At 67.5% G+C, this 55,427-nt stretch carries 55 protein-coding genes (2 of these 55 running past the window's edge); 36 read left to right on the top strand and 19 right to left on the bottom strand.

Features of this window, described 5'->3' with window-relative positions:
* The 3 genes from ACN8ZM_RS06930 to ACN8ZM_RS06940 form a co-directional block, all read left to right on the top strand.
* On the top strand, window positions 1–193 hold the 3' portion of the coding sequence (locus ACN8ZM_RS06930; RefSeq protein ID WP_420210834.1) for a class II aldolase/adducin family protein. Its footprint begins 575 nt before the window's first position; the window shows 193 of its 768 coding nt (coding positions 576–768); its start codon lies off the left edge, out of view; its stop codon occupies window positions 191–193.
* Window positions 194–300: 107 nt separating this feature from the next.
* Window positions 301–2,130, top strand: a complete 1,830-nt coding sequence (locus tag ACN8ZM_RS06935; RefSeq protein ID WP_420210835.1) for an acyl-CoA dehydrogenase — start codon at window positions 301–303, stop codon at window positions 2,128–2,130.
* Between the two features lie 148 nt (window positions 2,131–2,278).
* Window positions 2,279–3,259 (top strand): NADPH:quinone oxidoreductase family protein, encoded by a 981-nt coding sequence (locus ACN8ZM_RS06940; protein ID WP_420210836.1) that lies wholly within the window; start codon window positions 2,279–2,281, stop codon window positions 3,257–3,259.
* 63 nt (window positions 3,260–3,322) lie between these two features.
* Here the strand turns inward: ACN8ZM_RS06940 and ACN8ZM_RS06945 are convergent, their stop codons facing one another.
* Together ACN8ZM_RS06945 and ACN8ZM_RS06950 are read right to left on the bottom strand one after the other, a co-directional pair.
* Complete coding sequence (locus ACN8ZM_RS06945) at window positions 3,323–3,967, bottom strand: SGNH/GDSL hydrolase family protein (RefSeq protein ID WP_043183122.1); 645 nt, start codon at window positions 3,965–3,967, stop codon at window positions 3,323–3,325.
* A 22-nt stretch (window positions 3,968–3,989) separates the two neighbouring features.
* A complete protein-coding gene (locus ACN8ZM_RS06950; protein WP_205822289.1) occupies window positions 3,990–4,526 on the bottom strand; it encodes a PadR family transcriptional regulator in 537 nt (178 codons plus the stop codon).
* 150 nt (window positions 4,527–4,676) lie between these two features.
* On the opposite strand from ACN8ZM_RS06950, the gene ACN8ZM_RS06955 reads away from it, so the two are divergent.
* Entirely contained in the window at window positions 4,677–6,701 is a 2,025-nt protein-coding gene (locus tag ACN8ZM_RS06955; protein WP_420210837.1) for an FAD-dependent oxidoreductase, read from the top strand.
* 43 nt (window positions 6,702–6,744) lie between these two features.
* Window positions 6,745–7,185, top strand: a complete 441-nt coding sequence (locus ACN8ZM_RS06960) for a nuclear transport factor 2 family protein (RefSeq protein ID WP_043182348.1) — start codon at window positions 6,745–6,747, stop codon at window positions 7,183–7,185.
* Window positions 7,186–7,206: 21 nt separating this feature from the next.
* Here the strand turns inward: ACN8ZM_RS06960 and ACN8ZM_RS06965 are convergent, their stop codons facing one another.
* Window positions 7,207–8,640, bottom strand: a complete 1,434-nt coding sequence (locus tag ACN8ZM_RS06965; RefSeq protein ID WP_420210838.1) for a PLP-dependent aminotransferase family protein — start codon at window positions 8,638–8,640, stop codon at window positions 7,207–7,209.
* Between the two features lie 167 nt (window positions 8,641–8,807).
* Between ACN8ZM_RS06965 and ACN8ZM_RS06970 the strand changes: the two genes are divergently transcribed.
* Both ACN8ZM_RS06970 and ACN8ZM_RS06975 read left to right on the top strand, forming a co-directional pair.
* Window positions 8,808–9,968: a pyridoxal phosphate-dependent aminotransferase gene (locus tag ACN8ZM_RS06970; protein WP_420210839.1), complete on the top strand. Its 1,161-nt coding sequence runs from the start codon at window positions 8,808–8,810 to the stop codon at window positions 9,966–9,968.
* Window positions 9,969–10,024: 56 nt separating this feature from the next.
* Complete coding sequence (locus tag ACN8ZM_RS06975; RefSeq protein WP_420210840.1) at window positions 10,025–10,756, top strand: transporter substrate-binding domain-containing protein; 732 nt, start codon at window positions 10,025–10,027, stop codon at window positions 10,754–10,756.
* Window positions 10,757–10,804: 48 nt separating this feature from the next.
* Here ACN8ZM_RS06975 and ACN8ZM_RS06980 read toward each other — a convergent pair whose 3' ends face one another.
* The 5 genes from ACN8ZM_RS06980 to ACN8ZM_RS07000 are packed head-to-tail and all read right to left on the bottom strand — an operon-like array spanning window position 10,805 to window position 15,868.
* Window positions 10,805–11,881, bottom strand: a complete 1,077-nt coding sequence (locus ACN8ZM_RS06980) for an alpha/beta hydrolase family protein (protein ID WP_420210841.1) — start codon at window positions 11,879–11,881, stop codon at window positions 10,805–10,807.
* 13 nt (window positions 11,882–11,894) lie between these two features.
* Complete coding sequence (locus ACN8ZM_RS06985) at window positions 11,895–13,562, bottom strand: bifunctional 3-(3-hydroxy-phenyl)propionate/3-hydroxycinnamic acid hydroxylase (RefSeq protein WP_420210842.1); 1,668 nt, start codon at window positions 13,560–13,562, stop codon at window positions 11,895–11,897.
* Between the two features lie 50 nt (window positions 13,563–13,612).
* Window positions 13,613–14,680 carry a maleylacetate reductase gene (locus ACN8ZM_RS06990; RefSeq protein WP_205822282.1) on the bottom strand — a complete coding sequence of 356 codons (1,068 nt, stop codon included), beginning with the start codon at window positions 14,678–14,680 and terminating at the stop codon, window positions 13,613–13,615.
* Window positions 14,681–14,687: 7 nt separating this feature from the next.
* Window positions 14,688–14,990 (bottom strand): Dabb family protein, encoded by a 303-nt coding sequence (locus ACN8ZM_RS06995; RefSeq protein WP_011351651.1) that lies wholly within the window; start codon window positions 14,988–14,990, stop codon window positions 14,688–14,690.
* Window positions 14,987–15,868, bottom strand: coding sequence for an intradiol ring-cleavage dioxygenase (locus ACN8ZM_RS07000; RefSeq protein ID WP_420210843.1), 882 nt, complete (start codon window positions 15,866–15,868; stop codon window positions 14,987–14,989). The genes ACN8ZM_RS06995 and ACN8ZM_RS07000 overlap by 4 nt, the downstream gene beginning before the upstream one ends.
* 118 nt (window positions 15,869–15,986) lie before the next feature.
* Here ACN8ZM_RS07000 and ACN8ZM_RS07005 point away from each other — a divergent pair, with 118 nt between their 5' ends.
* The 6 genes from ACN8ZM_RS07005 (at window position 15,987) to ACN8ZM_RS07030 (ending at window position 23,184) form a co-directional block, all read left to right on the top strand.
* On the top strand, window positions 15,987–16,910 hold the full coding sequence (locus ACN8ZM_RS07005; protein ID WP_205822280.1) for a LysR family transcriptional regulator: 924 nt from the start codon (window positions 15,987–15,989) through the stop codon (window positions 16,908–16,910).
* Window positions 16,911–17,072: 162 nt separating this feature from the next.
* On the top strand, window positions 17,073–17,981 hold the full coding sequence (locus ACN8ZM_RS07010) for a SphA family protein (RefSeq protein ID WP_420210844.1): 909 nt from the start codon (window positions 17,073–17,075) through the stop codon (window positions 17,979–17,981).
* Window positions 17,982–18,252: 271 nt separating this feature from the next.
* Window positions 18,253–20,343: a TonB-dependent receptor gene (locus ACN8ZM_RS07015; RefSeq protein ID WP_420210983.1), complete on the top strand. Its 2,091-nt coding sequence runs from the start codon at window positions 18,253–18,255 to the stop codon at window positions 20,341–20,343.
* Window positions 20,344–20,372: 29 nt separating this feature from the next.
* Window positions 20,373–21,140 carry an ABC transporter ATP-binding protein gene (locus ACN8ZM_RS07020; RefSeq protein ID WP_089450685.1) on the top strand — a complete coding sequence of 256 codons (768 nt, stop codon included), beginning with the start codon at window positions 20,373–20,375 and terminating at the stop codon, window positions 21,138–21,140.
* Window positions 21,137–22,147, top strand: a complete 1,011-nt coding sequence (locus tag ACN8ZM_RS07025) for an ABC transporter substrate-binding protein (protein ID WP_420210845.1) — start codon at window positions 21,137–21,139, stop codon at window positions 22,145–22,147. The genes ACN8ZM_RS07020 and ACN8ZM_RS07025 overlap by 4 nt, the downstream gene beginning before the upstream one ends.
* Window positions 22,144–23,184: a FecCD family ABC transporter permease gene (locus ACN8ZM_RS07030; RefSeq protein ID WP_420210846.1), complete on the top strand. Its 1,041-nt coding sequence runs from the start codon at window positions 22,144–22,146 to the stop codon at window positions 23,182–23,184. The genes ACN8ZM_RS07025 and ACN8ZM_RS07030 overlap by 4 nt, the downstream gene beginning before the upstream one ends.
* Window positions 23,185–23,312: 128 nt before the next feature.
* Here the strand turns inward: ACN8ZM_RS07030 and ACN8ZM_RS07035 are convergent, their stop codons facing one another.
* Window positions 23,313–24,689, bottom strand: a complete 1,377-nt coding sequence (locus ACN8ZM_RS07035) for an ATP-binding protein (RefSeq protein WP_420210847.1) — start codon at window positions 24,687–24,689, stop codon at window positions 23,313–23,315.
* Window positions 24,690–25,415 (bottom strand): response regulator, encoded by a 726-nt coding sequence (locus ACN8ZM_RS07040; RefSeq protein WP_420210848.1) that lies wholly within the window; start codon window positions 25,413–25,415, stop codon window positions 24,690–24,692. It lies immediately after the preceding gene.
* 246 nt (window positions 25,416–25,661) lie between these two features.
* Here ACN8ZM_RS07040 and ACN8ZM_RS07045 point away from each other — a divergent pair, with 246 nt between their 5' ends.
* The 10 genes from ACN8ZM_RS07045 to ACN8ZM_RS07090 all read left to right on the top strand — a co-directional run bounded on the left by ACN8ZM_RS07045 (window position 25,662) and on the right by ACN8ZM_RS07090 (window position 31,664).
* Window positions 25,662–26,408: a MipA/OmpV family protein gene (locus tag ACN8ZM_RS07045; RefSeq protein WP_043182380.1), complete on the top strand. Its 747-nt coding sequence runs from the start codon at window positions 25,662–25,664 to the stop codon at window positions 26,406–26,408.
* 326 nt (window positions 26,409–26,734) lie between these two features.
* Window positions 26,735–27,064, top strand: coding sequence for a hypothetical protein (locus ACN8ZM_RS07050; protein WP_043182381.1), 330 nt, complete (start codon window positions 26,735–26,737; stop codon window positions 27,062–27,064).
* 175 nt (window positions 27,065–27,239) lie between these two features.
* Window positions 27,240–27,563, top strand: coding sequence for a type VI secretion system baseplate subunit TssF (locus ACN8ZM_RS07055; RefSeq protein WP_420210849.1), 324 nt, complete (start codon window positions 27,240–27,242; stop codon window positions 27,561–27,563).
* Between the two features lie 132 nt (window positions 27,564–27,695).
* Window positions 27,696–27,935, top strand: a complete 240-nt coding sequence (locus tag ACN8ZM_RS07060; RefSeq protein WP_420210850.1) for a hypothetical protein — start codon at window positions 27,696–27,698, stop codon at window positions 27,933–27,935.
* Window positions 27,932–28,858, top strand: coding sequence for a hypothetical protein (locus ACN8ZM_RS07065; RefSeq protein WP_420210851.1), 927 nt, complete (start codon window positions 27,932–27,934; stop codon window positions 28,856–28,858). The genes ACN8ZM_RS07060 and ACN8ZM_RS07065 overlap by 4 nt, the downstream gene beginning before the upstream one ends.
* 31 nt (window positions 28,859–28,889) lie before the next feature.
* The gene (locus ACN8ZM_RS07070; RefSeq protein ID WP_420210852.1) at window positions 28,890–29,795 is read left to right on the top strand and encodes a hypothetical protein; all 906 of its coding nucleotides are present in this window, start codon (window positions 28,890–28,892) and stop codon (window positions 29,793–29,795) included.
* Between the two features lies 1 nt (window position 29,796).
* Window positions 29,797–30,339, top strand: coding sequence for a hypothetical protein (locus ACN8ZM_RS07075; RefSeq protein WP_420210853.1), 543 nt, complete (start codon window positions 29,797–29,799; stop codon window positions 30,337–30,339).
* Window positions 30,311–30,814 (top strand): hypothetical protein, encoded by a 504-nt coding sequence (locus ACN8ZM_RS07080; protein ID WP_420210854.1) that lies wholly within the window; start codon window positions 30,311–30,313, stop codon window positions 30,812–30,814. The genes ACN8ZM_RS07075 and ACN8ZM_RS07080 overlap by 29 nt, the downstream gene beginning before the upstream one ends.
* A 215-nt stretch (window positions 30,815–31,029) precedes the next feature.
* Window positions 31,030–31,179: a hypothetical protein gene (locus ACN8ZM_RS07085; RefSeq protein WP_420210855.1), complete on the top strand. Its 150-nt coding sequence runs from the start codon at window positions 31,030–31,032 to the stop codon at window positions 31,177–31,179.
* An 8-nt stretch (window positions 31,180–31,187) separates the two neighbouring features.
* On the top strand, window positions 31,188–31,664 hold the full coding sequence (locus ACN8ZM_RS07090; protein ID WP_043182389.1) for a DUF3304 domain-containing protein: 477 nt from the start codon (window positions 31,188–31,190) through the stop codon (window positions 31,662–31,664).
* A 220-nt stretch (window positions 31,665–31,884) separates the two neighbouring features.
* Here ACN8ZM_RS07090 and ACN8ZM_RS07095 read toward each other — a convergent pair whose 3' ends face one another.
* Together ACN8ZM_RS07095 and ACN8ZM_RS07100 are read right to left on the bottom strand one after the other, a co-directional pair.
* A complete protein-coding gene (locus ACN8ZM_RS07095; RefSeq protein ID WP_420210856.1) occupies window positions 31,885–33,126 on the bottom strand; it encodes a transglycosylase SLT domain-containing protein in 1,242 nt (413 codons plus the stop codon).
* Window positions 33,127–33,535: 409 nt separating this feature from the next.
* Window positions 33,536–34,696 carry a porin gene (locus tag ACN8ZM_RS07100; RefSeq protein ID WP_420210857.1) on the bottom strand — a complete coding sequence of 387 codons (1,161 nt, stop codon included), beginning with the start codon at window positions 34,694–34,696 and terminating at the stop codon, window positions 33,536–33,538.
* 561 nt (window positions 34,697–35,257) lie between these two features.
* On the opposite strand from ACN8ZM_RS07100, the gene ACN8ZM_RS07105 reads away from it, so the two are divergent.
* From ACN8ZM_RS07105 to ACN8ZM_RS07120, 4 genes are read left to right on the top strand one after another with little or no spacing between them, the layout of a single operon-like run.
* Window positions 35,258–35,767 carry a sigma-70 family RNA polymerase sigma factor gene (locus ACN8ZM_RS07105; RefSeq protein WP_089450288.1) on the top strand — a complete coding sequence of 170 codons (510 nt, stop codon included), beginning with the start codon at window positions 35,258–35,260 and terminating at the stop codon, window positions 35,765–35,767.
* A gap of 3 nt (window positions 35,768–35,770) precedes the next feature.
* Window positions 35,771–36,757, top strand: coding sequence for a FecR domain-containing protein (locus tag ACN8ZM_RS07110; RefSeq protein ID WP_420210858.1), 987 nt, complete (start codon window positions 35,771–35,773; stop codon window positions 36,755–36,757).
* Between the two features lie 54 nt (window positions 36,758–36,811).
* Window positions 36,812–39,388: a TonB-dependent siderophore receptor gene (locus tag ACN8ZM_RS07115; RefSeq protein WP_420210859.1), complete on the top strand. Its 2,577-nt coding sequence runs from the start codon at window positions 36,812–36,814 to the stop codon at window positions 39,386–39,388.
* Between the two features lie 55 nt (window positions 39,389–39,443).
* Window positions 39,444–40,223 carry a hypothetical protein gene (locus ACN8ZM_RS07120; RefSeq protein ID WP_420210860.1) on the top strand — a complete coding sequence of 260 codons (780 nt, stop codon included), beginning with the start codon at window positions 39,444–39,446 and terminating at the stop codon, window positions 40,221–40,223.
* A 23-nt stretch (window positions 40,224–40,246) separates the two neighbouring features.
* Here ACN8ZM_RS07120 and ACN8ZM_RS07125 read toward each other — a convergent pair whose 3' ends face one another.
* Window positions 40,247–41,119: a LysR family transcriptional regulator gene (locus ACN8ZM_RS07125; protein ID WP_420210861.1), complete on the bottom strand. Its 873-nt coding sequence runs from the start codon at window positions 41,117–41,119 to the stop codon at window positions 40,247–40,249.
* Window positions 41,120–41,231: 112 nt separating this feature from the next.
* Between ACN8ZM_RS07125 and ACN8ZM_RS07130 the strand changes: the two genes are divergently transcribed.
* Window positions 41,232–41,657, top strand: coding sequence for a VOC family protein (locus ACN8ZM_RS07130; protein WP_043182401.1), 426 nt, complete (start codon window positions 41,232–41,234; stop codon window positions 41,655–41,657).
* A gap of 128 nt (window positions 41,658–41,785) precedes the next feature.
* A complete protein-coding gene (locus tag ACN8ZM_RS07135) occupies window positions 41,786–42,370 on the top strand; it encodes a flavin reductase family protein (protein WP_089450293.1) in 585 nt (194 codons plus the stop codon).
* Between the two features lie 39 nt (window positions 42,371–42,409).
* On the opposite strand, the gene ACN8ZM_RS07140 is transcribed toward ACN8ZM_RS07135, so the two are convergent.
* A complete protein-coding gene (locus ACN8ZM_RS07140; protein WP_420210862.1) occupies window positions 42,410–43,306 on the bottom strand; it encodes a LysR family transcriptional regulator in 897 nt (298 codons plus the stop codon).
* Between the two features lie 97 nt (window positions 43,307–43,403).
* On the opposite strand from ACN8ZM_RS07140, the gene ACN8ZM_RS07145 reads away from it, so the two are divergent.
* From ACN8ZM_RS07145 to ACN8ZM_RS07155, 3 genes are read left to right on the top strand one after another with little or no spacing between them, the layout of a single operon-like run.
* Window positions 43,404–44,702 (top strand): CitMHS family transporter, encoded by a 1,299-nt coding sequence (locus tag ACN8ZM_RS07145; protein ID WP_043182406.1) that lies wholly within the window; start codon window positions 43,404–43,406, stop codon window positions 44,700–44,702.
* Window positions 44,703–44,742: 40 nt separating this feature from the next.
* The gene (locus ACN8ZM_RS07150) at window positions 44,743–46,101 is read left to right on the top strand and encodes an acyclic terpene utilization AtuA family protein (protein WP_420210863.1); all 1,359 of its coding nucleotides are present in this window, start codon (window positions 44,743–44,745) and stop codon (window positions 46,099–46,101) included.
* Window positions 46,101–46,412, top strand: coding sequence for an AtuA-related protein (locus tag ACN8ZM_RS07155; protein WP_420210864.1), 312 nt, complete (start codon window positions 46,101–46,103; stop codon window positions 46,410–46,412). The genes ACN8ZM_RS07150 and ACN8ZM_RS07155 overlap by 1 nt, the downstream gene beginning before the upstream one ends.
* A 30-nt stretch (window positions 46,413–46,442) precedes the next feature.
* On the opposite strand, the gene ACN8ZM_RS07160 is transcribed toward ACN8ZM_RS07155, so the two are convergent.
* Both ACN8ZM_RS07160 and ACN8ZM_RS07165 read right to left on the bottom strand, forming a co-directional pair.
* The gene (locus tag ACN8ZM_RS07160; RefSeq protein ID WP_420210865.1) at window positions 46,443–47,264 is read right to left on the bottom strand and encodes a nitrilase-related carbon-nitrogen hydrolase; all 822 of its coding nucleotides are present in this window, start codon (window positions 47,262–47,264) and stop codon (window positions 46,443–46,445) included.
* A 178-nt stretch (window positions 47,265–47,442) separates the two neighbouring features.
* The gene (locus tag ACN8ZM_RS07165) at window positions 47,443–48,234 is read right to left on the bottom strand and encodes a response regulator transcription factor (RefSeq protein WP_420210866.1); all 792 of its coding nucleotides are present in this window, start codon (window positions 48,232–48,234) and stop codon (window positions 47,443–47,445) included.
* 224 nt (window positions 48,235–48,458) lie between these two features.
* Between ACN8ZM_RS07165 and ACN8ZM_RS07170 the strand changes: the two genes are divergently transcribed.
* The 4 genes from ACN8ZM_RS07170 (at window position 48,459) to ACN8ZM_RS07185 (ending at window position 53,552) form a co-directional block, all read left to right on the top strand.
* Complete coding sequence (locus tag ACN8ZM_RS07170) at window positions 48,459–50,798, top strand: hypothetical protein (protein WP_420210867.1); 2,340 nt, start codon at window positions 48,459–48,461, stop codon at window positions 50,796–50,798.
* Window positions 50,795–52,015: a hypothetical protein gene (locus tag ACN8ZM_RS07175; protein ID WP_420210868.1), complete on the top strand. Its 1,221-nt coding sequence runs from the start codon at window positions 50,795–50,797 to the stop codon at window positions 52,013–52,015. Before ACN8ZM_RS07170 ends, ACN8ZM_RS07175 begins: the two co-directional genes overlap by 4 nt.
* 13 nt (window positions 52,016–52,028) lie before the next feature.
* Window positions 52,029–52,700: a DUF1266 domain-containing protein gene (locus ACN8ZM_RS07180; protein WP_205824331.1), complete on the top strand. Its 672-nt coding sequence runs from the start codon at window positions 52,029–52,031 to the stop codon at window positions 52,698–52,700.
* Window positions 52,701–52,823: 123 nt separating this feature from the next.
* Window positions 52,824–53,552, top strand: coding sequence for a topoisomerase IV (locus ACN8ZM_RS07185; RefSeq protein ID WP_420210984.1), 729 nt, complete (start codon window positions 52,824–52,826; stop codon window positions 53,550–53,552).
* A 42-nt stretch (window positions 53,553–53,594) separates the two neighbouring features.
* Here the strand turns inward: ACN8ZM_RS07185 and ACN8ZM_RS07190 are convergent, their stop codons facing one another.
* The 3 genes from ACN8ZM_RS07190 to ACN8ZM_RS07200 all read right to left on the bottom strand — a co-directional run.
* A complete protein-coding gene (locus tag ACN8ZM_RS07190; RefSeq protein ID WP_011351683.1) occupies window positions 53,595–54,524 on the bottom strand; it encodes a phosphatidate cytidylyltransferase in 930 nt (309 codons plus the stop codon).
* 37 nt (window positions 54,525–54,561) lie between these two features.
* A complete protein-coding gene (locus ACN8ZM_RS07195; RefSeq protein ID WP_043182415.1) occupies window positions 54,562–55,194 on the bottom strand; it encodes a lysophospholipid acyltransferase family protein in 633 nt (210 codons plus the stop codon).
* Between the two features lie 102 nt (window positions 55,195–55,296).
* Window positions 55,297–55,427, bottom strand: the 3' portion of a protein-coding gene (locus ACN8ZM_RS07200; protein WP_205824332.1) for a hypothetical protein. 100 nt of this gene lie beyond the right edge of the window; 131 of the gene's 231 nt are visible here — the last part of the coding sequence; its start codon lies beyond the right edge, outside the window; the stop codon is at window positions 55,297–55,299.

The raw sequence follows: 55,427 nt of genomic DNA on the forward strand, positions 1-55,427 counted from the left end.
CTTCGAAACGGCCTGCATGATCCAGGTCCGCGCGCAGGCCGGCGGCTCGGCGTTGTTGCCGATCGGGCAGCCGATTCTCGACGGCATCAAGCAGCAGATCGCCGCCGTGACGCGCGGGATGGGCGCCGGGGCGCTCGTCTGGCCCGGTTTGCTGCGCCGGCTCGATCGACGCAATCCCGGTTACGCGGATTAGCGCATCCGCCGTTGTCGTTTTAGAACGACCGTGCTAAATTCCTGCCAGCCCTAGCAGTCACGGAACCCTTCATTCGGCTGACGAAGCCGGCCCCGGGAGGCAGCACGATGAGCTTGTTGATGTCGCGACGCGATCTCGCGTTCCTGCTGTATGACTGGCTCGACGCGGAAGCGCTCGTCGCGCTGCCGCGTTACGCCGAGCACAGTCGCGAGACGTTCGACGCGGTGCTCGATACCAGCGAGCGGATTGCGGAAGACCTGTTCGCGCCGCATGCGGCGCGTGGCGATCGCGAGGAGCCGCAGTTCGACGGCGAGCGCGTGACGCTGATCCCGGACGTCGAACCGGCGGTGCGCGCCTTCGCGGACGCCGGGCTGATCGCCGCGGGCCATGACGAAGCGCTCGGCGGCATGCGCTTGCCGAAGCTGGTCGAAGCCGCGTCGTTCCTGTTCTTCCAGGCCGCGAACATCGCGACGGCCGCCTATCCGTTCCTGACCGTCGCCAACGCGAACCTGCTCGTCGCGCACGGCAGCCCCGCGCAGATCGACACGTTCGCGCGCCCGGAACTGGAAGGGCGCTACTTCGGCACCATGTGCCTGTCCGAGCCGCAAGCCGGTTCGTCGCTGTCCGACATCGCGACGCGTGCGGATTTCGAAGGCGACTCGCCGCTCGGCCCGCGCTACCGGCTGACCGGCAACAAGATGTGGATCTCGGGCGGTGAGCACGAGCTGACGGAGAACATCGTCCACCTCGTGCTCGCGAAGATTCCCGACGAACACGGCCGGCTGCTGCCCGGCACGCGCGGGATCTCGCTGTTCATCGTGCCCAAGTACCTGCCGGGCACCGACGGCGCCGCGCTGGGCGAGCACAACGACGTGGTGCTCGCCGGGCTGAACCACAAGATGGGCTACCGCGGTACCACCAACTGCCTGCTGAACTTCGGCGAAGGCACGCGCTACCGCCCGGAAGGGCGTGCGGGCGCGATCGGCTATCTGGTCGGCCAGCCGAACCATGGCCTCGCGTACATGTTCCACATGATGAACGAAGCGCGCATCGGTGTCGGCGCGGGCGCGGTGGCGCTCGGCTACACGGGTTACCTGCACGCGCTCGACTACGCGCGCAACCGGCCGCAGGGGCGTCCGCTCGGGCCGGCCGGCAAGGATGCCGCCGCGCCGCAGGCGCCGATCGTCGAGCATCCGGACGTGCGGCGCATGCTGCTCGCGCAGAAGGCCTATGTCGAAGGCGGTCTCGCGCTGATCCTGTACTGCGCGAAGCGGGTGGACGAGGCACATGCGCACGACGACGCGGACGTGCGCGCCGATGCCGCGCGCCTGCTCGACATCCTGACGCCGATCGCGAAAAGCTGGCCGTCGCAGTGGTGTCTCGCCGCGAACGACCTCGCGATCCAGGTGCACGGCGGCTATGGCTATACGCGCGATTACGCGGTCGAGCGGCTCTACCGAGACAATCGGCTCAATCCGATTCACGAAGGCACGCACGGGATCCAGGCGCTCGACCTGCTGGGCCGCAAGGTCGCGCAGGACGATGGCGCGTCGCTGCGTGCACTCGATGCGCGGATCGGCGCGACCGTCGAACGCGCGCGGACGCTCGATGCCGGCCTGCGCGAGCACGCCGACGCGCTGGCGCGGCGCTGGGCACGGCTCGGCGATGTTACGCGACAGCTGAGCGCGATCGGCGATCCGCAGGCGCGGCTCGCGAACGCGAGTGTCTATCTGGAAGCGTTCGGCCATCTCGTCGTCGCGTGGCTGTGGCTCGACGTGACGCTCGCCGCGCACGGGAAAGCCGACGATTTCCACGACGGCAAGCGTGCGGCCGCCCGCTATTTCTTCAACTGGGAATTGCCGAAAGTGGATGCGCAGCTCGACCTGTTGGCGAGTGTCGACACGACGACGCTCGAGATGCGCGACGCGTGGTTCTGATCATTGCTTCACCGACAGTCCGGAATGCCGACGAGGTCGCGGATGCCGATTCCGCCGGCTGTCGCGTACTCGTCGTGAACCGGCCGTGCGGGCGTGCCCCGCAGGCCGACCCGATGCCCGCCTACGCAGCACAAGGAGAGAGACGAACATGAAAGCCCTGTTGTGTACCGCATTCGGCCCGATCGACAGCTTGCGCATCGAGGACGTCGCGATTCCCGAGCCGGCCGCGGGCCAGGTCCGGGTTCAGGTGAAGGCCGCATCGCTCAATTTCCCCGATGCGTTGATCGTCCAGGGCTTGTATCAGGTGAAGCCGGCGCTGCCGTTTTCGCCGGGCGCGGAATTTGCCGGTGTGATCGACGCGGTGGGCGAGGGCGTGACTGCGTGGCAGCCCGGCGATTCGGTGGTCGCGTTCACCGGGCACGGCGGGTTCGCGCAACAATGCGTGGCCGACGTGCACCAGATTGCCGCACTGCCGCCGGGCATGACTTTCGAGCAAGGCGCGGCGCTCGTGCTCGCGTACGGCACGTCGCTGCACGCATTGCAGCAGCGCGCGCGGCTGCAAGAAGGCGAGACGTTGCTCGTGCTGGGCGCGGCGGGTGGCGTTGGCCTCGCGGCGATCGAGATCGCGAAAGCGCTCGGCGCGCGCGTGATCGCGGCGGCGTCGAATGCGGACAAGCTGGCACTGTGTCGTGAAGCGGGCGCCGACGAGACGATCGACTATGCGACCGAAGACCTGCGCCGCCGTGTCGACGAACTGACCGGCGGGCGCGGTGCGGACGTCGTCTACGATCCGGTGGGCGGCGCGTACAGCGAGGCGGCGTTGCGCGCGACTGCCTGGCGCGGCCGGTTCCTCGTGGTCGGCTTCGCGGCCGGCGAGATCCCGAAGATCGCGCTGAACCTGGCGCTGCTCAAGGAGCGCGACATTCTCGGCGTGTTCTGGGGCGATGCGGTGCGCCGCGATCCGAAGCAGCACGTCGCGAACATGCGGCTGCTCGCCAAATGGTTCGCGGCCGGCAAGGTGCGACCCGCGATCACCGAGCGCGTGTCGCTGGCCGGCGCGGCCGACGCGATCGCGCGGATGGCGAACCGGCAGGTGAAGGGCAAGGTGGTGATCCTGCCGGACGCCTGACCGGCCTTCCGCGCGCCGCGCGCCGGTCGGGGCCGCGCGGCTGCGGTTCAGCGTGCGTGTGCGTTACGCGATCTGCTGCAGAAGGGCCGCGACCCGCTGCCCGAGCGCGTGATGCTGATCGGCTGCGAAGTGAACGCCGTCTATCGGGCTCACCTCGATGATCGCGCCGGCATCGAGAAAGTGAGCACCGGCATCGCTTGCCACCTGTTCGTACCGCTTCGCGAGCTGCCGCGACTTCGCGGCGCCGCCCGCGAAGATGTCACCGAGGAAACCGACCTCGGTGATCGGCGCAGGCGCCATCAGCACGAGCTTCGGTGACGCACCGGACGGGCCGGCACGGCACGCGGCGATCTCGGCAAGCAGCACGCCGACCGACGTCGCGATGTCGGCGGGCGTGACCGAGAAGCGCGTCTTCAGATCGTTCGTCCCGAGCATCAGCACGACGACATCGACCGGCAAGTGGCTTTCGACGCACGCGCGCAGATATGACAAACCGTTCTTGTGCCGGCCTTCGATCGGATCGTCGTGCACGGTCGTACGCGCAGGCAATCCTTCTTCAATGACCCGCCATCCTGCGCCGAGCGTCTGCGCCAGCACGCCGGTCCAGCGTTCTTCGCGTGCGAACCGCTCCAGTACGCCGGCACGCGTCATCGGGCGCGTGCCGTGCGTGTTCGAATCGCCGTAGCAGAGCACGGTCTTCTGCGTCATCGTCATTTCCTCCGTTGGTCGTTCAGTCTTTCGGCAAGCGCAGCGCGTCGAGTGCGTGCTGCGAATATTCGACCCAGAACCGCTCGTTCGCGATGCCGGCCTGCAGTACCAGATGCTGAAGGCGCTTCGTGCGCGAATCGGTGCCTTCCGCAAAATCGCGCGCCTCGATCCGCAGATACAGGTCGAGCTTCTCCTGGTGCAGCGCGATGCGCCGCCTGATTTCGTCCTCGAGGCCGGCCGGGCCGAGCACCGCTTCCGCGCGCAGGCGCACCATCAACGCTTCGCGCAGCGGCGTCGGATCTTCCGGTTCGGCGATCCAGCGCCGCAACTCCTTCTTGCCGGCCGGCAGGATCCGGTACGCGCGCTTGCGGCCGCGCCCCGATTCGGCTGGCAGCGATTCGATCCAGCCGGTTTCCTCGAGACGCCCCAGCTCACGATAGATCTGCTGGTGTGTCGCCTGCCAGAAATAGCCGATCGAGCGATCGAAGCGGTCGGCGAGTTCGGAGCCTGAACCCGGGCGTTCGGCAAGAGCGGTGAGGAGTGCGTGGGGCAGGGACATGTCGGATCGGAGGAGGCCGCGGAATGAATCGCATCTTGCCATATCGGGGCCACAGTACAAGATGACGGATGCGTTTATGCAACGGGTTGCATAAACGAAAGTGGTGAACTACTATCTGTGCAACTTGTTGCATAAAAATGGAGACACCCCATGACACCGCGTTATCCGCATCTGACGACCCCGCTCGAACTCGGCTTCACGTCGCTCAGGAACCGGGTGCTGATGGGGTCGATGCACGTGGGTCTTGAGGAAGCGCCGAACGGCTTCGAGCGGATGGCGGCGTTCTACGCGGAGCGTGCGCGAGGCGAGGCCGGCCTGATCGTCACGGGCGGATTCGCACCGAACGAGCGGGGCCGTCCGGCGCCGGGCGGCGCGATGCTGACGACCGAAGCGGAAGCCGAGCGTCATCGTGTCGTGACGCGCGCGGTGCACGCGGAGGGCGGCAAGATCGCGCTGCAGATCCTCCATTTCGGGCGCTACGCGTATCACCCGGCGCTCGCCGCGCCGAGCGCGCTGAAGGCGCCGATCAACCCGTTCACGCCGCATGCGCTGAGCAGCGACGAAGTCGACGAGACGATCGCCGACTTCGTGCGATGCGCGGCGCTTGCGCAGCAGGCGGGTTACGACGGCGTCGAGATCATGGGGTCGGAGGGCTACCTGATCAACGAATTCATCGCTGCGCGCACGAATCATCGCGACGACGCATGGGGCGGTGCCTACGAGAACCGTATCCGGTTCCCGGTCGAGATCGTGCGGCGCGTGCGCGAGCGGGTCGGCACGAACTTCATCGTGATCTACCGGCTGTCGATGCTCGATCTCGTCGAAGGCGGCTCGACACTCGACGAGGTGATCCGGCTCGCGCAGGTGATCGAGGCGGCCGGTGCGACGATCATCAATACGGGCATCGGCTGGCACGAGGCGCGCATTCCGACCATCGCGACCAAGGTGCCGCGTGCCGCGTACGCGTGGGTCACGCGGCAGCTGATGGGCAAGGTCGGCATCCCGCTCGTCGCGACCAACCGGATCAATACGCCGGAAGTCGCCGAGCAACTGCTCGCCGATGGCTATTGCGACATGGTGTCGATGGCGCGGCCGTTTCTCGCCGACGCCGAATTCGTCCGCAAGGCGCGGGAAGGGCGCGCGGACGAAATCAACACGTGCATCGGCTGCAACCAGGCGTGCCTCGACCATACGTTCAGCGGCAGGATCACGTCGTGCCTGGTGAATCCGCGCGCGTGCCATGAAACCGAGCTCGTGATTCGCCCCGCGCCGCAGCGCAAGCGGATCGCCGTGGTCGGCGCCGGGCCGGCGGGCCTCGGCTTCGCGGTCACCGCGGCCGAGCGCGGTCATGCGGTGACGCTGTACGAAGCCGGCGCCGAGATCGGCGGCCAGTTCAATATCGCGAAGAAGGTGCCCGGCAAGGAAGAATTCAACGAGACGCTGCGGTATTTCCGCCGGCAGATCGAACTGCGTGGCGTGACGCTGCACCTCAACACGCGCGCGACCGCCGAGATGCTGTTGCAAGGCGAATTCGACGAAGTGGTGATCGCGACGGGCATCGTGCCTCGCACGCCGCCGATCGACGGCGTCGGGCATGCGAAGACGCTTGGTTACCTCGACGTATTGCGCGACGACAAGGCGGTGGGCCGCAGCGTCGCGATCGTCGGCGCCGGCGGCATCGGCTTCGACGTCGCGGAATATCTCGTCCATCGCGCAGGCGGCGAGCGGGTCGACGTGGACGGGTTCCTTGCCGAGTGGGGCGTCGACCGGTCGTATGCGAATGCAGGCGGCTTGCGCCATGCGCGGCCCGAGCCGGCGGCACGACAAGTCCATCTGCTGCAGCGCAAGGCGTCGAAGGTCGGCGACGGGCTCGGCAAGACCACCGGATGGATCCACCGCACGGGACTGAAGGCGCGCGGTGTCGGGATGTCGTCGGCGGTGACCTACCGGCGCATCGACGACGAAGGCTTCCACGTGACGATCGACGGCGTCGAGCAGACGCTGCCGGTGGACAACGTCGTGATCTGCGCGGGGCAGGAGCCGTTGCGCGAACTGGCGGTGCAACTGGAGGCCGCCGGGCGCAAGGTTCACGTGATCGGTGGCGCGCACGAAGCCGCCGAGCTCGATGCAAAGCGTGCGATTCACCAGGGCACGACGCTTGCCGCCACGCTTTGAGACTGATTCGCTTCTTTTCCGCCCGACGAGACAGGAGACTTCGATGACGAACGCACCGCAGCACCTTCAACCCGCTGTCGCGCAATCGCTCGACAAGTGGCATGCGATGATCGAACACAAGGATTTTGGCGCACTGGAATCGATCGTCCATCCGGACGCCGTGTTCCGTTCGCCGATGGCGTTCAAGCCCTACGGGCCGGCGCCCGCGCTATTGCTGGCGCTGCGCACGGTGATCACGATCCTCGAGAAGTTCACCTATCACCGCCAGTTCGTCACCGACGACGGCAAGAGCGTGGTGCTGGAGTTCAGCGCGGCCATCGGCGACAAGGCGCTGAAGGGGATCGACATGATCCGCTTCGACGACGAAGGGCGGATCGTCGAATTCGAGGTCATGATCCGGCCGTTCAATGCGCTGCAGGCGCTTGGCGCGGAAATGGGCGCGCGGCTCGCGCAGCAATTGCCGGCGTTCAAGATCGGCGGCTGAGCAGGGCGGCGGCCGCCGCGCTCAGCGCGCGAGCTCTGCTCGCGCGAGCCGGCCCAGGCACCGGACGCCGTCCTCGATGCGCTCGTTCCACACATGTCCCGCGCTCAGGCGCAGGCAATGGCGAAAGCGCCGGCTGGCGGAGAAGATGTCGCCCGGCGCAAAGCAGACGCCCTGTTCGAGCGCGGCATCGAACAGCGCGCGTGAATCGAATCGCTTCGGCAGTTCGAGCCAGAGCACGAAACCGCCGGCCGGCCGGCTCACTTTCGTGTCGGCCGGAAAGCTGGCCTCGATCGTGCGCGTCATCCGCGCCAGGTTGTCCTCGAACACGCGCCGGATGCGGCGCAAATGCGCGTCGTATGCACCGCTCGCGAGGAAGTCGGCCACCGCGACCTGCAGCAACACCGGGCCGCACAGGCTGAGTGCCAGCTTGCGTTCCATCACCTGCTGAGTGCGCGCACCCGCCGCGATCCAGCCGATCCGGTATCCCGGCGCGAGGCTCTTCGAGAACGAACTGCAGTAGATCGTATCGGCGCCGCTGTCGAGTGCGCTGAACGGCCTCGGCCGATCCCGCCCGAAGTGGATGTCGCCATACACGTCATCTTCGATCAGCGGCACCCGATGGCGCGCGAGCAGCGCAAGCAGCGCCCGTTTGTCGTCGTCGCTCATCGCGGAGCCGAGCGGATTGCCGAAGCTCGACGACAGCACGCAGGCGGCGATCGATTCCGCTTCGAGCCGCTGCGCGAGCTGGCCGACGTCGACGCCGCGCAGCGGGTCGGTCGGCAACTCCAGCGCCTTCAGTCCCAGCGCCTCCAGCGTGTGAAGCAGACCGAAGTAGGTCGGCGATTCCACCGCGATCGTATCGCCGCGCGTTGCCACGGTATTCAGCGCGAGCGTCAACGCCTCGGTGCAGCCATTCGTGACGAGGATGTCGTCGGCGGACAGCGGGTGCCCGAAGCGCATCGCACGCCGCGCGATTTCGCGGCGCAGCGCCGGTTCGCCGTAAGGCGCGCAATACACGTTGTAGCGCGTGCCATGCTGGCGCGCCGCGCGAGCGAGGGCGAGATCGAGCCGCTTCGATTGCAGCAGCGCCGGATCGGGCACCGCGCATCCGAGCGGCACGAGCGCCGAATTGGCCGCATGTTCGAGCATCGCGGCGACGGCGCCGCTGATCGACACCGTCGATGCCTTTGCGCGCGAGCGCGATGCGCTCGGCAATGCCAGCGTGCCGCCGCGTGCGGCCGCGACGTAGAAGCCCGACTGCGGCCGCGATACGAGGATGCCGCGATCTTCGAGCAGGCGGTATGCCTGCAGCGCGGTGGAGACGCTGATGCGTTGCTGTTCGCTGACGGCACGCACGGACGGTAGCCGCGTGCCGGGTGCCAGCGTACCGTTCTCGATCATGCCGACGATGAGGTCGGCCAGCTGCCTGTAGCGGAATGACGTTTGCGTTTCCATGGGACACCAGCGGCTGGGAAGTGTCCGATTATCGACCGTTCGATTAGAACGCGCCACGCATAATTGTGTCGGTCCATTCGGCAGAAAATTGTGGCTGTTATGGTTTTTGTGCGAACGCTACGATGGCGGTGTTTCGATCCATCGATCGGCCATTGCGAGGCTTGCCCATGCAGACGACCCAAGCGTATTCCAGTGAGTGGCGCGGACGATTTCCGCACAACGAAATCATCTCGCTGCTCGACGTGAACCGGACCTTCAACCTGGCGGAGAGCACGTCGCAAGACCTGACGGTCGGCGAGCTGCTGGATCTGGCCGGTGTCGAGGCGGTCCGCAACCTGAAGCTCGGCTACAGCCAGTCGGCGGGGGCTGCCGTGCTGCGCGACGCGATTGCCGATGCCTGCCATGTGCCGGCTGAACAGATCGTGACGACGCAAGGCACCGCGCTCGGCTTGTTTCTGCTGGCCTATGAAGTGTGCCGGCCCGGCGACGAGGCCGTGCTCGCGACGCCGTGCTTTCCGCCGAGCCGCGACTGCCTGGTCGGCGCCGGCGCGACGGTGCGTGAAGTGCGGCTGTCGTTCGAGAACGGCTACCGGCTGGACCTCGCGCAGTTCGACGCGCGCCTGTCGTCGAAGACGCGGCTGGTCAGCATCGCGTCCCCGCAGAATCCGGGCGGCGTGCAGGCATCGCGCGCCGAAATCGATGCATTGCTGGCGTTGATGGCGCAACGCTGTCCGGACGCGATACTGTTCATCGACGAGACCTATCGCGAAGCGACTTATGGCGATGCGGCTGTCGCAGCCAGTTTCGCGGGTGTCGATCCGCGCATCGTCACGGGTTCGTCGGTGTCGAAAGCGCTGGGCGCACCTGGTCTGCGGACGGGGTGGCTCACGGTGGCCGACGCGGGGCTTCGGGCGCGTCTGCTCGTCGCGAAGCTGAATACGGTGATCTCGGGTTCGGTGCTCGACGAGACGCTGGCCGCAACCGTGCTGCGCAACCGCGAGCACGTGCTCGCGCCTCGCCGCCGGTTGCTTGCGGGCACGCTCGATACACTGTCGGGCTGGTGCGAACGTGAAAGGCGACGTGTCGAGTGGGTGCGGCCGGACGCCGGCGCACTGTGCTGCGTGCGGTTGCGTCAGGATGCTTTCGACGAGCAGGCCGTGTCGCGCTTCTGGCAGGTATTGCCTGACCACGACGTACAGCTCGCATCAGGCACGTGGTTTGGCGAAAGCAGCCGCGTGTTCAGGCTGGGGTTCGGCTATCTTCCGCCAGAGCGTTTCCAGCCGGCGTTGTCGGCGCTGTCGCAGGCGATGGATGCAGCGGTTGCATGAATCGGGTGCCCGGCGTCCGGGCGCGGCGAACATCATTGAACGTCAGGAGTGAAACCATGAAGGTAAGGATTGCGTACATCGAGGAGCCGCCGTTCTACTGGACGGCGGAAGACGGTACCGTGACCGGTGCGGATATCGAGCTGGCCGAGGTGGTGCTGCGCGCGATCGGCGTGACGGACATCGAATATCACCCGACGTCGTTCGATGCGCTGCTGCCGGGTGTGCAGGCCGGGCGCTGGGACATGAACGTGCCGATCTTCGTGACGGCCGAACGGGCGCGGCACGTGGCGTTCAGCGTCCCGGTGTGGGCGATCGGCGACGGCTTCGTGCTGCAGGCCGGCAACCCGAAGCGGCTGACGAGCTACGCGGCCGTCGCGGCCCGCAGCGATGCGCGGCTGGGGTGCGTGACCGACCAGGTGCAGATCGATTCGGCAAAGGCGGCCGGCGTGAACGACGGCCAGATCGTCATCTTCAAGGATCAGGCCGACGCCGTGGCCGCGTTGCTGGCGGGGCAGGTCGACGCGTTCGCGAGCACCGCGATCGGGGCCCGCGCGCTCGCCGACACGGACGGGCGGCTGGCGGCCGTCTCGCACGAGCTTGGTGCGGGTGCAGCCGCGCCCGTTGGCGGATTTTCGTTCAGCAAGAACAGCGACGCGCTCGTACAGGCCGTGAATGCGAAGCTGCGCGAATATCTCGGCTCGGCCGATCATCGCGAGCGGACGGCGAAGTACGGCTTCACGCGCACGGAAATCGACGGCGTGGTGGAGAACGGCGGCGCGCAGTCGTAGTGCCGCGCGCGGTGTCGACCGTCCGCACGGTCGACACCGCCTGCGTGATCACGCCGCCGCAGCCTGCGTCAACCGTTCGACGAACCAGTCGCACACGACCGCGGTTCGCTCGGACGCGTGGTTGTAGATCGTGTGCTCGCCGTCCGGCCAGACCCTGAGCGTCGCATCGCCGGAGGTCGCCGCATCGAGAAACGGCTGCTGATCGTCGAGGCGGATCAGCGGATCTTCACCGCCGTGCAGCACCAGCAGGGGACACGCGATGCGGTCGCGTTCGGACGAGAAGCTCATCCGCGCGAAGTTCGCCGCGACCGCATCGGGATCGTCGTTGCCGAGCATCGCCGCGGCCTGTTCGACGAACGTGCGGAACGGCAGCAGTGTCGGCGCCGCGAGTGCGCCGTTCACGCAACAGGCGGCGATCCGGTGGTCGCTCGCAGCGGTCGAAGCGGCCCACAATCCGCCGATGCTGTTTCCCCAGATGCCGATCGGCCCGGGCACGCGATCGGCGACGTGATCGACGAAGCGCCGGTATGCGGCGCTCATGTCGACGTCGACGAAGATCCGCTGTTCGAGCCGCGTCTCGCCCTGGCCCGGCCCCTCGGCGAGCAATGTGGCGAGGCCGCGCGCCGCGAGCGCACGCGCGATCGGCCAGTACGCGAAGCCCCAGCCGCTCTGGCCGCCGAACACGATGACGGTGCCGCGTACGCGTTCGGTCGGCGGCCGGACCAGCCAGCCGATCAGGTGCGCATCGCCGAACGGCACTTCGACACGTTCGATGCGCTTGTCGGACCAGCGCGCGAGACCGTGCGACGCGTCGACGAGCCGCGCATAGAGCGCGCGCTTGCGCGGCACGTCGTGATTGAACGCCATCTGCGCAAACAGCAGGTTCGCGATGGCCATCGCTTGCGCGTCGGCAGCCGTGACCAGGTGGCCGGCATCGGCGGCCTGGGTGGCGCGCGCGAGCTGCGCGTCGGCCAGCGCTTCGGCCGCGACATCCCAGGGTTCGCCTGCCGACGTGCGCGCGTGCAGCGCCATGGCGTCGGCATAGTCCATCCCGCAGTCGAGCAAGCGCGTGACGGGCATCGCGCGTTGCAGGGACAGCGCGAACGGTGACAGTTCGGTCGTCATGCGTACGTCTCCATTACGATGCGTGGGGGACGGCCGCCGAGGCTGCCGAAGCGGCGGTCGGCTCGCTCGACGCGGTGGACCCGTGCAGCTTGTCGCGGAGCGAATCGACGAGCGCGCCGAGGTCGCGCAGGTCGGCCACCGAACCGAACACGATGAAATCCGGCCGCGCGACATACGCGCCGATCCCGTGCGCCTGCATGAACGCGTGCTGGTCGCCGTCGAGATCGACCACGGCATCCGGTGCGCTCACGTCGTCGGACAGCACGGCCACGCGACAGCCGAGCTGCGCGAGGAACGCGCGCTGTGCGTCGTCGAGGTAGCGGGAAGGGTGTTCGCGCGCGACGAGCTGGAATCCCCGGCCGACCACGTCGTCGAAACGGCCTTCGGCTGCGCCGCGGCGAACGCGCCCTTGCGGTGCGGGCGCGCCGGTCGTCGGCAGGCGCGTGCCGTCGGCTTCGTCGTGCACGATGCCGTGCTCGATCTTCGGGAACGGCGGCATCGGCGGCATGTTGCCGGCGCGGAACGCCGCGTCGCGCTCGGCGACCTTGCGCGGATCGTCCTCGTTGACGACCTGCCCGAGAAACAGCGACATCTGCGTGATGGCGGTCACGTGCGGGCGGCGCTCGGCTTCAAAGGTGTCGAGCAGGTCGGCGGAGGCGCGCCCGGTCAGCACCAGGTCGAGCTTCCACGCGAGGTTGATGCCGTCGCGCATGCCGGAGCACGCGCCTTGTCCCATGTACGGCATCATCGTGTGCGCCGCATCGCCCGCGAGCAGCACGCGGCCGGCGCGCCAGCGTTCGGCCATGCGCGTCTCGAACGTGTAGACGACGTGACGCAGCAGCGTCAGGTCGTCCGGGCCGTAGCCGTAGTGGTCGTTGAGCCACTTCCAGCCGGCTGCTTCCGTTTCCCATTCGGCGGTCGATTCGTCCGGCAGCACGCGCAGCTCGAAGCGCGTGCGCTTCGTGCCGATCGGCATGTGCATGTAGGCGCGCGCCGGATCGCAGTAGATCGTCGTGCGCGCGCAGCCGTCGCCCAGGTCGCGCTTGTTCTCCGAATCGAGATTGAGCCAGCGCTCGTTGTAGCCGAAATCCGAGCGCTCGAGGCCGAGCGTGCGGCGCACGAAGCTGTTCGCGCCGTCGGCGCCGATCACGTAGCGGGCGCGAATCGCGCGCGGCTTGCCGGTCCATTGCGCGTCCTGGCTGCCGCGCGCCGGATGCGCGGTCAGCGTCACGCCGTCGTCGTCCTGCTGCAGCGTGTCGACTTCCCAGCCACGCACGATCGTCACGTTCCTGAAGGTGCTGGCGCGCGCGTCGATCGCATCCTCGATGTCGGGCTGGTAGATCGAGATGTGTGCGGGATAGCCGCATGCGCGGCCGGTCCAGTTCAGTTCGAGCAGCAGGTCGCCGTTCGCGTCGCAGTAATGGTACGTGTCGACGGCCTTCGCGTTGCGCAATGCGTGATCGACGTCGGCGCTGGCCTGCACGATGCGCGCGGTTTCGCCGTCGATGTGCGTGAGGCGCGGCAGGCCGTAGGGTGTCGGCCAGCGTTCGAGCACGATCACGCGATGGCCGGCGCGGCCCAGCATCGATGCGGCGACGAGGCCGGTCGGGCCGTAGCCGACGATGGCGACGTCACAGTGTTCGACGGTGCTGTCACCGTGCGCGCTCGATTCGGTATTCATTCGGGGTGTCTCCATGACGGGGTCGTTTGTTGGTTTGTCGCGTATTCGGCTCAGCGCGCGGTCGAGCCGGGCAGGTTGCCGTCGAATGCGTCCTGCAGCAGCGCGCGCAGGCCGTCGCGTTCGATCGGGCGCGGGTTCCAGTACGGATTGGCGGCCGCGAGATCGGCGGCGCGATCGAGATCGGCTTCCTGCATGCCGATTGCCTTCAACGAGACCGGCGCGCCATTGTCGAGCGCCAGTGCGTAGAGGCCGCGCGCCGCGTCGTTCGTGCCGATCGCGCGGGCGATCCGCTGCATCGCGTCCGGCGCGTGCGCGGCGTTGTACGCGAGCGCATGCGGCAGCACGACCGTGTGGGTCGGCGCGTGCGGCAGGTTGAAGCTGCCGCCGAGCGTGTGACAGAGCTTGTGGTGCAGCGCCATGCCGACGTTGCCGAGCACCATGCCGCACAGCCACGCACCGTAGAGCGCGTCGCTGCGAGCGCCGAGGTCGGCGGGGTCGCGCCGTACGCCGGGCAGGCCGCGCGCCAGTGCGCGAATGCCTTCTTCGGCGACGAGGCTCATCACCGGATTCGCGTTGTTCGCGTAGAGGCCTTCCGCCGCATGCGCGATCGCATTGAGACCGCTCGTCACGGACAGCTCGACGGGCAGCGTGACGGTGAGCGCGGGATCGTAGATCACCGTCTTCGGCAACACGCGTGCGTCGGAGCCCGTGCGCTTGAGGCCGCCTTCGGTCAGGCCGTAGATCGGCGTCATTTCGCTGCCGGCGTAGGTCGTCGGGATCGCGAGGATCGGCAGGCTGCTTTCGAGCGCGATCGCCTTGCCGAGGCCGATCGTCGAGCCGCCGCCGATCGCGATCGCGCAATCCGCGTCGCACGACCTGGCAAACGCCTGCGCATCGCGGGCGATTTCGATCGGCACGTGCATCGTCGCGCGATCGTACAGCCCGGCCGCGCGCGCACCGAGCCGCTCGACGATGCGTTGCGCGAGGTCGCGCTGTTCCGGCGTGCAGAGCACGATTGCGCGTTGCGCGCCCAGTTCCAGCACTTCGCGTTCGAGATGATCGAGGCTGCCCGCGCCGAAGATCACGCGGGCGGGGCGTGCCTGATAGATGAAGTTCATGTCGTCGTCACTCCGTTGCGTAGTCGACCTGATGGCGCGCGATGCGCAGGCCCGTCAGTGCGTCGCGTACGCGTGTGTGTTCAGGATGCGTCGCGTAAGCGTCGAGTGCTTCACGCGACTCGAATTCAGCGACGAGAATCAGGTCGCACGCGTAATCGGCCGCGCTGAAATCCGCGCCGACCTCGAGGTGCGTCATGCCCGGAATCCGGCCACGCAGGCTTTCGAAGGCGGTCTTGACGGTGGTGCGTGCCACCGCGCGCTCGGGTTCGGTCGCGCCGGCGACGTTCCACATCACGACGTGGCGGATCATGCGGCGCGCTCCGCGGGATTGAGCACGAAGTCGTAGTCGAGCGTGTAGAACGGCGTGTCCATGCGCGATCCATCCGGCGCGAGGCCGGGCGCGTGCCGGACCCAGTCGGCGACGAGCGTCGAGCGCACGCCGAATACCGCATCGGAGTCGAGATAGCGGTCGCCGTCGCGGAACACGTGCGTGATCAGCGTTTCATAGCCGCGTGCCTCGATCATGAAATGCAGGTGCGCGGGGCGCCACGGATGACGGCCGAGCGCATCGAGCATCGCGCCGACGGGGCCGTCGTGCGGAATCGGATACGGCTCGGCGAGGATCGAGCGGAATGCGTAGCGGCCATCGGCGCCGGTGCGCAGCCGGCCACGCGCGCGGTGCGTGACCGAGCCGTCGTCGGCCGGAAGTTGCACGTCGTAGTGCCCGTCCTCGTCGGCCTGCCAGACTTCCAGTGAGGCGTGCGCGATCGGCATGCCGTCGATGCCGCGCACATGGCCCGACACGAAGCAGGGCTCGCCGCATGCGCCGTTCGCGATGTCGTCGAACATCCCGAAGTCGCGGCTGCCTTCGACGTAGAACGGACCGAATACGGTGGCTTCCGTGCAGCCGGCCGGCTTCGCATGGTTCTGCGCGGTGACGAGGGTCGACAGCCCGAGCACGTCGGACAGCAGGATGAACTCCTGGCGCGTGTCGTCGGTGATGTGGCCGACGGCGGTCAGGAAGCCGACCGCGGTTTGCCATTCGGCCTCGGTGAGCTTCGTCTCCCGCGCAAACGAATGCAGGTGCTGGACGAGACTGGTCATGACCGTGCGCAACCGCTCGTCGCGACAGCCGCCCAGCGACGCGATCACGGCCTGCGTGATGGTGTCTTCGTTGAGATTGCGCATTGGGGTTGTCTCCTGATGTCGTTGGATGGCGCGTTGACGTAACATTAATTCCTCCTTGGATCGTAAAAAAGATGGTTTGGAGGAGTTTTGTTCTCCGCCAGGTGGAAGAATTGAACGCATGGACAAGTGGACGCAGATCGAATTTTTCGTGCAGGTCGCCGAGCTGGGCAGCCTGTCGAAGGCCGCCGAGCGGCTCGGCATGTCGAGCGCGGCGGCGAGCCGCTGCCTGAACGCGCTGGAGGAGCGGCTGGGCGCGCGGCTGGTCGAGCGCACCACGCGCCGCCTGTGGCTGACCGACGCGGGGCACGAGTACCACCGGCGTTGCGTCGCGATCCTGACGGAACTGTCGGAGGCCGATGCGGCGGTCAATGAAGCGAGCGTCAATCCGGCCGGCACGCTGCGCGTGACCGCGTCCGTCTCGTTTGCGTCGATCTATATCGCGCCCGCATTGCCCGAGTTTCACCGGCGCTACCCGAACCTGAACGTGCAGATCGTCGCGGCGAACCGCTACCCGGATTTCATCGAGGCCGGCATCGACGTGGCGATTCGCACGCGCGAGCATGAAGCGGATTCGGGCATCACGGTGCGCAAGCTCGCCGAGACGCGGCGCGTGCTGGCCGCGTCGCCCGGGTATCTGGCGAAGCACGGTGCGCCGACGACGCCCGATGCGCTGTGCGACCACCGGCTGCTGGTCTACAACCTCGCGAACGATCCGTACGTCCTGCATTTCCGTCACGGCGCGCGGAAGCAGTCGGTCACGATCAAGAGCGTGCTCGATGCGAACGAAGGGCAGGTGATCCGCGCCGCGGCGCTTGCGGGCCTCGGCATCCTGATCCAGCCGCTCTACATCATTCACGACGATATCGTCGCGGGAAAGCTGGTGCCGGTGCTCACCGACTGGCAACTGCCGGCACTCACCGTCAACATCGCGTACCAGAGCCGCCGTCACCAGCCGGCGAAGATCCGCGTCTTCACCGAGTTCCTGATCGAGCGTTTCGAACGCCTCGGGCTCGCGCGCAAGTGGAAGGAAGTCGGCCGCTGATCGCAGGCCGGCGCTGCGCCGTCGCGCATTTCTCCGTGTGACGGAGAACTGTTCTCCCGAACGTCGTCTTTTTCGCCGCTGTCGTGCGCTTTACATTGCGTCTCCCCGGGCCTGCGATGCCCGGCTTGCGATGACACGATAACAATCCGGTCTGGAGACGACATGAAATTCGCATTGCGACGGGTGCCGTTGGCACTCCTGATCGCCGGGGCCATTCAGGCCCCGGCGTCGGCCACGGAGAACGGGCAGATCAGCTATCCGTTCGGCGTCAACACGGTACTGAACGGGATGCTCCCGCCGCCCGGCAACACGCAGTACTTCAACTACGCGCTGTACTCGGCATCGAACCGGTTTGCCGGGCCGGACGGCGGCAGCGCGGTGCCGGGGTTCCACCTGAGCGTCGTCGCGCAAACGCCGCGCGTGGTCCACACCTGGGGCGCGACCTTCGGGCCGTTTTCGCTGTCGAGCAGCGCGATCGTGCCGATCGTGCACCTGCATCTGTCGACGCCGGGCGGCAGCGGAAACCGCACATCGCTCGGCGACGTGATCCTCGAGCCGTTCATGATCAACTATGCGAATGCATCGAAGACGTTCTTCGCGTTCTTTTCGCCGTCGTTCGCGGTGCCGACCGGCGCGTATGCGGCGAACCGGATCGCGAACACGGGGCTGAACACGTATGCGTTCCTGCCGTACGTCAGCACGACCTGGTTTCCGGGCCGCGACTGGGAGATCTCGACGACCACGCTGCTGGAGCTGAATTCGCCGAACCATGCGACGCACTACCACTCGGGTGCGGTCGCCGTGCTCGACTACCTGGTCGGCTATTCGCTCGACCGGCGCGTGCAGCTCGGCGTGCAGGGCACGTTCCTGAAGCAGTTCACCGACGATACGCAGGACGGCATCAAGGTCGCGTCGGATGGCTTTCGCGGGCAGTCGGTCGCGATCGGCCCGCAACTGCGGGTCATGTGGGGGCCGGCGTCGGGCGTGGTCGTGAAATACCAGCACGAGTTCGCGGTGCGCAACCGGCCGCAGGGCGACAAGCTGTGGGTGCAGTTCAGTTTCCCGTTGTAGACGCGGCGCGCGTCGCCCGTCGGCAGGGCGCCCGGCACAACCTGACAAATTCCTGACGAATCGGGTTGATATTTTGTATCATCTGACGTTTTGCGTCGCCGGCCGCCCGGGCTACCCGGTGCGGCCGCGTGCGACGACGCCAGACGAAGATCGATACGACGTGACGAACACCAGATACCACCCGGCGCGCGGGGAGCGGCACGCTGCCGCGCCGCGCCGGCCCACCCGCGCGTGGCGCGCACGCGGCTGCACGACCTTGCTGGGTTGCGCGATGGCGACCTCCGGCGCGTTGGCCGCCGAAGCCGCCGCACCCGCACCGGACGAGCGGCATGCGCTGCCGGCGATCAACGTCAGCGCGCAGTCCGCACCGGCCGACCCGCTGACGCAACCGCTCGAAACGGGCTCGCGGCTCGGGCTCGCGAGCCTCGACACGCCCGCGAGCGTCGAGACGGTCACGGCCGACACAATCGACGCGCGCGGCGATCGCACGGTGCTGGACGCGGTGACGCGCACTGCAGGGTTCGCGAGCGCGATGGCGCCCGGCACCGGCGGTACCGCATTGAGCGTGCGCGGCTTCGGCGGGCAGGAATCGGTGATGACGCTGCTCGACGGCGTGCGGCTGATGCCGGCAGCCGACACGATCACGTTCCCGTTCGATACGTGGTCGGTCGAGCGCATCGAAGTGCTGCGCGGCCCGGCGTCGGTGCTGTACGGCGAAGGGGCGATCGGCGGTGTCGTCAACGTGGTGCCGAAGCGGCCGCAGCGCACGCGCGAGACGACGCTGCAGGTCGGTGTCGGCCTCGACGGCGCGAAGCGCGCTGCGTTCGACACGACGGGCGCGCTCGGCCCGCGGCTGTCGTACCGCTTCTATGCGAGCGATGCACGCGCGAACGGCCTCGCCGAGCGGGCCGATACGCATACGACGGCTGTCGGCGGCGCGCTGAAATTCGACGTGAGCCCGAAGCTCACGCTGACGCTCGACTTCGACTACGGCCGCCAGATGCCGGCGACCTACTACGGCGTGCCCGCGCCGAACGGCGTGCTCGATCCGACGCTGCGCAAGCTCAACTACAACGTCGGCGACGCGACGATTTCCTACTACGACCAGTGGACGCGCCTGTCGGCCAGCTACCGGCCGACGGCCGGCGTGACGATCGACAACCAGCTCTACTACCTGACGTCGAACCGTCACTGGCGCAATGCGGAATCGTATGCACTCGATGCCGCGACGGGTCTCGTCACACGCAGCGACTATCTCGACATCGGCCACCACCAGCGGCAGGTCGGCGATCGGCTGAGCGCACGCTTCGACGGCACGCTGTTCGGCCGTGCGAACCGCTTCGTCGTCGGCACGGAATTCAGCCAGATCACGTTCAGCGGCACCAACAATGCGCCGTACGGCGGCGAATCGACGGTGCCCGCGCACGGCTTCGATCCCGGCGTGTTCACGAGTCCCGACCCGACGGTGCCGCAGTTCAGCTCGCGGGCGCGGCAGGTCGCGGTGTTCGCCGAGAACCGGCTCGAAGTGCTGCCGCGGCTCGCGTGGGTGAGCGGCCTGCGCTACGACCACATCGCGTTCAACCGCGAGCAGGCGGCGACCGGCGCGGGCTTCGACAAGCGCTTCGCGAACGTCGGCTGGCGCACGGGCTTCGTGTTCGAAGTCGCGCCGACACTCAGCGCGTATGCGCAGTACACGACGGGCGCGGAGGGGCTCGGCTCGCTCGTGACGCTGTCCGCGTCGCAGGCGAACTACCGGCTCGCGACCGGCGAACAGTGGGAAGCCGGCGTCAAGCAGACGTTGCTCGACGGCCGCGCGTACTGGACGTTCGCGGTGTACGACATCACGAAGCGCAACCTGCTCAGCACCGATCCGCTCAATCCCGCGCTGCGCCAGCAGGTCGGCCGGCAATCGTCGCGCGGCATCGAGCTGACGGGCGGTGCGCGGCTGCCGCATGGCTGGACGGTCGATGCGAACGTCGCGCTGCTGCGCGCGCGTTACGACGCGTTCAACCAGAAGGTCGGCGGCACGACGGTGTCGCGCGCCGGCAATGCGCCGGCCAACGTGCCGCAGCAGACGGCGAACCTGTGGCTCGGCTGGGCGTTTGCCGAGCGCTGGCAGGCGAATGCGGGCGTGCGTTACGTCGGCGCGACGTATGGCGACGACGCGAACCGCGTGCAGGTGCCGTCGTACACGGTGTTCGATGCGTCGCTGCGCTGGCAGCCGACGTCGCGTACCGAGCTGGCGCTGTACTTGCGCAATCTCGCGAACCGCACGTATGCGGTGACGACGTCGAACGGCGGCGAGCAATGGCTGCTCGGCCCGTCGCGCTCGGCGGAGCTCGTCGCGACGATGCGCTTCTAGTGCGGCGCGGCGAGCTTCCCGTGGCGCACATGCTCGACATTGAACGCGTGAGCTGGTCTCCCGGCGGCGCGATCAGCGTGCTCGATTCGGTGACGCTGAGCGTGGCCGAAGGCGAGTTCGTCGGGCTGGTCGGCCCGAACGGCAGCGGCAAGACGAGCCTGCTGCGCTGCGTGTTCCGTTACGCACGGCCCGATGCCGGCCGTGTCGCGCTCGACGCGCAGGACGTGTGGCGCATGCGGCCGCGCGCGGTCGCGCAACGCATCGCGGTGCTGCAGCAGGAGACGCCGGACGATTTCGGGCTGACGGTCGACGAACTGGTCGGCATGGGGCGCACGCCGCACCTGCGGCCGTTCGATGCGGAGTCGGCGGACGATCGCCGGATCGTCGAATCCGCACTGCACGACGTCGGCCTCGTCGAGCGCCGTGCGCAACGCTTCGCGTCGCTGTCGGGCGGCGAGAAGCAGCGCGCGCTGCTGGCCCGCGCGCTCGCGCAGCAGCCTGAATTGCTGCTGCTCGACGAGCCGACCAACCACCTCGACCTGCGCCATCAGCTCGAACTGCTCGCGCGCGTGCGGCGCCTCGGCATCGCGACGCTCGCCACGATTCACGACCTCAATCTCGCGGCCGCGTATTGCGACCGGCTCCACGTGCTCGCGCACGGCCGGATCGTCGCATCGGGCACGCCGGCCGACGTGCTGACCGAAGCGCTGCTGCGCGACGTGTTCGGCGTCGCCGCGCTCGTCGATCGCCATCCCGTCACGGGCCGGCCGCGCATCACGCCGCTTCATCCGGAATGACCGCCATGCCGTTTCCTGCCTTGTTCTCCGCCTTGTCGTTGTCGTCCGTATCCCGCCGGCTGGTTGCCGCGACCGTGCTCGGCTGCGCGGCCGCTCAGGCGGGGGCCTATCCCGTCACCGTGCGCAGTTGCGATCGCGACGTGACGTTCGAGCGCGCGCCGACGCGCGCGGTGAGCAACGACGTGAACCTGACCGAGATGATGCTCGTGCTCGGCCTGAAGGACCGGCTCGTCGGCTACACCGGCATCGGCGGCTGGAAGACGGGCACCGCGCGCGTGCGCGACGCGCTGCGCGGTGTGCCCGAACTGGCGAGCCAGTATCCGTCGCTCGAGGTGCTGGCGGCCGCGCGCGCCGACTTCTATCTCGCGGGCTGGAACTACGGGATGCATGTCGGCGGCCCGGTGACGCCGGCGACGCTTGCCCCGTTCGGCATCCGCACGTACGAGCTGACCGAATCGTGTTCGCATGTGATGAAGCAGGCGGCCGCGTCGTTCGACGACGTGTTCCGCGACCTGAACAATCTCGGCCGGATCTTCGGCGTCGACGCGCGCGCCGCGCAGGTCGTCGCCGCGATGCGTGCGCGTCTCGCGGCGGTGTCGCGTGCGATCGGGCATCCGGAGCCGCTGCGCGTGTTCGTCTACGACAGCGGCACCGACAAGCCGATGACGACCGGCGGGCTCGCGATGCCGACCGCGCTGCTGGCGGCGGCCGGGGCACGCAACGTGATGGCCGATCTGCCGCGCAGCTGGACGCAGGTGAGCTGGGAAAGCGTGGTCGCGCGCGATCCGCAGGTGATCGTGATCGTCGATTATTCGGCCGTGACGGCGGCGCAGAAGCAGCAGTTCCTGCTGAGCCAGCCGTCGCTCGCGCGCGTGGCCGCGATCCGCGACCGGCGCTTCATCGTGATTCCGTACGATGCGGCGACGCCGGGCCCCGAGAACGTCGCGGCCGTCGAGACGCTGGCGCGCGCGCTGTATCCGGCCGCGTTCGCGGGGCCGGCGCGATGAGCGTGCCCGTGCGTGCGTCGCGGCCCGGCATGCGTGTGGTGTTGCCGGTGCTGGCGCTGCTGCTGGTCGTGTCGATCGTCGCGTCGGCCGCGTTCGGGCCGGCGCCGATCGCGATGCCGGCCGCGGTGCGGATTGTCGCCACGCACATCGTGTCGGCGTTCGGCGAGGCCGGCGCGTTCGCGGCGGGGGCGGGCGACGACAGCATCGTCTGGCTGATCCGGATGCCGCGCGCGCTGCTGGCCGCGATCGTCGGCGCAACGCTGGCCGCCGTCGGCGTCGCGCTGCAGGCGGCGACCGCGAACCGCCTGGCCGATCCGCACCTGCTCGGCGTGAGCGCGGGCGCGATGCTCGGCGCCGTCGCGGTCACTGTGATGGCCGGTGCGGCATTCGGCCCGTTCACGCTGTCGGCCGCGGCCTTCGCGGGGGCACTCGCAGCGACCGCCTGCGTCGTTGCGCTCGCTTACCGGCGCGGCCGGCTCGAATCGGACCGGCTGCTGCTCGCGGGCGTATCGGTGTCGTTCATGATGGCCGCGTTCGGCAACCTGCTGCTGTATCTCGGCGACCAGCGCGCCGCATCGTCGGTGCTGTTCTGGATGCTCGGCGGCGTCGGGCTCGCGCGCTGGGATCTGCTGCCGGTGCCGGCCGTGTGCGCGGTGCTCGCCGGCGGCGCGTTGTACGCGCGCCGGCGCGAACTGAATGCGCTGATGTCGGGCGATGTTGCCGCGGCCGCGCTCGGGGTGCCGAGCGCGCGGATGCGGCGCGAGGTCTTCGTCGTCGCGTCGTTCGCGACGGGGGCGATGGTGGCGGTGAGCGGCGCGATCGGCTTCGTCGGGCTCGTGACGCCGCATCTGTGCCGGCGCGTCGTCGGCGCCGAGCACGGCAGGCTGCTGCCGGTGGCCGCGCTGACCGGCGCGATCCTGCTCGTCTGGGCCGATGTGGCCGCGCGTACGCTCGCGGCGCCGGAGGATCTGCCGATCGGGATCGTGACCGCGATGTTCGGCAGCCTGTTCTTCGTCGCGTTGCTGCGGCGCCGCTGAGCGGCGTTGCTCACACCGGCGGCAGGCGGCCGGACAGTCGAGCGGTCAGGCGAGCGGTCAGTCGAGCGGACAGTCGAGCGGACAGTCGAGCGGTCAGGCGAGGGCAGCGAGGGCGCCTGCCGCGCGCGTCATTGCCGCGGGATGGCCATGCCCGCGCTGCCGCCGAATGCGTCGGCGTGGGCGAGGGCGCCCGGCATGTCGAACAGATTGTCGGGCACCGTTCGCGCGGGCAGCGTGATCACGAAGCGTGCGCCGCCGAGCGGCGAATCCTCGAGCCGCACGTCGCCGCCGTGTACTTGTGCGACCCGCCGCACGATCGCGAGCCCGAGCCCGAAGCCGCCGGTCTGCCGGTCGCGGCTGGAGTCGAGCCGCTGGAACGGTTCGAACACGCGGGCGCGTTCGGCGGCCGGAATGCCGGGGCCATCGTCGTCGACACTCAGCACGAGCGCGCCGGACGCGTCGCTCTCGGCGGCGAGCAGCACCTTGCGCGACGCGTAGCGCGCGCCGTTGCGGATCAGGTTCAGCAATGCGCGGGCGACCAGCTTCGGGTCGCACACGTGGGCGGCGGGTGCACCGAGCGTCGACACATCGAGCGCGATGCCGCGATCGGCGATGTCGTTCGCGACGTTGCCGGCGACGCTGTCGATCAGCGCATCGACGACGACTTCCATCGGCGCGAGCTGGCTCGCGCCCTGTTCGAGCCGGCCGATCGTCAGCAGCTCGGTGACGAGCTCGTCGAGTTCGCGCACGTCGCGCCGCAGCGCGTCGCGGCGTTCGCGCATCCGTCCCGTTTCGTCAGGCTCGGCAAGCAGCGCGAGCCCGAATTCGAGCCGCGCGAGCGGCGTCTTCAGTTCGTGCGAGATGCCGTGCATCATTTCGCGCTGCTGCTTGATCGATGCCTCGATGCGCTCGGCCATGTCGTTGAACTGCTGCGACAGTTCGTAGATGTTCGACTTGCCCGACAACTTCACACGTGTCGACAGCGTGCCGGCGCCGAATGCGCGTGCGGCGTCCTGCAGCTTGCGCAGGTCGCGCCAGTGATAGTGAATCCACAGCACTACCGCGAACAGCGTGCCGAGCGCGAGCAGCAGGTACGCATAGATCCGGATGTCGAGATCGGACGCTTCGATCGGCCGCGCATGCAGGACCGACCCATCCGCGAGCGGCATGTAGTAATCCTTGCCGTTATAGCTGATCGCAATTCGGCCGGCATTGAGATCGCGCAGCGGCGCGCCGCTCAATTGCGCACGGGCGGCGGTCATCGACAGGAAGCCGAACCCTTCGTTGCCGTGTTTCGCGAGCTCGCGCAACGCAAGCTCGCGCTGTGCGCCCGGATGGCGTTCGAGGTAGTCGTTGAGCACGAACGCATAAGTTGTCAACGAGTCGCGCTGCGCCTGCGCGCTGCGATCGTAGAAGATCCGGTCGAACGACAGCTGGATGAACAGGATCGACGCGGCGACGAACAGGATCACGACGAGGTACAGCCGAATCAACGGGCGGAGCATTTATTCGTCCCACGCAGAAGGGCTGAACAGGTAGCCGCGGCCCCAGATCGTCTTGATCTTGTGCGGCTCCGACGACGCATCCTCGAAGCGGCGGCGCAGCTTCGAGATGCCGGAATCGACCGAGCGGTCGAGCCCGTCGAACTCGATCCCGCGCAGCTGCTTCAGGATGTCGTCGCGGCTCAGCACGGTGCCGGCCGCGCGCGCAAGGATCAGCAGCAGGTTGAATTCGGCGGTTTTCAGGTCGACCGGATCGCCGCGCCATGTGACGGTGCGGTTCGGCGGCGAGATCGCCAGCTCGCCGAACACGAGCGCTTCGGGCGCGGCCACGAGTGCTTCGGCGGCGGCCGGCTGCGCGCGGCGCAGCAGTGCGCGGGCGCGTGCGACCAGCACGCGCGGCTCGATCGGCTTCGTCACGTAGTCGTCGGCGCCCGTCTCGAGGCCCGCGACCTGGTCGTAGACGTCCGCGCGCGCGGTCAGGATCAGCACGGGAACGTTGGTGAACGCGCGGATGCGCCGGCAGACCTCCATCCCGTCGAGGTTCGGCAGCATCAGGTCGAGTATCACGAGGGCGGGCTGGTGCTCGCGCACCGCCGCGACGGCGAGGTCGCCGCGCCGGACGACCGTCACCGCGAATTCATAGCCGTCGAGGTATTCGCGGACGAGCTGCGCAAGGCGGTCGTCGTCCTCGATCAGCAGTACGCGGTATTTGAGCGGATCTTCGTTCATGGTCTCCTCAGGATGCACGCGCCACTTCACATCCGGGCAAGCCGGTGTGCGGCGCGGCACGCGAATTCTATCCGGCGCACCGACGGCCGGGGGAGCGGGACGACAATCTCGAACAATCGAACACAATTGAGCACAGATTCCCCGAAGATTCAGGACAGTCTCGGCGCAGGGCGGCACCTAGACTGCGGGCTCCGTCACTCCTATCTCAATATTGTGCGCCCAATACTCCGCCGCTACCGCTATTGCATGCCGCTCGCCGGCCTGACCCTCGCCGCCGCCGCCCACGCGGAAAACCAGTATTCGCTGTCGCTCGGCGGCGGTTTCGCGCCACGCTATCAGGGCAGCAACCAGTACCGCGGCGTCGTTGCGCCGGGCTTTTCCGCGAAGTTCGGCAACGGCTTCTTCATCGACAGCACCGAGGGCGCCGGCTACCGGCTGGACCTGCCGCACGGCGCGTTCGTATCGGCGGCCGTGAGCTATGACGCGGGCCGCACCGACGAGAACCGCTTCGACATGCCGGGCTCCGACTACCTGAAGGGCATGGGCCGGATTCCGGGCTCGGTGCTGGTCGGCGTGCGCGCGGGCGTGACGCTGTTCAACGCGGCGGAACTGAGCGTCACGATCGACACCCCGGTGACGCACACGTCGCGCGGCGTGTCGGGGCACATGGATCTCGCGGTGCCGGTGTTCAAGACCGCGCAGCACGAGATCATCGTGACTGGCACCGTGCATGCGGGCTCGGGGCGCTACACGCAGACGTTCTACGGCGTGACCGACGCACAGTCGATGACGAGCCGGTTCCGGCCGTATTCGACGAGCGGCGGGATCGACAGCGCGTCGATGGCGGTCGCGTGGAACTGGACCCTGTCGCAGCACTGGTCGGTGCTCGCGACCGGCGGCGTGACGCGGCTGCTCGGCCGCTACGGCGACAGCCCGATCGTCCAGTCGCGCAGCAACTACTACGGCATCGTGGGCGCGACCTACAAGTTCTGAGTAGCCGTCCGGCGAGTCGACTGGAATGAAGCGAATTGTCCCGACGCGTGCTGGTTTCGACGATGCCGTCGAGCACGGCCAGGCGCTTGCGCGTGCCGTCTTGCAGCGCAGCGTGCGGTAACATGCAGGCGGCTTCGGCGCCAGGCCGAGCTGGCGACGCCGGTGCGCCGAAGCAGCGCGGCAGGCGGGCGCGAAGCCGCGGTTCGCTGGCCGCCAACCGTCCGGAAACGGCCGGCGCCGTGCGGAACCGATCATGCATGCAACGCCCGGCTGGCGCTGGCATGCGGACATGAACCCGATCCACCGGGCGCGAAAGGGAGAAACCGATGAAGAAGACGATCGCGATGATGATGGCGCTGGTTGCGAGCGCAACGTTTGCGGGATGTACGGACATGAAGACGAAGAATGCGACCGCAGGCGGCATGGTGATGAATGGCGAGCCGGCAGGCACGTCGCAGGCCTGCAAGGCAGACGCGGGCCCGGACGACGCACTGGTCGGCAAGACCGAGGCCGATGCGGCGGCGCAACTGGACGGCTGCCTGTGGCGCGTGCTCGAACGCGACGGCAAGGCGCTGCCCGGCACGATGGATTACCGGCAGGAACGCCGCAATCTCGGCATTCGCGACGGCAAGGTGATCTGGGTGCGGCGCGGCTGACGCGTTTCAGCCTGCAGGAAGCGGCGTGCGGCTGAGCGGGCCGGTGCGGCGGACGTCGGACGGCACGCCGGCAACCGGTTCGCGTATCGACGTCGATTCATCGCCTGTCGTGCGCGCGCCGGATCAACCGTGGACTGCGCGGAATCGATCCGGTAGAGTGGGGCGCCTTGACCGCATGCCAACCTGCCGTACGAAGACGACATGCGCGCTCCTGGCGTGGCGGGACGAGTCGTTTGCGCCGCTCGGCGCGCGCGTGTCGCGCTGTATCGACGACGACCCGGAATTCACGGCCGCGCTGGCCGACGCGCTGTATCCACATCTCCTGCGGCCGTTCCCGTCATGTTCGATCGCGTGCTTCGAGATCGATGCGAGCCGGGCCGCGCAGATGTCGGCATCGGTCGTGATGCCACACGGCACCGAGTCGTACAGCCGGCCCGTGAAGGGCGCAAAGATCCTTTCCGGACCGCGTACGACGCGACGTTGTCGCCGCAGCGGCTGACGGCCGCGCGCTTTCACGCGGTTGCCCAGGCACCGCGCGCTCAGGCTGCGGCCGGACGCGAGCACGCAGATCTCGCTCACGTTCGAGATTCAGTCTCCGCATGCATCGATCGTCGATCTGAAGTTCGACATCGTGCGTCCCCATGTGCGGGGCGAACCGCTGTTCGGCGCTGCGTTGCACGACGCGCTGTCGATTCACGTGCTGCAGGCGTCCGTCGAGCCGGACGCTGGATTGCACTTGATCGTGCGCCGCTCGAACCTGATGGGCCGCGGAATGTTGATGGAGAAGCCGGAAATTCAGAAGCACGATAGGTACGGCTTCCGTGACGGGTTCAACGAGAAAACCGGGATTGACTGGGAAGTGCTGAAATGATGCGTTCTCTGCTTCTTTTTGTGGTGTCGATGCTTTCTTTCGGAGGGGGTGAGATGGCGCTTGCGCATGATCGCCCTGATTATTTCGAAATTAGGAGTGGGCAGGGGCAGATGAATCCGTCGCCATCGATGGTCTTCACGGCCGACCGCCAAAAGGTGTCGTATTTTTCGCGAGGTCGGGATATCGACCCGATGCCGCCATCGAGTTACTTCGGCATCGGAAAATATACGGCGAATCTCACGGGAACCTATCGCCGGCATGTCGATTTGGTGAAGGCGACGCTGAGCAGCAGGACGATCCCCCAGATCCGTGCGATCAATAAGGGGTCCGTGCTCGTCTATTCGTTCGACAAGGACGGCCGCCACTATGAGGGCACGTACAACTATCAGTTCGATGGTCAGTTCAACAACAACCTTTCGGTGCTTTATGACCTGGCCCACGATCTGCTGGCGCACGGCACGCCGGAGATCAATCTGCATCCGACATTTGCAGTGCGATCAACGGCGGAACATCTCGTTGTCGACGTGACGTTATCGAACGATGGCAAGCATGACGTAACAGTCGACGGCCCGGATCATTGGTCGCCGGATCTGGAGTACCCCGATCTGCAGTATGTGCAGATCGGTGGCCACAGCGATAACGTCCGCTTGCGCATCAGGCTTGTCAGCAAATATCTAAGCGACGCATCGAGACATTACCGACGCAAGATTACCGTCAAGCCGGGGCAACCCGAAAAACTGGAATTTCTCGTGCCTTATGCCGATCTGACCTTTGGCGCCAGTTCGCCGATGCGCCGTGTCGAAGCGGGTAACTACGCTTTCGTCGGCGAGGTGAACCTCGACATCCGTCGTCCGGAGGAAATGGACGGGCGGTTCTTTACGCCGATGGACCGGCTGGACAACGTGACACTGACTGGGGAGTGATCCTGACGTGATGCGCGTGACACGGATCCTGGTGGTGATGACGTCGATTCTTGGCGTGACGGACATCGCGTCTGCGCACGACGCGCGCGGCCGTTTCGCGATCCGTAGCGGCGCCGGGCAAACCAATCCTGCACCGGCCATGGTGATCACGGATGAACACGGGATGCTTGCCTACTATTCGCGCGGAAGAGACCTCGATCACAGTGCGGAGGACCGCTATCTGGGCATCGGAAAATATACGGTCGAATCGAGCGACGCCTATGCCCGGCCGCTCGCGGAATTCAAGCACGTCCTGCGCAAACGCGACGCCGCGGTCCGGGACGCGGTCAATGCAGGACCGGTTCTGTCTTATTCGTTCGACATGGACGGACGCCACTACGACGGTGCATTCAATTACCGGGCGGAACAGCCGGTGCAGGACAAGGTCGTCGTGTTGTATTCGCTCGCGAAGGAATTGCTGGCCCACGGGATGCCGGAGATCAATCTTCGTCCGGTGTTGTCGATTCATTCCGTCTCGAATCGCTTGCTGATCGAACTCGAATTCAGGAACGAAGGCCGGCAGGCGGTGCTCATCGATGGCCCGGAAACCTGGACGGACAATCTCGCGATTCCGAGCCGGCAATATGTCGAAGTCCAGGGCAGCAACAACGCGGGTGCCGAGTTCAGGATCCGCCTCGACAGCAAGTATCTGATCGACGCATCGCGGCGCTACGCCAGCGAAATCGCAGTCAAGCCAGGCGAAGCGATCCGCGTCGGATTCGCGGTTCCCTTTGACGCGTTGTCGTTCGACCGCGATTCGTCCATCCAGCGGGTGGAAACCGGCACCTACGATTTCGTCGGTCGCATGCAGGGCAATTTCGACAAGCCGGACGAGATGGCCGGCAGGTTCTTCACGTGGACGGATCCGGTTCCGTCGGTCGGTTTGACGCGGGAGTGACATGATGCAGACCGAACACCCGTCGTGCGCGACACTGGCGGTCAGGAAGGGAAACGGCGCTCGTCGAGCGGGAATCCGGGCGGGTGGAGTCAGGGGGCGCCTGCCATGTTTTCTGATGGCGGTGTTTCTGTTCGGCATGATGTTGACCGCAACCGCAGAAGCACGTGAGGACTACTTCACGATACGGAACAGCCCGGGGCAGATCAAGCCTTCGCCTCCAATGGGATTCACGGTCAGCGGCGATCGCGTTGCTTACTATTCGCTCGGACGGGATCTGGACATCATGCCGCCGGCGAAATATTCGGGCATCGGAAAATACACGGCACAACTGACGGATCAATACAGGACGAAGCTCGACCAGCTGAAACGGATACTGGCCGGAGGCGAGATCGCTTCGGTTCCGGGCCGGAATATCGGATCGGTCCTTTCGTATTCGTTCGATCTGAATGGAAAGCGTTACGAGGGTAACCTTCAGTATCGATACAGCGACCCGATCGGCGGCACGCTATCGTTTTTTGTACAGTCTTGCACAGGACCTGCTTGACCACGGCACGCCGGAAATCAATCTGCACCCGGCGTTCACCGCGCATGCCGCGTCGGGCAATCTGGTGGTCGAGGTGGTGTTCGGGAATGACGGGACACAGGAAGTGGTCATCGACGGTCCCGAGAAATGGTTGCCGCAGCGGATAGACCCGAAAAAGCAATACGTCTACATCGGTGCGCTCAACGACGCCCGTGTCGGTTTCGATGTCCAACTGGTCGAGAAGTACTTGAGTCCCGCTTCCCGCCCCTACGCGTCCTCCATTTCCGTCAAGCCGGGGCAGCGGGTGAAAGTCGAATTCGTCGTGCCGTACGACGAACTGACGTTCGATCCGGGTTCGTCGGCGCAACAGATTCAAGGGGGCACCTTCCTGATGGTCGGCGTCGCAAACGTCGACATCCAGTCGCCCGCGGCAATGAAAGGCAAGGCATTCATACGGATGGACAAACAACCCGCCGTCGATTTGACCGAACGGTAAAGCGTGCATCGATGCATCGACGCCAGTCACTGAATGGATTGCCTTTCGCGAACCCCGAGCCCACCCATCATGTCGACCCGATCCGATCTCGGTGGGATTCCACCAGACGAGCGACGGCGATCCGCGCGGCAGTATCCGGCAGTTCGTGAGTGTGCGTCGCGGGCGCCAATGCGGGCGCCGACGTACAGGGCGCGATCGCGCAACGACTGGGCGGCATGTCGGCGATGACCGATGCGGTGCCCGGCGCTCACGACGGCGGCGCGCTCGTCGCCATTGCGATGAACGGGTTCAATCGCGGGGACGATGCACGCAATCGGTTCGGTCCGCCATCACCGGAAGCCAGCAGCAACGATGCAAGTTTGTGAGGATATCGATGAAATTCAGGGCAGGGATGCATGGTTTGGCGCTGGTCGGGCTGGGTGTGCTCGCGGCATGCGGCAAGCACGGCGTCGATGCGTCAGCGGAGCCGCACAACGTGTGCGTCACCGGATATAACGAGTACGGCCGCAAGCTTCACGAGTTCTGGCTCGACAACGAGCACAAGTCGGGATGCTTCGGCAATCCGTCGGCACGGGAAGACGGCGAGGCCTTCGGTGGCGGCGGCGGATTCGCGTGCGGCTGCAAGGTGACGCCCGGGCAGAAGGTGAAGCTGTTCTGGGAGTTCGCACAGCCGCTGGACGACATTCAGCGCGGCATTCAACCGGAACGCAAGACGATCGACGTGACGATCCCGCAGCCGGAATCGCCGACGTCGCGCTATCTGCGCGTGTATTTCCGCAAGAACGGCACCGCCGAGCTGCAGTGGGTTGACGACATGAACGCGCCCGAGCTCAAGCCGACTCAGGATTAGTGAGTGCCACGGCCAAAATCAACCTGAAGAAGGATGCCGCAAGCGCGGAGACGGATCGCGTCAAGGCGAAAGCCGAGCAGATGCTGTGGGTCAGCTTCTATCAGACGTCTATCACTCGCTGGTGTCGTCGGTAGGTATCGGCACCGTCCGGTACGACGGCCGCTCGATAGCGGCCAGGGCGTGGCGCATGCCGGTTGCCGACGCGCAACCGGCCCGCGCGTTACTTCGAGATGTACCAGAGCGCGTCGGTGCTGACACGCGTAGCCGGCGTCGTCGCGGCCGGTGCCTGGGGCGTGGCGGCAGGCGGTGTGTTCGACGTCACCGCGGTGGGCCACGTGGCCGGCGCGTTCGACGTGGATGAGGGCGTGGCCGTGTTCGCGGCCGATGCCGTTCCCGACGTCGACGGCGTATTCAGGTACCACAGCGCATCGGTCGACGCAGAGCGTTTTGCAGCCGTTGCGGCTGTCGCAGCCGGACTGGCTGCCGCATTCGTCGCCGCGCCGGCCGGCTTCTTCGAAGCAGCGGCGGCGGCCGCCGCACCTGCCGTACCGGCCTGCGCCGTCATGCCGGCGCCATTGCCCGCGCCACGCTGCGCGCGCGCCTCGAACGGCCCGAGCTGGAAGATTAACGTTTGCGCGGGACGCGTCAGAACGGCATACGGAAACTGCAGCTCCCACGACATCAGCACGCGCCCGGCCGACGTCTCGGTGAAGATCGCCGGCACGTGCTTCATGTCGCTGAACTGTACGTAGATCCGCGCGCCATCGTCGAAGACCTGGGTCGGCTTCGCCTGATCCGCACCGGTGACCGACCATCCGAAGTTGTAGGTGCCGGCCGGGCCGGCGGGGCCGCCTTGCGGCGGAGGCGGCGGGGCCGGCGAGATCGTGCGCGGGCGCGTGACCCCTTGGGGAGCGGACACGCTCAGGCTCGCGAACGGGTTGTACGCCTGGGCCTGTTGCGGCGGCGTAAAGGACGGTGGAAGGATAGGCATGGGTGTATCCGGCGAATCCGGCATGGTCCGGATTGCATCATAGACCTTGCGCGCATACGCGAGGCGCTTGTCGGGCGACGCGGCGTTGTACGCGCCGATCGCGTTCCAGTTGGGGCCGAGCTGGCGGATGTTCTGCGACAGGATCCACGCGCCGACATACGCGTTCGTGCACGCGTCGAACAGGCTCTCCCGCGTGATGCCCTCGCGCGCGAGCGTCGGCAACCACGTGCTGTTGATCTGCATCAGGCCGATGTCGACCGTGCCGTTGGTATTCGTGTTGAGCGCGTTCGGATTCATCCCCGATTCGACTTGCGCGATGCCGCGCATCAGGCTGACGCTCACGTGCTGGAACGCGGCTGCGTCGTCGAGGCAATCGGCCCGTGCGACGCCGGCGAGCGCGCACGACATCGCGATCGTCGCGGCGATTTTCAGCGTTTCTCGGCTGATCGAACGGGTTGTCTGACGCGGCATGGCAGGATGGGGCGGAATCCGGCCGCCCGGTGCAAGGAAATTACGCAGACGCGAAGTGTGCCATAGCGAGCCGGCAAATGGCTCACGTCAAACTTTCCTTTGCATTTGCCCATGCGTTCGCCACGCATTTTTATCGCGTCCGATCACAGGGTTCAGCGAAGCATTATCGGTAAAAATGGCCGGATTTTCGCGCGAATGCCGGGGTAGTGGCGGTGCGGGAATGCTGACGCGTCGCGTCATTCGCTTGGGGAAGTCGGTGCTGAATCAAACCGGATGGAAATCGCGCGGCAGTCGATATCCGGGCTGAAAGAGCGATGAACCGGCGATCCGGAAACAACGGCGGCCGAAGCCGCCGTGCCGGTTCATGCGAATGCGACCGGCCGCGCGGCGCGCAGCCGGTCGTCTGGCATCAGAAGCGGTGACGCAGGCCGAGGTTGACCATCGTCTGCGAACTCGTGCCCGCATAGCCGTACGAACCGATCGACGCCTGCGCGGCCATCGCGCCGCCCTTGCCGTCGCCGGTCTGGCCGCTCGCGTGTTGATAGGCTGCGGTCAGGTAGACGTCGGTGCGCTTCGACAGGGTGTAGTCCGCGCCGGCCGATACCTGGTGATAGGTGGCCGACGTGTCGCCGCCCGAGCGCGTGTAGCTGTAGCCGACGCCGACCAGCAGCGCAGTCGTCGCCTGGTAGTTCACGAAGCCTTGCCCCGTGTTGTAGTGCTCGTTCGAGCCGAACACCGAGCTTCCATCGCGGCGGTACTGCGCGTTGCTGTAGCCGAGGCCGAACGTGAACGGGCCCGCGACGTACTGGCCCGCGATGCGCGCGATGCCGATCGAATGCGCGCTCGCATAGCCGCTGTTGATCGGGCCGTCGAACGTGCCGTCCGACGAGCTGGTCCAGCCGCTGCGCAGGGCGGTCGACGCGGGGCTGTTGGTCGTGTGGAAGTAGCCGCCCGCGACGCTGAACGGCCCGTTGTTGTACGACACGGCGGCCGAATACGAATTCGCGGCGCCGGTGCTGCCGGCGATGCCACCGAACGAATACATCGCCGAGAACTGCAGGCCCGAATAGACGGCGGACGTGTACTTCACCGCGTTGTCGACGCGGAAGCTGTTGTCGTAGTTGTCGACGTCGCCCGGCGTTGCGAACACGCTGCCCAGATAGTTGTCGGCGGTGATGCCCTGCACGAGATCGACGAGCGGATCGTACTGGCGGCCGAACGTGAGCGTGCCGTAGCGGTCGCTCGTCAGGCCGACGAATGCCTGCCGGCCGAACAGGCGGCCGCCCTGGCCCTGGCGGCCGCTGCTCGGGTCGAAGCCGTCCTCGAGCTGGAACAGCGCCTTCAGCCCGCCGCCGAGATCCTCGGTGCCTTTCACGCCCCAGCGGCTGCCGGCCAGGTTGCCCGCGCTGCTGTTGCCGAGCATCCACGCGTTGTCCTTGCCCTGCGCATGGTTCACGTAGGTGATCGACGTGTCGATCACGCCATACAGCGTGACGCTCGACTGCGCATGCGCGACGGGTATCGCCGCGAATGACGCGATGGAAATCAGCGAGAGGGTCGTGCGTTTCATGTCATCTCCTTGCGCATTGGCTTGTGTTCGTGATTCGGAATGGCAGGAGACTACCGAGCCCGATTAAAACGGGAAAATGAAATTCTCTTTTGTGGCCTGAGAAAGACAGGGATGTACTCCGATCGCGGCGATCGAGGGATTTGAATTGTTGAAAAATGCGTATCAATTGGCGGTCATTTCGTGATTTCGCCATTGCGACTTGCATATCTCGCGATAATTCCGGGCAATTGGGGGAGGAATTAAGGCGGCCGGGATATTGCTATTGATACGTCAAATAATTATTTAATGAATCGAATTGGCCGGGTGTGGCGAATGTGTTAGCGATGCATCGCGCGCGCCTGGCGACGCATCGCGGCGTGGTCGCCCATTCCGGTCTCATTGCCGCGGCGTGCGTGGAGCGCCGTGCCTGGGCTCCCTCGGCATGCTCGGCAGCGACGCGTCGCCCGCCGGAGCGCGGCAGCACCCACCGCCCACCGAAACCCCGGCCGCCTGTCTCGTTTTGTATATAATAATCATTCTCATTTACAAAATCGTTGACGCCTGCGCACCCGGAACCCGGCCATGTCTGCTGACAAGCTGTCCCTCCATCGAGAAATCGACGCCCTCTACACCGGCCACCACGCATGGCTGCGCGGCTGGTTGAGCCGGAAGCTCGGTTGCGCGCACCGCGCAGCCGATCTGGCGCACGACACGTTCATGCGCCTGCTCGCGCGCGACGAGCCGATCGGCGCCGACGAGCCGCGCGCGTTCCTGACGACGGTCGCGCAGCGCGTGCTGAGCAACCACTGGCGGCGCGAGCAGATCGAGCGCGCGTATCTCGATGTGCTCGCGCAGCGCCCTGAAGCCTATGCGCCATCGCCGGAGGAGCGGGCCGTCGTGCTCGAGACGCTGCTCGAAATCGACCGGCTGCTCGACGGCCTGCCGCTCGCGGCGAAGCGTGCATTCCTGCTCGCGCAGCTCGACGGGCTCACGCAGGCCGAGATCGCGCGCGAACTCGGCGTGTCGCTGGCGACGGTGAAGCGCCATCTCGTGAAGGCCGGCGCGCAGTGCTTCTTCGCGATGGCGGCCTGACCGATGGCCGCCCCGGGAGTGCCGGCGGTGCCGCCCGAGATTGCGCGGCGCGCGGTCGAATGGTGGGTCGACCGGCAGGCCGGCCAGACGGGCGACGCGTTCGACGCGGCGCTCGCGCGCTGGTGCGCGGAGGATCCCGCGCACGACGCGGCATGGCGTCATATCGAAACGATGCAGCGCAGGTTCGGCGGGCTGGCGGCCGGGCTCGACCCGCAGGCTGCACGTGCGGCGCTGCTGCCACCGCGTGCGGGCCGTCGCCGCGCGGCCGTGAAAACGCTGGCCGTGCTGCTGTTCGCGGGCGGCGCCGCATGGATGGCCGAGCCCGCGCGGCGCGCGGCGATCTGGCCGGCCGACCTGCGCACGGCGGTCGGCGAACGGCGCACGGTGACGCTCGCGGATCGCACGGTCGTCGTGCTCGATACCGACACGGCGCTCGACGTGCGTTTCGACGACACCGCGCGCCGCCTGCACCTGCTGCGCGGCACGATCATGGTGACGAGCGGCCACGACGAGCGCGTGCCCGCGCGCCCGCTCGTCGTCGCGACCGCGCAGGGCGAGCTGCGGCCGCTCGGCACGCGCTTCGCGGTGCGGCAGCGCGAAGGCTTGACGCGTATCGAGGTGTTCGCCGGTGCCGTCCACGTGCAGCCCGACGATGCGACGGCCGTCGCGCGGGTGATCGCGGCCGGAGAGGGCGCGGATTTCACGCGTGACGCGATCGGCGTGCCGGCACCGCTCGACGCGTATGCGTCCGCGTGGACGGGCGGCATGCTCGTCGCGTCGCGTATGCGGCTGGCCGACCTCGTCGCCGAACTCGACCGTTATCGCCGCGGCAGCCTGCGCTGCGATGAGGCCGTGGCCGACCTGCGCGTGTCGGGTACCTATCCGCTCGACGATCCCGCGCGCGTGCTCGACACGCTGAAGGCGACCTTGCCGATCGACGTTCACTACCTGACGCGCTACTGGGCGACGGTCGTGCCGGCCCGTTCGTGAGCACGTCGAAAAAATTTTCCGCCGACCTGAGCTGTTTCTCGATGTTCGCGTGACATGGGTAATGAAAGCAGCACTGGCCCATCGTCCACCGACTTCCCGATCATGGTTTCCATCCGTCTCACGTATCGGCGCCGTCCGGCGCCCGCCCGACATCTGCCGCGCGCCACGCGCCCGGCCGCCCCCGCCATGCCCGCTCGCCTGGCGTGCCGGCTGGCCGGCGCCGTCCTGGTGTCGGCGCTGCTGCCGCTGCCCGCGCTGGCCGACACCGACACCGATGCGGCGCCGGCCGCGCAGCGCGCGGCGCGCCGAGCGTTCGACATTCCGGCCGGGCCGCTCGAAGCGGCATTGAACCGGTTCGGCCGCGATGCCGGCATCCTGCTCGCGTTTCCGGCCGAGCTGACGGCCGGCCTGACGAGCGGCGGCGTGCAGGGCCGCTTCGACGTCGACGGCGCGCTCGACCGCCTGCTGGCGGGCACCGGGCTCGTCGCGTTGCGCCAGCCGGGCGGCGGCTACACGGTGAAGCGCGCGGACGGCGCGGTGGCGCGCCCCGTGGCGGCCGGCGTGGCCGCGGGCGCCGAATTGCCCGCGATCAATGTGCGCACCAGCGCGCTGCGCGCCGAAAGCTATCGCGCGCCGAAGGAGGCGGGCGTGCTGCGCTCCGACATCCCGCTGCTCGACACCGCGCAGGCCGTCAACATCGTGCCTGCGCAGGTGCTGCGCGACCAGCGTCCGCGCAATCTCGACGACGCGCTCGGCAACGTCAGCGGCATCACGCAGGGCAACACGCTCGCGGGCACGCAGGACACCATCATGAAGCGCGGCTTCGGCGGCAACCGCGACGGCTCGATCATGCAGAACGGAATGCCGCTCGTGCAGGGGCGCGCGTTCAACGCGGCGGTCGACAGCGTCGAGGTGCTGAAGGGGCCGACGTCGCTGCTGTACGGGCTGATGGACCCGGGTGGCGTGGTCAACGTCGTCACCAAGCAGCCGCAGCTCAAGCGCTACAACGCGATCTCGCTCGGCGCGTCGACGTTCGGGCACGGCAAGAACGGCGGCAGTGCCACTTTCGATTCGACCGGACCGGTCGGCGATTCGCGGCTCGCGTACCGGCTGATCGTCGACCAGTCGAACGAGCAGTACTGGCGCAACTTCGGCGAATACCGGCAGACCTTCGTCGCGCCGTCGCTCGCATGGTATGGCCGCGATACGCAGGTCACGGTGTCCTACCAGTACCGGAAATTCCATTCGCCGTTCGATCGCGGTACCGCGATCGACCCGCGCACCAACGCGCCGCTCGACATTCCCGCGCGACGGCGCATCGACGAGCCGTTCAACAATATGGACGGCGAATCGCACCTCGCGCAGTTGAGCATCGATCACCAGTTCAACGCGGACTGGAGCGCGCATGTCGGCTACAGCTACAACCGCGAGACCTACGACGCGAACCAGTTGCGCACGACGGGCGTCGATCCGGTGAAGGGCACGATGACGCGCAGCAACGACGCGACGCACGGTTCGCTCAGCACCGACAGCTACGGGATCGGCTACGTGAACGGCAAGCTGATGCTGGGCGGGATGCGGCACGACGTGCAGGTCGGCTTCGACACCGAATACCGTCGCATCTACCGCAAGGACATGCTGCGGCAGGCCGTGAAGACGCCGTTCAGCTATATCAATCCCGTCTACGGGCTGCTGCCGCCGTCGAGCACCGTGTCCGCGAGCGACAGCGATCAGACCGACACGCTGCACGATGCGTCGGCATTCGTGCAGGACACGATCCACCTGACCGACAAGTGGATCGTGTCGGGCGGGTTGCGCTACATCACGTACAACCAGGTCGCGGGGCGCGGCCGGCCGTTCGTCGCGAATACCGATCTCAGCGGGTCGAAGTGGCTGCCGCGCGCGGGCGTCGTCTACAAGTGGACCGACACGTTCTCGCTGTACGGCAGCTATTCGCAATCGTTGAAGCCGTCGTCGTCGATCGCGCCGATGACGGGCTACATCATCGACGGCGCGACGCCGCCCGAGGAAGCGACCGCGTGGGAAGTGGGCGGCAAGCTCGACCTGCCGGGCGGGATGACCGGCACGCTCGCGTTCTTCAACATCGACAAGAAGAACGTGCTCGTGTCGCAGTACAACGACGCGACCAAGCTGACCGACTGGCGCACGTCGGGCAAGGCGCGCTCGCGGGGGATCGAACTCGACGTGTCGGGCAAGATCGGCGAGCGGGTGAACGTGATCGCGAGCTACGCGTACATCGACGCGAAGACGACCGAGGATCCGCTGTACGCGGGCAACCAGCTGTGGAACGTCGCGCGCCATACGGCGTCGCTCGCGGGCGTCTACGACTTCGGCACGGTGATCGGCGGCGACGACCTGCGCATCGGCGCTGACGTGCGCTACGTCGGCGCGCGCCCCGGCGATTCGGCGAACAGCTTCACGCTGCCGTCGTACGTGCTCGCCGATGCGTTCGCGACGTACGACACGCGGATCGGCAAGCAGAAGCTGTCGTTCCAGCTCAACGTGAAGAACCTCTTCAATCGCACCTACTACCCGTCGAGCGCGAACCGTTACTTCGTCGCGATCGGCGATGCGCGACAGGTGTCGCTGCTCACCACGCTGCAGTTCTGACCACGCAATCGCCGCGCGGCCGTCACGGCGGCGCGCGGCTTCGGAGAGGATCCAGATGAACCGGAACATGAAGACCGGCGCCGTGCGCGCCGTTGCTGGCGGCGCGCGGCGTCGCGCATTGCGTGCGATCGCGGGCTCGGTGCTCGCGATCGGCGCAGGCCTTGGCCTGGGCGCAGGTGTGGCCGCCCCCGCGTTGGCAGCCGACGCACCGCAGGCCGTCACGCGCGTCGCGATGCTCGTGCAGTTGCGCGGCCCGAACCTGAAGGTCGACGAACGCATCGTCCAGCATCTCGGCGAACGCGGCTACGCGGTGCGCCTGATCGACGAATCGTCGACGCCCGATGCGGCGCGCGATGCCGACCTGGTCGTGATTTCGTCGACGGTGTCGTCGAAGAACGTGCGGCCCGGCTGGCGCACGCTCGACAAGCCGCTCGTGACCTGGGAAAACGACCTGCTCGACGATCTCGCGATGACGGGCAAGCGTCACGACGCCGACTTCGGCGAAACGGGCAAGGAGCGCTACCTGTGGCTCGTCAATGCGCCGCATCCGATCGCGGCTGGGCTGCCGGCCGGCGTGACGAACGTGTACGGCAAGCAGGCGCCGATGAGCTGGGGCAAGCCGGGGCTCGGCGCGACCACGATCGCGACCGTCTACGGTCAACCCGACAAGGCCGCGATCTTCGCGTACGAGAAGGGCGCGACGATGGACTACGAAGCGCTCGCGCCGGCGCGCCGCGTGATGTTCTTCCTCGACAACGACACGTTCGTGAACCTGTCGCCGGCCGGTATCGCGCTGTTCGATGCGGCCGTCGACTGGGCGGCCGGGCGGCGCTGATTGGCAACGGCGGCCCCAGGCCGCTAGGTCGCCTGCGCCACCGCTTCGATCAGTTGCGCGAGCATCTGCGCCGGCTCCGACATCGTGCGCCGCGCGCGATGCACGAGCCCGATGTCGCGGTGAAACGTGTGAGGCCCGAGGTCGATCGCGCGCACGCCGGCCGGCCAGCGGCGATACACGCCGGTCTGCGGGACGAGCGCGACGCCGACGCCGTTCTCGACCAGCTTGACGATCGCATCGAGCTCGTCGAGTTCGCAGGTGTCGCGCACCGCGATGTGCATCTTCCGCAGAAAACGATCGACCTGGCGGCCGCCGAACGACGCGCGGTCGTAGCGCACGAACGGTTCGCTCGCGAGCAGTGCCGCCCAGTCCTTGCCTTTCACGCTGCGCGGCACGATCAGCCGGAACGGTTCCTGCGCGAGCGTCGTCCAGTGCAGGTCGCTCTGCAGCGAAAACGGCGGCCGGATGATCGCGGCCATGTCGATTTCGCCCGCATCCACCCGGTTGACCAGTTCGATCGACAGCCCCGGTATCACGCGCGTCCGGCACGCGGGATGCCGGCGATGGAAATCGGCGAGCGCGGCCGGCAGCAGCGCGCTCTGCACCGACGCGATCGCGCCGATCGTCACGCGCACGGCGGCCGGCGAACCGGGCGCCGTCGAGCTCAGGTTGTCGTACAGGCCGAGCAGCGCCTGCGCCTGGTCGAGCACGTGATGGCCCATCTCGTTGAGCCGGGCCGACCGGCCTTGCCGGTCGAACAGCGCGAAGCCGAGCTCGGCTTCGAGGCGCTGCATCTGCGCGCTCACGGCCGCCTGTGTGAGCCCGATACGGTTGCCGGCCGCGGCGAACGTGCCTTCACGGGCGACGGCGACGAGGGTTTTCAGTTCGCGGATCATTCATCAATTCCGTTTGTGAATGATGCAACTATATATTGATTTAATTTCTGCTTGACCTTGACTAACATGGTGCCGTCCTCGCGCCACGCGAGCGTTCCATCACGAGGCAACCATGAGTCTTTCCCCGTTTCACCTGGCGATCCCGGTCTACGACCTGCCGGCCGCGCGCGATTTCTACGGCCGTGTGTTCGGGCTGGCAGAGGGGCGTTCGAGCGCGCAGTGGGTCGACTTTGACTTCTACGGACATCAGCTCGTGATCCACGAGCATCCGAAGACCGCGTCGCAGGAAGGCGCGCATACGAATGCGGTGGACGGTCACGACGTGCCGGTGCCGCATTTCGGGATCGTGCTCGACTGGCCGAGCTGGGAGGCGCTGGCTGAGCGGCTGCGATCGTTCGGCGTGACCTTCGTGATCGAGCCGTATGTGCGGTTCCAGGGGCAGGTCGGCGAACAGGCGACGATGTTCCTGTTCGATCCGTGCGGCAATGCACTCGAATTCAAGGCGTTCCGCGACATCGGCCAGTTGTTCGCGAAGTGACCGGCGGCGCGATCGGCGCCGATTGAAATTGGGTGCGAGAATGCGGCCTCCGGCCCGGATGTGCGCATGCGCACCGGCCGGCGCCGCGCCGCACGGCAACCGTGCGTGCCGTTCTCCAAGGAACCCGTATGGACAGTCACATCGCTCCGGTGGAGCTGAAGAAAGCCTACCGTCTCCTCAACCACGGCCCGACCGTGCTCGTGTCGGCCCGCCACGACGGTGTCGACAACGTGATGGCCGCCGCATGGGCGTGCGCGCTGGACTTCCTGCCGCCGAAGCTGACGGTCGTGCTCGACAAGACCGCAAAGACGCGCGAACTCGTCGAGCGCAGCGGCACGTTCGTGATCCAGGTGCCGACGGCCGCGCAGATTCAGCTCACGCATGCGGTCGGCACCCACAGTCTCGCGGAGCGGCCCGACAAGCTGCGCGAAGCGGGCGTCACGCTGTTCGACGTCGAAGGTCACGACCTGCCGTTCGTCGCCGGCTGCTCGGGCTGGCTCGCGTGCAAGCTGATTCCGGAACCGCACAACCAGCAGGCCTACGACCTGTTCATCGGCGAGGTGGTCGCGGCGTGGTCCGACACGCGCGTGTTCCGCGATGGCCACTGGTATTTCGAATCGGCCGATCCGGCACTGCGCAGCCTGCATTACATCGCGGGCGGCAATTTCTATGCGATCGGCGAATCGCTGCACGTCGATCCGGACGCGAAGTAAGCGTCGGGCGGGCGTGCTGTCCCGATCCGGGCGCGCGGTTCACGCGCGCTTTTTCAATTCCATCAGCATGGTTGCGGCGAATGCCTGCGCGACGCGCGGCAGCGTGCGGCCGCGCTTCGTGATAAGCGCGATCGGCCGCACGAACGCGGGGTCGTCGATCGGTTTTGCGACCAGCTCGGGCTCGGCGCGCACCTCGCGTGCAGTCGCCGGCAGGATCGTCACGCCGAGCCCGCCGCGCACCATCGCGACGGCCGTCATCATGTAGGTCGGCTCGCACGCGATGTCGGGCGTGCAGCCGGCCGCGTCCAGTGCGGCATCGACGACGCTGCGCACGCTCGTGCCCTGTGCGGTGAGCACGAGCGGCACGGCTGCGACGTCGGCGGTGGTCACGCGGCGTTTGCGCGCGAGCGGATGATCCTTCGGGCACACGGCGACGAGCCGGTCGGCGCCCGCATACAGCACCTCGAGCGACGCATCGAACGTGTCGCCGCCGGTCAATCCAAGATCGGCCTCCTCGTTGCGCACGAGCGCGGTGACGAGGCTCGCGACGCCGTCGCGGATCTCGAAGCCCGCGCGCGGCACCTCGCGCCGGAACGACTGGATCAGCTCGGGCAGCAGGCTGGACGCAAAGGTCGGCAGACAAGCGAGCCGCACCGTGCCGCTCGTGCCTTCGCCGAGCGCGCGCGCATCGCGCAGCACGCGCTCCATGTCGTCGAGCGAGCGTTGCAGCAGCGGCAGCAGCTCGCGCCCGGTTTGCGTGAGCGCAACGCTGCGGCTGTTGCGGTCAAACAGGCGCGCGCCGACGATTTCCTCGAGCCGGCGGATCTGCACGGTCAGCGCCGGCTGCGACAGGTGCAGGCGCGCGGCCGCGCGCGTGAAGTTGCCGGCCTGCGCGACGGTGACGAATGCGCGAATGTCGCGGAGATTCAGATCCATAATGATTCGTGATTGCTGCGATCAAATCATTTCAATTGTGCTATCGCTGCGCCGACCTTACGCTCGTCTCCAACAAAAGACAAGGTAGGAGACACGGATGCTGCCGTTACTCGGGCTTGGCACGATCGTCGTGCTGCTGGCCGCGATTCTGTCGAAGCGGATGTCGCCGCTCGTCGCGCTGATCATCGTGCCGATCGCCGCGTCGCTGATCGGCGGCTTCGGGCTGCACACCAGCAAGTTCGTCATCGACGGGCTGAAGGGGCTCGCGCCCGTCGTCGGGATGTTCGTGTTCGCGATCCTCTATTTCGGGACGATCACCGACGCCGGCACGCTCGACCCGATCATCGACCGCATCCTGCGCGCGGTCGGCACGCGGCCCACGCGCATCGTGATGGGCACGACGCTGCTCGCGCTGCTGATCCACCTCGACGGCTCGGGCGCCGTCTGCTTTCTCGTGACGATTCCGGCTGTGCTGCCGCTGTACGACCGGCTGAAGATGGACCGTCGCGTGCTGGCTGCCGCGGTGTCGATGGCGGCGGGCATCAACTTCCTGCCGTGGACGGGGCCGATGATCCGCGCGTCGGCGTCGCTGCACCTGCCGGTGTCGGCGCTGTTCAATCCGCTGATTCCGGTGCAGGCGATCGGGCTCGTGTTCGTGTTCGGCGTCGCATACTGGCTCGGGCGGCGCGAGGAGAAGCGGCTCGGGTTGTCGCGCGACGATGCGTCGATCCCGCTGCCGAAGCGCGAGCTGACACCCGACGAGCAGGCGTTGCGGCGGCCGCACCTGTTCTGGTTCAACCTGGTGCTGACGCTCGTCGTGCTCGGCACGATGGTCGTGATGGGCGAGAAAATCCCGCCCGCGATCATGTTCATGGTCGGGCTGTGCATCGCGCTGATGGTGAACTACCCGGACGTCGACATGCAGAGAAAGCGCATCGATGCCCATGCGCGTGCCGCGCTGATGATGGCCGGCATCCTGCTCGCGGCCGGCGTGTTCACGGGGATCATGCAGGGCAGCGGGATGCTGAAGGCGATGGCGCAGGCGGCGGTCGGCTTCGTGCCGCCGTCGATGGCCGGCCACATCCCGGTGGTGCTCGGCTTCGCGTCGATGCCGCTCAGCATGCTGTTCGATCCGGATTCGTTCTACTTCGGTGTGCTGCCCGTGATCGCGGAAGTGGCCGGCCAGCTCGGCGTGCCGGCCGTGCAGGTCGGGCAGGCCGCGCTACTCGGCCAGATGACGACCGGGTTTCCGGTCAGCCCGCTGACGCCCGCGACGTTTCTCGTCGTCGGCCTGTGCGGCATCGAGCTGGCCGAGCACCAGAAATTCACGTTCCCGCTGCTGTTCGGCGCCTCGATCGTGATGACGATCGCGTGCGTCGTGCTGGGCATTTTTTGATCTTTCCCGGCGGTGAAATCCGCCGGACGACGGTACGGACATGACAGCAAAGCAACCTGAACGGCACGTGCGCATCGGCGCGGGCGCCGGCTACTCGGGCGACCGGATCGAGCCTGCGGTCGAACTGGCCGAACACGGGCAGCTCGACTATCTCGTCTTCGAATGCCTGGCCGAGCGCACGATCGCGATCGCACAGCAGGCGCGGCGCAAGGACCCGGCACTCGGCTACGATCCGCTGCTCGACGCGCGGATGCGCGCGGTGCTGCCGGTCGCCGCGCAGAAGGGCGTGCGCATCGTGTCGAACATGGGCGCGGCGAATCCGCGTGCGGCCGCACGGCGCACCGCACAGATCGCGCAATCGCTCGGTTTCGCGAAACTGAAGGTCGCGGCGGTCGAAGGCGACGACGTGCTCGACGTGGTGCTGCGCGGCGCGTTCCGCTTCGAGGAATCGGGCGACGACGTTGCCGCGTATCGCGACCGCATCGTGTCCGCGAACGCGTACCTCGGCGCCGCGCCGATCGTCGACGCGCTCGCGGCCGGGGCGGACGTCGTGCTGACCGGACGCGTCGCCGATCCGTCGTTGTTCGCCGCGCCGCTGATCCACGCGTTCGGCTGGCGGATGGATGACTGGGACAGGCTCGGGCAGGCGACGGTGGTCGGCCACCTGCTCGAATGCGCGGGGCAGGTGACGGGCGGCTATTTTGCCGATCCCGGCTACAAGGACGTGCCGAACCTCGCGCGGCTCGGGTTTCCGATCGGCGAAGTCGGGGCCGACGGCGCGGTCGTGATCACGAAGGTGCCGCACGCTGGCGGCCGTGTGAGTACGGCGACCTGCAAGGAACAGCTGCTCTACGAGATTCACGATCCGGTGCGTTATCTGCAGCCCGACGTCGTCGCGGATTTCACGCGCGTGGCGGTCGTCGAGGAGGCGACCGATCGCGTGCGCGTGACGGGCGGGCGCGGCACCGCGCGGCCCGACACGCTGAAGGTGTCGGTGGCGTACGTCGACGGCTGGATCGGCGAAGGCCAGATCTCGTACGGCGGCCCGGGTGCGCTCGAACGCGCGCGTCTCGCGCTCGAGATCGTCCGCGAGCGGTTGCTGCTGACCGGCGTCGTCGCGACCGAGTTGCGCTTCGACCTGATCGGTGTCGATGCGCTGTATGGCGACGCGACGCCGGCCGTGCGCGGCGAGCCGGCCGAGGTGCGCGTGCGGGTGGCCGGCCGTGCGGCGAGCGCCGCTGAAGCGGCGCGGATCGGCAACGAAGTCGAGACGCTCTACACGAACGGACCGGCCGGCGGCGGCGGCGCGTTCAAGTCGACGCGCGAGGTGATTGCGGTGCAGTCGGTGCTGCTGCCGCGCGCGGCAGTGACGCCGACGTTTTCATTCGTGGAGGCATGATGAAACTGCGTGAACTCGCGCATGCGCGCACCGGCGACAAGGGCAATACGCTGAATGTGTCGGTCATCTGTCGCGATCCGCGTCATTACGATCATCTGCGCGTGCATCTGGATGCCGAAGCCGTGAAGGCGTGGCTGGTGGGGATCGTGCGCGGCGACGTCGTGCGTTACGAATTGCCGGCGCTCGGCGCATTCAACTTCGTGCTGCGCGATGCGCTCGGCGGCGGCGTCACGCGCTCGCTCGCGCTCGACGCGCACGGCAAGTCGGTCAGTTCGGCGCTGCTGGCAATCGAGGTGCCCGCCCCGGCGTGACGGATGTGGCCGCCGGAGACGGGCACGCCCTTACGGAATCAGCAATTCGCGCAGGCCGTTTGCGTGGTCGATGCGTTCGCCGGCGACGTGCAGGCGCTGATCCCGGCGATAGTCGTAGACCGCGCGCGACGCGGCGAGCTGGTCGAAATCGAGTTCGACCGCGTGGCGCGATTCGGCGTTGCCGGCCTCGAAGATCAGGTTTCCGAACGGATCGGCCGCGAGGCTGCCGCCCGCGAACACGACGTCGTGCGTGCTGCCGCCGACGCGGTTGGCGACCACCGCGAACACCTGGTTCTCCATCGCGCGCGCCGTGGCCGACGTGCGGTGGACGGAGCGGTACGGTTCCATATTGCCGTCGGTGATGAGGATCAGCTCGGCGCCGAGTGCGGCGAGCGCGCGGCCGGTTTCGGGGAATTCATTGTCGTAGCAGATCAGCAGGCCGATCCGCACGCCGCGCCATTCGATCGTCGCGTAACGGTCACCGGGCAGGACGACGCCGTGCTCGTTCACCCACAGGTGGGTCTTGCGATAGCGCAGCGCGATGCCGTCCGGCGTGACGAATACCGTGGTGTTGTAGAAGCGGCCGCCGTCGTTCTCGATCAGCCCGACGACGACGGCGACGTCACGCGCGCGCGCGGCTGCGATGACCGCGCCGACGCTCGGGCCGTCGAGCGGCTCGGCGCATTCGGCGAGATTCGACGGATCGAGGAAGCCGGTGAGCTGCGCTTCCGGAAACATCACGATGTCGGTGCCCGGCGCGCAGGTCGCGATCGCGGCGAGCGTGCGCTGCAGGTTGTAGTGCGTGTCGCCGTCGCGACCGGCGAGCTGGACGATGTCGAGCTTCAGTTTCATGGCGATGTCGGTAGCAGGGGGCCCGTCGCCGGTGGCGCCGGAAGGGTGGGTAAGGAGGCCCCAGTATGCGCCGAAGCGGCGGATTTCCCATCCCGCCGGCGCGTTAACCCGTCGGGGGTATTGCGCTTTGGCGCCGCCAGTGGCGGCGAGCGCCGACCCGCGTGACCCGCGATGCGTTTCAGCTGCCGGACTGCGCGTTCAGGAACAGCGAGAACAGCTCCGATTGCGAGTTGATGGCGAGCTTCCCGTAGATGTTGCGGCGATGCACCTTCACCGTTTCGGCGGAAATCGACAGCTTGTTCGCGACTTCTTTGTTCGAACGGCCACTGAGGATCAGCCGGATCACGTCGAGTTCGCGCGCGGTGAGCGGCGTGCCGAGCCGTGCCATCGCCTGCTCGAAACCGTCGTGTGCGCCGGGCCGGCGCGGCGGCGCATGTTCGGCGGATGCGGGCTCGAACGCGAGCCGCTGCCGCATCAGCCCGGCCACCCACGGCCGGATCAGGTCGAGCAGCGCCACCTGCTCGGGGCTGAAGCGCCGCTTGCTGCCGAGCGACAGGCACAGCGTGCGCGCATCGTCGAGCACGACGTTGAACTGCACCTCGTCCTCGACGACGTTGTGCGTGAAATAGAGCGTGTAGTACTCGGTATCGCGGAAGCATTCGGGCGCGACGTCGGACAGCCGGAACAGGCCGCTTTTCGGCGCATCGCGGTTCGCGATGTAGAACGGGTCGAGCTGGTACAGGCCCTGTACGTAGTCGCGGAACAGCGGGTCGGGGCCGCCGCCTTCGTACGGGCATTCGGCGAACACCTGCGGGCGGCCGTCGCCGAACGTCAGCGCGACCCAGCTGTCGACCGCGACGTATTCCTCGATCAGCCGGATCAGCGCCAGCCAGAAGCCCGGCTGGTCGAGCGACTCGATGAGCCGCCCGACCGAGCGGTGCCAGGCGACATCCTGCAACGTGAGGTTCATGCGTGTTCCGGGTCGGGCGGGACCGGTCGGGACGCATCGCGCCGTCGCGCCGTGCGCATCGACCGGATCCGGGAATGAAGAACGAGATCGTACCGCCGGACGACGCGAATGGCGAGGCCGCGCACCGCCTCCGTCTCCTGATAAGCTATCGCGATTCCGAGAGGGAGCAGTCGTTGACTCCCAGTGCCAATACCAAGACCAAGACCCATAACGATATGACAACGATGCCTTTGACGGGCCAGCCGCTCGACACGTTGATGAACCGGCTCGAAGCCGATCTCGAAGAGAGCGACTCGAGCCGCGAGAGCGACCTTGCGGCACGACTGCGGGCCCAGCCGTTGCGTGCCGATTCGCTCGACGCGATTGCGCGCCTGCACACGCTGTGGATGCACGCCGGCGATCCGGCCGCTGCGCGCGCCGTGCTCGACGACGACGGCGCGGGCGTGCACGACGCGGCGCCGCCCGACGCGCGGCCCGACATTCGCATGCAACTCGCGCTGTACCGGCTGCAGGTCGCCCGGCACCTGGGCGAGAACGACGCCGTCACCCACGCGATCGGCGAGATGCACGACGTCGTGCGCACGTCGCCGACGCTCGATGCCGATCGCTTCGTCCGCGCCCGCATTCTCGATACGCTGGAATACGACCACGCGGAGCATGCGCTCGACGCGATCGACCTGCGGCATGCGTTGAATGGCGCGCTTGCCGACCGGGCCACGTTTCGCGCGTGGGACGACGCGAACCGGCAATGCCTGCGTGCGTGGGCACTGCGGCGGCTTGGCCGGGACGACGACGCGCGCGCGGCGGCCGAGGCCGCGGTGGCGGCCATCGCGTCGGCAGGCGCGGACCAGGACATCGATGCCGATGACTGGCTGCGGATCGGCCGCGCGATGATCGAGATTGCGCCACTGCAGTTCGACACGATTCGCCAGGCCGTCGAGTCGCGCATTGCCGACTGGGCACTGCCGCCGCGTCGCGAGGCCGAAGTGAGGCTGGCGCGGCTTGCCGCGCGGGCGGCACACGCGCAAGGCGATCTCGACGGCGCGCTCGCCCGGTGCGAGATGGCGAGTCACAGCCTCGAGTCGGACGGCGGCGACGACTTCATCGAATACGAACTGCCGTGGCTGCTCGAGGCGGGCCGCTTCGACGACGCGGGGCGCCGCGCGTTCTTCCACGTGTACCAGATCGAAAGCAGCATGCTCGACCGGGTGGGGCAGATCATCCACGCACGTCTCGCCGAGCCGACCGACACATCGGTCTGGTGGCCGCTGTGCGCGATGCGCGCAGCCGGTTTCGCGCCGACGCTCGAACGGCTCGTCGAACTCGGCGCGGAACAACCCGACGCGCTGGCCGCCCGTTCGCCGACGCACGGCGAGATCTTTGCCGCGCTCGGCTCGCTCGAGGGCGATGCGTTGCGTTACGCGGTCGCCGATGCCGCACGCGAGGTCGCGCTGCGGCGCGCGCCCGGCCATCCGTGGATCGCGCGGCTCGCAGCGGTCTACGACGGCGAAACCGGACGCATCGACGCGACGACCCAGGCCGCGCGCCTGCTCGCGGCCGCGCAGGAAGGCGAGATGCACGACAACCGCACCGCGTTCACGCTGACCGAGGCGCGCATGCGCGCGCTGGGTGTCGCCGCCACGATGAAGCTGCCGCCGCCGTCGCTGCGCAGCGGCTTGTGGAGCTACGCATTCTCGGGCTGGATCGAGGGCCGGGTCGAGGAGGCGATCGAGGCGCTGCCGGTCGAGGAACAGGCGCCGGTGCGCGCCGACCTTCTGCGCCTGCGGATCGCCGCCTACGAGCAGGGTCGCGCGTGCATGGAGCGCTTCTTCGAGACCGGCAAAGGACACCCGTACGACGCGTGTGCGCACCTGTATTCGATGCTCTGCAACAACCTCGCGATTCTCTATCGCGAAGAGGACCGTTACGACGAGGCGCTGGTCCTGCATCGCAGCGGGATTGCGGCGAGTTCGTTTGCCGAGCATTACGACGGTGTCCGCTACGTGCTCGCGTGCCAGGGCAAGGACGACGAGATGCTCGAGGCCGCCGAGCAGCTATGGCATTACGCCGCCGAATATGGTTTCAGCCGGCACGACCCGAACTGGTACGTGCGCGATGTGGTGCGCGCGCTGTATCGCGTCGATCGTTGCAACGAACTGCCGATCTGGCTCGAACGCCTCGTCGGCTGGCAGCGCGAACACGATCAGGGCGACGGCAGTCTGCCCGACGAGGCGCTGATCACCCGCTTCTTGTTCGTGTCCTACATGGCGGCGTCGCATCCGGACCAGGCGTCGGCACTGTACGACGCCGCGCGCGGGCAGGCCGATGCGTCGCGCGATCTGGATGTCCTGCTCCGGGCTGGCGACGCGGCATACGAACTGGGCCGCCTGTCGGATGTGAAGTATTTCTACGAACGTGTGCTCGCCGGCAACCGGCACGCCGCCGAACCGATCGACCTGATGGAGGACGTGATCGAGCAGCGGATCCGCGAGGCCGACGCGCCGGCGGCGCCGGATCCGGCGACGGCCGCGCCGAACAAGCGCTGGTGGAAGTTCTGGCAATGACGGCCGTCGATCGGCGGGCCGGCTACGCGCCGCGCAATGCGCTGAACGCCGATGCGCTGAAAGCGGCAATCGCCGCGCGCAGCACCGTGCGGGGCGATGCCGACGCGGTGCGCGCGTGGCTGCTCAACCATTTCTACCGGCATGTCGTCGCGAACTTCGAGCCCGCGCGCACGATCGGGTCGCTCGACGATGCGCGGCAGGCGCTCGGCCAGGCCACACCGCCGGCGTGGGTCGCGCGGCACTTCGGTTCCGGCGCGAAGACGATCGGTGAGGCCGACGCCGGCCGGCAGGCTCCGGTCGTCTGGGTCGACCCGGCCGATCCGCACCTCCTCGCACTCGAAACCACGCTCGTCGAGTTTCTCGAATCCCGCAAGGGAACCGGGCTCGAGGGCAAGCTCGATCGTGTCAATTGCCCGCAGGCGCTCGCGATGTGGGAACGCGAGCATGCGGAGATGGCGGACCGGATCGCGCGCGGCTGGCGCGAGAGCCAGCCCGATGCGCTGCGCACGTGGTGCGAAACGGCCAACGGGCGCTTTGTCGAGTTCCTGCCCGACAGCGCGCTGCTGCGCGCCGAAATGGCGTTCGAGAGTTACGTGATGCGCCATTGCCTCGGCCAGTTCGCCGACCGGCAAGCGCTGACGGGCGGTTACGGCGGACGCTATGCGGATGCGATCGAGGCGCGCACGCTGCGGTTGCTGAGCTTCCGGGATGCGGGCAGCCAGCCGCATATCACGATCAGCGTCGCGGTGCATGCGGACGGCGGCCTCGACGTCGATCAGGTCAAGGGCAAGCAGAACCGGCCGCCGGTCGAGCGCTACGTCGACGACGTGCTGGCCTGCCTGAATGCGCTGGGGACAACGGATCGCACGCCGTCCGACTGCATCGCGCTCGGCGTCGTCCATACGCCGTCGGGGTGGTGCAGGATCGAGGACGTGACGGATGCCGCGTCGCAAGCACGGCTCGTCGCGCGCCATCCGCAATTGTTCGGGCGGCTCGCCGAGCCGACGCCGACGGTCGAGTGGCTGGTCGCCGCGCGGCAGCCTGAGCTGCTGCAGGCGCGGCCGCCGCGTGCCGGTTCGGTGCGTTACGCGGTGCGCGCGACGCTGGCGCCGGCGGTGCCGTCCGCACGCCCGGACGACGCGCAGCCCGCCTTTGCCACCGAGGACGTGCGCTGGCCCGGCTACGACGCGCCGCGTAGCGTCGGTGCGGCGGAATGACGGGGCGAAGACCATGATATTCAAGGTGATCGTTGCCCTGTTCGTGCTGTGGCGCATCGTGCGCTACTTCCGGCGCCGCGGTGGGCGCTATTCGGCCTTGTCGTCCCGCAAGCACTGGGCGTTGCTGCTCGCGCATCCGTACGTCGACGCGACGGGATTCTCGGGTTTCGACGATGCGGACACGAGCCACCTGAACGACACGTCGCGCAAGTTCCTGCGCGCCCAGATGCTGCACCAGATGGAGTTGCGCACCGACGCGACGGACGACGATGCGCGCGCGCATCTGGCACGCGTGCTCGAGACGCAGTGGTTTCGCGCCGACCTGCATGCGCTGCAGCCGACCGACGACCCGCGTGCGGCGCTCGCGTTCGCCTGCGCGCGAATGGCGTTCCTCGCGCGCGTGGCGATGCTGATGGGCTGGACCGAGCCGGACACCGCCTGGCGCGTGTTGTTGCTCAACGCGCAGCGCGCCCAGGACTGTTTCGACAGCTGGACGGATTTCGGCCACGCCTACGTCGCGGGCCGCAAGCAGTGGGTGGCCGGATTTCGCGCTGATCCGTTCGGCAAGGCGTTCGACGACGCGACGCTGCAACGCTGGCTCGCGCCGGGTGACGGTGCGTGGGGGCAGGCGGCGTGGCCGGGGCTGACGGCGTTCGATCCCGAGCCGGTCGCGCAACCGCGTTGAGGTCGTGATGCCGCCGGCCGTTTGCTTCCCGCACCGTTTCTCGTCCCTATCGACGTCGACATGATTTCATCCGTTCATCCGCTGGTGCGACGTCTGGTGCTGTCCGCTGCGTGTGCGGTGCCGATGGCGGCGCATGCGATCGAGCCGGCTGCCACCGCCCCCCTGCTGCGCACGTTCATCCACGACAGTTACGGCGACTGGCGCGCGGATCGCAAGGGCTGGCAGTCGGACCGGGGCGATTTCATCTATGCGTCGTGCGGCTCGCTGCGCGTGGCAACGGCCGACGGCCCGCGCTATTTGCTCGCGATGTGCGGCGAGACCGAGGCGGCCGAGCAGGACGGGAATCCGGGCATGGATTCGGAGGGCACGACGGGGACGATCGACCTGTACGTGCTGAAGCCCGCGGCGGACGGCAGGACGCTCGAGCCGGTGGTGAAGAAGACGGATATCGCGTCCGGCAAGCGCGGCGAGCCGGGCACCGTGCGTATCGAGCGGTATGGCCCGCACCTGTTCGGTTTCACGATAGGCGACGGCGTCACGCTGCAGGGCTACACGATGGCGATGCGGTCGATCTGGCTGCCGGTCGGCAACGGGCTCGTCGAGGCCGCGCCGCGCATCGACGAAGCGCTCGACAACACGGGGTCGCTCGATTGCGGCAACGCGAAATCGCATTGCGAGAGCCGGACGTTCGCGATCGTGCCTGACACGACCGGCACCGGCGACGTCTATCCGTTGACGGTCACGGAAACGGGCTCGCGCGGCGACAAGGCCATCCACGCACGCTACACGGTGACATTCGACGCGGCGCGCGGCCGCTACATCGTGCCGAAGGCGCTGCGCGAAGGGTACTGATCCTTCGCGCGCAGGGACGGGCGGCGCGGCGCCGTCCGCGCATCACACGTACAGATACCGGACGAGGTGGAAGAACACCGGCGCGGCGAAGCAGATCGAGTCGACGCGGTCGAGCATCCCGCCGTGGCCCGCGATCATCGAGCCCCAGTCCTTGGTGCCGAGCGAGCGCTTGACGGCCGACAGCACGAGGCCGCCGACGAAGCCCGCGATCACGATCGCGAGCGAGATGCCGAACGCCGACCCGAAGCTGAACGGCGTCACGCGATACAGCGATGCGCCGCACAGCGTCGCCAGCAAGCCGCCACCGACGAAACCTTCGATCGTCTTCGACGGCGACAGTTGCGGCGCGATCTTGCGCTTCCCGAACAGCTTGCCGACCACGTACTGCAGCACGTCGCTGATCTGCACGACGAACAGGAAGAAGAACAGCAGCAGCGCGTTCTGCCCCGCGTAGTGCGGAATGTCGAGGATCAGCACGGCCGGCGCATGGCTCAGCCCGTACACGCACACCATCAGTGCCCAGTTGATCTTCGCGTTGCGGCTCAGGAATTCACGCGTGTCCTGCGTGAGCGCCGATACGAGCGACATCGCGAAGAACAGGTGCACCGGCACGAAGATCGAATACATCCCGTACCAGTTGATCCCGAGCAGCAGGTACTGCACGGGAATGGCGACGAAGAACGCGATGAACAGTGTTGTATGGTCGCTCGCGGTGGTTGGCGTGAGCGTGATGAATTCGCGCAGCGTCAGGTAGGACAGCACCGCGAACACCAGGTACGTGATGTTGTTGCCGAGGCCGATCGCGATGGCCATGATCGCGATCATCGCCCACCACGCGCGGATGCGCTGGTTCAGGTTGACGATGGTCGCGCTCGTGCCGCCGCTGCGTGCGCCGAGGATCGCGCCGATCACGGTCGCGACGACGAGCACGCCCGTGACGCCCGCGACCAGTTCCCAGAAAATTGTTCGCATTGTTGATATCCGGAAAAGAGAGAAGAGGGCGTCGCGTTCAGCCGGCCGGCCGCTGCGGCGGCGCGAGCGCGACGACCGCGTCGCGCATGCGGGCGAGGAACGTCGGCTTGTCTTCCTGCGCACCGAGCGCGTCGTTCGCGCCGAAGTGCACCTTGCAGATCAGCGGCACCGGCCAGATCGCGCCCTTCGGCATGATCCGCTGCAGGTTCTCGAGATAGACGGGCGCGAGCGCGACGTTCGGAAACTCGGTCGCGAGGTGGAACAGCCCGCTCTTGAACGGCTGCGGCAGGATTTCGGCGCCGCGCGTGCCTTCCGGGAAGATGATGATCGAATGGCCCTGCTTGAGCGCGTCGCGCACCGGGTCGAGCGGATCGCCGCCCGATTCGCGATGGCGGTCGATCAGCACGACGTTCAGCAGTTTCTGCGCGATGTGGCGCTTCATGTCGCTGCTGTCCCAGTAGTCGCGCGCGGCGACCGGCCGCACGACCGCGCGTACGTTGCGCGGCAGCGCGGCGAGGATCGCAAGCGTGTCGATGTGGCTCGTATGGTTCGAGAAGTAGATCTTCTGCGTGGGGGACGGCGGCGCCTGATGCCAGACCGGATACGCGCCGGCCACGAGCCGCACGATGGACAGCAGGAAATCGCGCTGCCAGACGTTGAGGATGTTCATCGGCGCTGCGCCTCCTGCCTGCCTGCGTGGCCCGCTGCGCGTGCGCGGCGGGCGGGACCCCGGAATGCCGGCGCGGCAGGATGCGCGCCGGACGGCCCTTGTTTAAATTTTTTCAAATTCGTGGCTGCCTGTCGCAGGTCCGCGATAATCGGACGGTTCGCCGTCACACGCTGTTGCGTCGCGGCGAATGCGCCGGTCGGCGGCGTGATAATCGGCTGTTGCACGAGTGCCCG

Source organism: Burkholderia aenigmatica (assembly GCF_048627025.1).
Lineage (GTDB): Bacteria > Pseudomonadota > Gammaproteobacteria > Burkholderiales > Burkholderiaceae > Burkholderia > Burkholderia aenigmatica.

Coding starts and splice junctions, on each gene's coding strand:
- ACN8ZM_RS06935 (WP_420210835.1), top strand. CDS start 301: ATGAGCTTGTTGATGTCGCGACGCGATCTCGCGTTCCTGCTGTATGAC.
- ACN8ZM_RS06940 (WP_420210836.1), top strand. CDS start 2,279: ATGAAAGCCCTGTTGTGTACCGCATTCGGCCCGATCGACAGCTTGCGC.
- ACN8ZM_RS06945 (WP_043183122.1), bottom strand. CDS start 3,967: ATGACGCAGAAGACCGTGCTCTGCTACGGCGATTCGAACACGCACGGC.
- ACN8ZM_RS06950 (WP_205822289.1), bottom strand. CDS start 4,526: ATGTCCCTGCCCCACGCACTCCTCACCGCTCTTGCCGAACGCCCGGGT.
- ACN8ZM_RS06955 (WP_420210837.1), top strand. CDS start 4,677: ATGACACCGCGTTATCCGCATCTGACGACCCCGCTCGAACTCGGCTTC.
- ACN8ZM_RS06960 (WP_043182348.1), top strand. CDS start 6,745: ATGACGAACGCACCGCAGCACCTTCAACCCGCTGTCGCGCAATCGCTC.
- ACN8ZM_RS06965 (WP_420210838.1), bottom strand. CDS start 8,640: ATGGAAACGCAAACGTCATTCCGCTACAGGCAGCTGGCCGACCTCATC.
- ACN8ZM_RS06970 (WP_420210839.1), top strand. CDS start 8,808: ATGCAGACGACCCAAGCGTATTCCAGTGAGTGGCGCGGACGATTTCCG.
- ACN8ZM_RS06975 (WP_420210840.1), top strand. CDS start 10,025: ATGAAGGTAAGGATTGCGTACATCGAGGAGCCGCCGTTCTACTGGACG.
- ACN8ZM_RS06980 (WP_420210841.1), bottom strand. CDS start 11,881: ATGACGACCGAACTGTCACCGTTCGCGCTGTCCCTGCAACGCGCGATG.
- ACN8ZM_RS06985 (WP_420210842.1), bottom strand. CDS start 13,562: ATGAATACCGAATCGAGCGCGCACGGTGACAGCACCGTCGAACACTGT.
- ACN8ZM_RS06990 (WP_205822282.1), bottom strand. CDS start 14,680: ATGAACTTCATCTATCAGGCACGCCCCGCCCGCGTGATCTTCGGCGCG.
- ACN8ZM_RS06995 (WP_011351651.1), bottom strand. CDS start 14,990: ATGATCCGCCACGTCGTGATGTGGAACGTCGCCGGCGCGACCGAACCC.
- ACN8ZM_RS07000 (WP_420210843.1), bottom strand. CDS start 15,868: ATGCGCAATCTCAACGAAGACACCATCACGCAGGCCGTGATCGCGTCG.
- ACN8ZM_RS07005 (WP_205822280.1), top strand. CDS start 15,987: ATGGACAAGTGGACGCAGATCGAATTTTTCGTGCAGGTCGCCGAGCTG.
- ACN8ZM_RS07010 (WP_420210844.1), top strand. CDS start 17,073: ATGAAATTCGCATTGCGACGGGTGCCGTTGGCACTCCTGATCGCCGGG.
- ACN8ZM_RS07015 (WP_420210983.1), top strand. CDS start 18,253: ATGGCGACCTCCGGCGCGTTGGCCGCCGAAGCCGCCGCACCCGCACCG.
- ACN8ZM_RS07020 (WP_089450685.1), top strand. CDS start 20,373: ATGCTCGACATTGAACGCGTGAGCTGGTCTCCCGGCGGCGCGATCAGC.
- ACN8ZM_RS07025 (WP_420210845.1), top strand. CDS start 21,137: ATGACCGCCATGCCGTTTCCTGCCTTGTTCTCCGCCTTGTCGTTGTCG.
- ACN8ZM_RS07030 (WP_420210846.1), top strand. CDS start 22,144: ATGAGCGTGCCCGTGCGTGCGTCGCGGCCCGGCATGCGTGTGGTGTTG.
- ACN8ZM_RS07035 (WP_420210847.1), bottom strand. CDS start 24,689: ATGCTCCGCCCGTTGATTCGGCTGTACCTCGTCGTGATCCTGTTCGTC.
- ACN8ZM_RS07040 (WP_420210848.1), bottom strand. CDS start 25,415: ATGAACGAAGATCCGCTCAAATACCGCGTACTGCTGATCGAGGACGAC.
- ACN8ZM_RS07045 (WP_043182380.1), top strand. CDS start 25,662: ATGCCGCTCGCCGGCCTGACCCTCGCCGCCGCCGCCCACGCGGAAAAC.
- ACN8ZM_RS07050 (WP_043182381.1), top strand. CDS start 26,735: ATGAAGAAGACGATCGCGATGATGATGGCGCTGGTTGCGAGCGCAACG.
- ACN8ZM_RS07055 (WP_420210849.1), top strand. CDS start 27,240: ATGCCAACCTGCCGTACGAAGACGACATGCGCGCTCCTGGCGTGGCGG.
- ACN8ZM_RS07065 (WP_420210851.1), top strand. CDS start 27,932: ATGATGCGTTCTCTGCTTCTTTTTGTGGTGTCGATGCTTTCTTTCGGA.
- ACN8ZM_RS07075 (WP_420210853.1), top strand. CDS start 29,797: ATGATGCAGACCGAACACCCGTCGTGCGCGACACTGGCGGTCAGGAAG.
- ACN8ZM_RS07085 (WP_420210855.1), top strand. CDS start 31,030: ATGTCGGCGATGACCGATGCGGTGCCCGGCGCTCACGACGGCGGCGCG.
- ACN8ZM_RS07090 (WP_043182389.1), top strand. CDS start 31,188: ATGAAATTCAGGGCAGGGATGCATGGTTTGGCGCTGGTCGGGCTGGGT.
- ACN8ZM_RS07095 (WP_420210856.1), bottom strand. CDS start 33,126: ATGCCGCGTCAGACAACCCGTTCGATCAGCCGAGAAACGCTGAAAATC.
- ACN8ZM_RS07100 (WP_420210857.1), bottom strand. CDS start 34,696: ATGAAACGCACGACCCTCTCGCTGATTTCCATCGCGTCATTCGCGGCG.
- ACN8ZM_RS07105 (WP_089450288.1), top strand. CDS start 35,258: ATGTCTGCTGACAAGCTGTCCCTCCATCGAGAAATCGACGCCCTCTAC.
- ACN8ZM_RS07110 (WP_420210858.1), top strand. CDS start 35,771: ATGGCCGCCCCGGGAGTGCCGGCGGTGCCGCCCGAGATTGCGCGGCGC.
- ACN8ZM_RS07115 (WP_420210859.1), top strand. CDS start 36,812: ATGGGTAATGAAAGCAGCACTGGCCCATCGTCCACCGACTTCCCGATC.
- ACN8ZM_RS07120 (WP_420210860.1), top strand. CDS start 39,444: ATGAACCGGAACATGAAGACCGGCGCCGTGCGCGCCGTTGCTGGCGGC.
- ACN8ZM_RS07125 (WP_420210861.1), bottom strand. CDS start 41,119: ATGATCCGCGAACTGAAAACCCTCGTCGCCGTCGCCCGTGAAGGCACG.
- ACN8ZM_RS07130 (WP_043182401.1), top strand. CDS start 41,232: ATGAGTCTTTCCCCGTTTCACCTGGCGATCCCGGTCTACGACCTGCCG.
- ACN8ZM_RS07135 (WP_089450293.1), top strand. CDS start 41,786: ATGGACAGTCACATCGCTCCGGTGGAGCTGAAGAAAGCCTACCGTCTC.
- ACN8ZM_RS07140 (WP_420210862.1), bottom strand. CDS start 43,306: ATGGATCTGAATCTCCGCGACATTCGCGCATTCGTCACCGTCGCGCAG.
- ACN8ZM_RS07145 (WP_043182406.1), top strand. CDS start 43,404: ATGCTGCCGTTACTCGGGCTTGGCACGATCGTCGTGCTGCTGGCCGCG.
- ACN8ZM_RS07150 (WP_420210863.1), top strand. CDS start 44,743: ATGACAGCAAAGCAACCTGAACGGCACGTGCGCATCGGCGCGGGCGCC.
- ACN8ZM_RS07155 (WP_420210864.1), top strand. CDS start 46,101: ATGAAACTGCGTGAACTCGCGCATGCGCGCACCGGCGACAAGGGCAAT.
- ACN8ZM_RS07160 (WP_420210865.1), bottom strand. CDS start 47,264: ATGAAACTGAAGCTCGACATCGTCCAGCTCGCCGGTCGCGACGGCGAC.
- ACN8ZM_RS07165 (WP_420210866.1), bottom strand. CDS start 48,234: ATGAACCTCACGTTGCAGGATGTCGCCTGGCACCGCTCGGTCGGGCGG.
- ACN8ZM_RS07170 (WP_420210867.1), top strand. CDS start 48,459: ATGCCTTTGACGGGCCAGCCGCTCGACACGTTGATGAACCGGCTCGAA.
- ACN8ZM_RS07175 (WP_420210868.1), top strand. CDS start 50,795: ATGACGGCCGTCGATCGGCGGGCCGGCTACGCGCCGCGCAATGCGCTG.
- ACN8ZM_RS07180 (WP_205824331.1), top strand. CDS start 52,029: ATGATATTCAAGGTGATCGTTGCCCTGTTCGTGCTGTGGCGCATCGTG.
- ACN8ZM_RS07185 (WP_420210984.1), top strand. CDS start 52,824: ATGGCGGCGCATGCGATCGAGCCGGCTGCCACCGCCCCCCTGCTGCGC.
- ACN8ZM_RS07190 (WP_011351683.1), bottom strand. CDS start 54,524: ATGCGAACAATTTTCTGGGAACTGGTCGCGGGCGTCACGGGCGTGCTC.
- ACN8ZM_RS07195 (WP_043182415.1), bottom strand. CDS start 55,194: ATGAACATCCTCAACGTCTGGCAGCGCGATTTCCTGCTGTCCATCGTG.